This window comes from Lentzea sp. NPDC058450 (assembly GCF_042721395.1).
Taxonomy (GTDB): Bacteria; Actinomycetota; Actinomycetes; order Mycobacteriales; family Pseudonocardiaceae; genus Lentzea.
Genome location: NZ_JBHXLO010000023.1, coordinates 113,197 through 158,857, shown reverse-complemented (window position 1 = coordinate 158,857; position 45,661 = coordinate 113,197). Strand labels below are relative to the sequence as shown.

Below are 45,661 nucleotides of genomic sequence, written 5' to 3'. Positions count from 1 at the left end.
GCCTTTTCCGGCCGACCAGCGCCTCGCAAGGGCCCCGAAGTCAAGCCCCAATCTCTATCGACGCGCCAGCGGCGATGACTCGACCACGCTCGTCACTGCCCACCCAACCCACCCGCGAAGGTGACCCGACCACAAAACTCGGGCACCCCGCTGGAACAGGAACCCACCCCACACAACCCGAACAGACCACCCCAACACCCCACAACCAGCCCCACAACCCCGCCCACCCGAACCCATCGGCCCGGTATGTGACTTTCGTCCTGAAAGTTTCCGGAACAAAGTCGTGAGAGCGTTCCCATTGACGTGGACGTAACACGCCGTTGAGGATCGGCGGCATGCATTGGAGAAGCACTCTCGCCGCAGTGCTGGGGCTGACGCTCGCCGCCGGCACGACCTCGGCGGCCGTCGCGCAGGACGCGCAGCACTGGCCGCCGAAGCCGCCGAAGCAGACGGTCATCGGGCAGCCCAAGACGGAGCACGGCTGTGCCCGCATCGAGAGGTCCCTGCCTGAGCTCAAGGACTGGCCGAAGGTCGAGAGCCAGCTCGACGGCGACCGCAAGGACGAGGCGCGCATCAAGGCGATCCTCAAGGACATGACGCTGGCCGAGAAGGTCGGGCAGATGACCCAGCCGGAGATCGCCGCGATCACGGCCGAGGACGTCAAGACCTACGGGTTCGGCTCTGTCCTCAACGGTGGCGGCAGCTGGCCCGGCGCGAAGAAGAACGCCACGCCGCAGGAGTGGCTGGCGCTCGCGGACGCGTACTTCGAGGCCTCGAAGCAGTCGCGCACCAAGATCCCCGTCATCTGGGGCATCGACGCGGTGCACGGCAACAACAACGTGTTCGGCGCGACGGTCTTCCCGCACAACATCGGCCTCGGTGCCACGCAGGACCCGTGCCTGATCCGCGACATCAACGCGGCCACGGCCGAGCAGATCCGCGCGACCGGCCAGGACTGGGCGTTCTCGCCGACGCTCGCCGTCGTGCAGGACGACCGGTGGGGCCGCACGTACGAGGGCTTCTCCGAGGACCCGCGCATCACGCGCGCCTACGGCTACGAGGCTGTTCGCGGTCTGCAGGACAACGCCAAGAAGCGCATCAGCGAGGACGGCGTCATCGCCACCGCGAAGCACTTCATCGGTGACGGCGGCACGACCGGCGGCAAGGACCAGGGCGTCAACGCCTTCTCCGAGAAGGACATGATCAACCTGCACGGCCAGGGCTACTACGGTGCCCTCGCCGCGGGTGCGCAGTCGGTGATGATCTCGTTCAACAGCTGGACGAACGACGTCATCAACGAGGGCAAGGTGCACGGCTCGCAGTACGTGCAGTCCGGCATCCTCAAGGGCAAGATGGGCTTCGACGGCCTGCTCGTCGGCGACTGGAACGGCCACGGCCAGGTCACCGGCTGCACCAACGGCTCCTGCCCGCAGGCGGTGAACGCGGGTCTCGACATCTTCATGGTGCCGAACGACTGGAAGGCGTTCATCACCAACACGATCGCGTCCGTCGAAAAGGGCGAGATCCCGATGGCGCGCATCGACGACGCCGTCACCCGCATCCTGCGCGTCAAGCTGCGCGCCGGCATCTTCGAGGCCAAGAAGCCGTCGCTGCGCGAGCACGCCGGTGACGCGAAGGCGTTGCAGCACAAGGAACTGGCGCGCGAGGCCGTGCGCGAGTCCGCCGTGCTGCTGAAGAACGACAAGCGCGTGCTGCCGTTGTCCAAGCGCAGCAAGGTCCTCGTGGTCGGCAAGAGCGCCGACAACATCGGCAACCAGACCGGTGGCTGGACGCTGTCGTGGCAGGGCACCGGCAACACCAACGCCGACTTCCCGAACGCCACCAGCATCCTCAAGGGCATCCAGGACACCCTGGGCACCTCGAACGTCACGTTCTCGCAGACCGCCGACGGCGTGGACGCGAGCCAGTTCGACGCCGTCATCGCCGTCATCGGTGAGACCCCGTACGCGGAGGGCGTCGGCGACCTCGGCAAGCGCTCGTTCGAGTCCGCTCGCCTGCAGCCGCAGGACCTCGCCGTGCTGGACAAGGTCTCCGGCAAGGGCAAGCCGGTCATCACCGTCTACGTCGGTGGCCGCGCGCTCTACATGAACAAGGAGATCAACCGCTCCGACGCGTTCGTCGCGGCGTGGCTTCCCGGCACCGAGGGCGGCGGCATCGCCGACCTGCTGATCAAGGGCCGCCACAACGGGTTCAGCGGCAAGCTGTCCTACTCGTGGCCCGGCGAGGCCTGCCCGGCGCTGCCCGGTGAGGCCGCCAAGAAGCCGCTGTTCAAGCTCGGCTACGGCCTGCGCGACTGGGAGACCGGCCGCGTCGGCAAGCTCGACGAGACCAGCCCCGGCGCCCTGTGCTCCGGCGGTGGCGGCGGCACGGCCACCGAGGACCTGGAGGTCTTCAACCGCACCGACATCGCTCCCTACCAGAGCATGATCGGCTCGGCGGAGAACTGGGGCGGCACGGTCATCGGCCCCGACGGCCAGGCCTCGCACGCCGAGATCAACGTCGTGCAGTCCGACGTCAACGTCCAGCAGGACGCGCTCAAGACGACGTGGACCGGCACCGGCCCCGGCCAGGTGTACCTGCAGAGCCCGGCGCCCGCCGACCTGCGCGGGTACGGCAACGCCAACGCGGCCATCGTGTTCGACGTGATCGTGCACCAGGCCCCGGCCAACCGCACGGTCATCAGCTCGCACTGCCAGTACCCGTGCATGGCCGAGATCGATGCCACGCAGGCGTTCCGGGACCTCCCCGTCGGGCAGAAGTCGACCGTCAAGATCCCGGTCTCCTGCTTCTCCGACAAGGGGCTGGACCTGGAGCTCGTGAACACGCCGTTCCTCGTCTACACCGACGGCGCGTTCCAGGCCTCGTTCGCGAACATCCGCTGGGTGCCCAAGGCAGGCGCTGATCCAGACGCCTTGCCCTGCACGTAACCGATCGGCACGTAACGCAAGAGATGACGAGCCCCGCCGGGAATCCGGCGGGGCTCGTTCCACTCAGGACTGTTCCAAGAGGAATCGCGCGGCCTTCCGCGCCTGCCGCGCCGGCTCCGACGACACCGTGATCGCCGTGTTCGTCATCGCCCCCTCGAACAGCAGGAAGATCGAGTCCGCCACCCACTCCGGCTTGCCGAGGCCCGCGACCATCGCCGCGATCGCGCCCCGCACCCCGGACTTCTGGTGGCGCACCACCGCCGTCACGCGGTCCGACGACGCCCCCAGCTCCGCGTAGGAGTTGATGAACGCGCAGCCGCGGAAGTCCGTCGTCCCCGACGAGTCCGCCATCCAGTCGAAGATCGCGAGGAGCTGCTCCTCGGGCGTCGCCGCGCGCGCCACGTACTGCATGGTCGCCGCCGTGATGGCCTCCTCGCGGCGCCGCAGCACCTCCTCGACCAGCGCGTCCTTGCCGTCGAAGAGCTGGTAGAGCTTCTTCAGCGAGACGCCCGCCTCGGCGCGCAGCTCGTCCATGCCGACAGCATGGGCGCTCTTCGCATAAAAGAGCCGGTCAGCGGCTTCCAGGACCCGCTCACGGGCACCAGCATCACCTTGTGTGGTCGCGGTCACTTCGATTACCCCTTGCCGTGGAGAACGCTCGTTCTCTACTGTAGCAAACACACCGGAGAACGAGCGTTCTCCACAGCTGAAGGAGACGGGACATGTCGAAGATCGTGCTGGTTCACGGACTGTGGCTCACCGCGGCGAGCTGGAAGAACGTCGCCGAACGCTTCGAGGCCGCCGGCCACGAGGTGCTCACGCCGACCTGGCCCGGCTACGGCGAGGTCGCCGAGATGCGGGCCCACCCGGAGGTCGCGAACGGCCTGGGCGTCGTCGAGATCACCGACCACGTGGAGAAGTTCATCCGCGAGCACAACGCCGAGGACGCGATCATCATGGGCCACTCGTTCGGCGGCCTGATCACGCAGAAACTCCTGGACAGGGGCCTCGGCAAGGCAGGCGTCGCGATCCACTCGGCGCCCGCCAAGGGCACGCTGGGCCTGCCGTTCTCCTCGCTCAAGGCCGCGTTCCCGGTGCTGAAGAACCCGGCCAACGCCAAGCGCAACGTCGCCCTGTCAGCCGCGGAATGGCACTACGCCTTCACCAACACCCTGCCGGCCGCCGAAGCCGAGGCCCTGCGCGAGAAGTGGGCCATCACCGCCCCCGGCCGCCCGCTCTGGCAGGCCGCGACCGCCAACTTCACCACCCACAACGCGACCAAGGTCGACTACAGGAACCCGAACCGCGCGCCGCTGCTGTTCATCGCGAGCGAGGGCGACAACGTCGTGCCGGCGTCGATGAACCGCGAGAACGCCCGCCGCTACAAGACGGCCAGCCCCACGGAGATCAAGGAGTTCCCGAACCGCCCGCACTTCGTCATGGGCACCGAGGGCTGGGAAGAGGTCGCCGACTACGCCCTGAACTGGGCTGACAAGTTCTAACTGTCGAGGTCCACGGGCTCGCCCCTGATCGCGGTCACGGAACCGCCGGTCTGAGCGGCGAGCCAGACCTCGAAGTCGTCCGGGTCCTTCGTCAGAACGGTGAAGGTGACGTCATGACCGTATTCGGTGTCCGCGACGTGGTACCCGGCCGCGCGCAACGCGTTCGCCAGCTTCCCCGCCTGATCGTGGTCCACGGCCAGAAGCAGGCTCTCGTGCCGCTCCCGGCTCAAGGTCCCCAACGCGTCGATGGCCTCGGAAACAGCGCGTCCGTAAGCGCGAACCAGCCCACCGGCCCCGAGCTTGATCCCGCCGTAGTAGCGGGTCACGACGACCGCGGTGTCGACGAGATCCCGCCGCGTCAGCACCTCCAGCATCGGAACCCCAGCGGTACCAGCGGGTTCGCCGTCGTCAGACGAACGCTGGGTGTCGGAAGTCCGGAACGCCGTGCAGTTGTGCGAGGCCTGCCAATGCTCCTTGCGCACCCGTGCGAAGAACTCGGAAGCCTCCGCGTCGGTGGTGACGCGGGAGACGTGGCACAGGAACCGCGACCGCTGGATCTCGATCTCGTGCATGCCGTCCCGCTTGATCACCTTCACGGCTCGATTGTGCGCCTGCGCTCCGCCTCACCGAACAGCGCGTCCAGCTCAGCAGGCGGCACCTCTTCCAACTGCTCGTACGTGCACTCCAAAGGTGTCTTGTCCGCACGGAACCGCACCAGCCGAGCGGTGTGCCGAAAGCGCCCGCCCTGCACGTGCTCGTATCGCACCTCGGCCACCCGCGCCGGATCGAGCAGCACGACCTGGAGCTGCTTCTCGGGGTTCCACCGGCTGTTCATGCCAGGACCCTCGTACATCGCCCACGCCGCCCACGGATGGTCAGAGGGATTCAGCAACGGCGCCAGCTCCTCGACCAGCTCCCGCCGCCGCGCCGCCGTGAAGCTGCTCGCCACGCCGACGTTGTGCAGCTCGCCGTCCTGGTAGAGCCCGAGCACCAGGGACCCGACCGTCTCGCCGTCCTTGTGCCACCGGTAGCCCGCGACCACGCAGTCGGCCGTCCGTTCGTGCTTCACCTTGAACATCACGCGCTTGTCCGGCTCGTACACCCCGTCCAGCGCCTTGACCATCACGCCGTCGAACCCCGCGCCCTCGAACCGGGTGAACCAGTCCTGCGCCACGTCCGGGTCCGTCGTGGACGGTGTCAGGTAGACGCCGGGCACCTCCGTGACCGCCGACTCCAGCAGCTTCCGCCGTTCGGCCAAGGACAACCCGGTGACGTCCTCGGAGTCGAGCGCCAGCAGGTCGAACGCCACGAAGCTCGCCGGCGTCTCCACCGACAGCTTCCGCACCCGCGAGGCGGCGGGGTGCAGGCGCAGCTGCAGCGTGTCGAAGCTCAGCCCGTCCGGAGTCACCAGCACGATCTCGCCGTCCACCACGCACCGCGGCGGCAGGGCCGCCTTCAACAGCTCGACGACCTCGGGGAAGTACCTGGTCAGCGGCTTGTCGTTGCGTGAGCCGAGCTCCACCTCGTCGCCGTCGCGGAACACGACGCACCGGAAGCCGTCCCACTTGGGCTCGTACGCGAGCCCGTCCCCGCGTGGCAACGAGGGGACGGACTTCGCGAGCATCGGCTTCACCGGCGGCATCACGGGCAGGTCCACGAGTGGACCATAAGCTCAGCGCAACGACACCGCGAGCTTTTCGAGCTCCCGCACGTCCGCGTCCATGCCGTCGTCCTCGGGGATCGCCAGCGCGATCGGCCGCCGCAACGTCACCGCGCCCGAGCGGCGCGTCTCGAGCCCCGCCCGCAGCCGTTCCGACAGCGGCAGCTCCTCCGGCGTCTCCGCGACGTACGGGCTGATCCGCACCAGCCCGTCCCGGCACTCGATCACCCGCCGGTAGTAGCGCCGGTGCACGCCCCGCAACGACACCGCGTCCCGCCGCGACGGCACCCGGTGCAGGGCGTCCTCGGGGAACGACTGGTGCAGCAACGTCCACAGTGGAGCGAGCCGGTGGTAGGTCCGCAGGTGCCGCAACCACAACCGGGTCGCCGCGAACCGCATCGCGAAGATCGGGTAGATCACGCCGACCACGCAGAACAGCACGCCCGGCAACAGGAACCACACCGCGGTCGTCAGCAGCCAGCGGGGGAGCGGCTCGCCGAAGTAGCGGGACACGTTGGACGCCACGAAGATCGCGTCGGCCGGCACCAGCAGCGCCAGCCCCGTCGAGGTGATCAGCAGGCCGCGCCGCAGCCGGGGCTCGGCGCCGCGGGCGTACCGGCGCGCCCACACGAACATCGTCGCGAACCCGTAGAGCAGATAACCGTTGCCCAGCGCGTAGAAGACCGTGATCGCGAGGATCCCGGTCGGGCCGCCGCCGAGCGAGTTCGGCACGCGTGCGGCCGCCACCCGCAGGTCGTCCGGGATCGCGAGCACCGCCCACGTCATGACGGAGATGCACAGCAGCAACGGCCCGAGCTGGGCCAGCGCCTGCCGCTTGGCGCGCGCGTCGTCGAGCGCCGAGAAGATGAAGAAGCAGATCAGGCCGTACACGCCGACCTGGAGCATCGCGTGCTGGATCAGCTGGCACACCATCGGGTCGAGCCCGAGGAACCACCGCCCGTTGGCCGCCGCCCGGCCGAACGGGTAGCCGATCGCCCACCCCGCCACCAGCCCCGTGATCGACCGCAGGCGCGGGTCGAACGGGCGCCGCACCAGCAGGTACAGCACGACCGCGAGGGCCGAGAAGGCGACGATGCCCTGGGTCTCCTTGAGGTACTCCACTACAACCACCCCAGGCGGTCCGCGAGCGACTTCGACATGCGCCGCGCCGGGCCCTCGGACGCGCGCGGCGCGACCTTGTCCAGCACCGACGCCCACTCCAGGATGATCGTCGCGACCGTCTCGGCCTCGCGTTCGTGCGCGGTGTCGTAGGACGTGCGCCGCAACGCCCGCCGCACCGCGTCCGGTTCGATGTCGGGGTAGAGGCCCGCGAGCAGGTCGTCGTCCTGCTCGTCGCTCGTGTGCCCGGCCAGCAGGTGGCCGAGCTCGTGCAGGATGATGTGGTTCTGGTGCGCCTTCGACGTCTCCTGCTGGTACAGGATGTAGTCGGCCTTGGCGGTCGCGATCCACACGCCGTACGGGCCGGGCACCGGGATCGGGTGCGCGATCAGCCGGATCGGCCTGCCGCGCTGGTCACCGACCCGCCGGCACAGCTCGTGCACGTCGAGCGGCGGCTGGATGTCCAGCTCGTTCAGCAGGCGGCGGCACCGCTTGCGCAAATCTCGTTCGGCCACGAGTCATCCTTCGCCGCGCTCGGCCTGTTCCTGTCGGTAGACCACGTCGAGCAGCTCCATGACCAGGCGGCGGCGGTCCGGCGACAGTTCCCCCGCACGCATCGCCATGAGCTGCGCGTCATTGCCCGAGGCGAGTTCGTTCAGGCGCGACTGCTCGTCCTGCAACGACTTCAGCTGCTCGTCGACGCGATCGGTGACCTCGTCGTCGAAGAAGTAGCTCACGGGCACACCGAAGAAGCCTGCCAGTGCCTGCAAGTGCTTGAACGTCGGGTTGTCCTTCTTGCCCTTGCGCAGCTGCCAGATGTAGCTCTGCGAGATCGTCAGGCCGGTGTCGGCGATCGCGGCCGCGACCTGCTCGTTGCTGTACTCCTGGCCTGACCTGGCGGTATGTCTGGCGAAGAGGTGGTTGAGCTTGTCCGCCAGGGACCGTTCCTCTGCCATTGCCGCCTCCCCCGTAGCGCGCGGTGAACGTCTCCACCCATGAAAAGGGCTATCTGGGTGACGGGATTTTCACCAGTTGAAAGCCCTCCAATGGCCAACATAGACTCCCCCCGTGCCTGTCTCAACTGCGGAGGGTGTCCGCGCGGTCCGGGACGGTCACGTCAGTCCATCCGATCGCCACTTCGCGGAGGTTCCGGGACATGGCGCTTGCTGAGCGACAAGGGTCGTTCCACCAGTCGGTGATCGACGTCGTCTACAAGACCATGAACCAGCTCGCGCAGACGGACTCGCCCGACGAGGTCTTCGAACTGCGTGAGCAGCTGAGGGCTGCCCTGCCCTGGTGGCGGGGCCTGCTGCGGATGCACGAGCCGAACGAGCGGCACCGGTGCAAGTCGTGCCACGCCTGGTACGGGCGGCACCGCGCGTGGCCCTGCCCGGTGTGGCGGGACGCGGTGCAGGCGTTGCACCAGCTCAACGACATGTACGGGTTCCTCGGGGCCCCGCACCCGACCGACCCGTTGCCGGGGGAGCGGGTCGTGGTGAGCGGTTCCGGCCGCCTGGGCGACCAGAACCGCTCCCGTTCCACCTAGAACGACACCTTGTCCGTGCTGTCGGCGCGCAACACCGACTGCTGGCCGAACTGCGTCTTGTAGTCGCGCCGGATCTCCTCGATCTCGCGGTTCGCGGCGCGGTCGGAGAGCGGGTACAGCAGGATCAGGACGTAGGAGTCCTCCTTGCCGCCCTTCCACTGGCCGTGCGCCTGGATCCAGGTGAGGCCGTCGGGGAAGGCCGGGGTCACCTCCGCGTCGAGGAACGACTCGAACTGCGCCGGGGTGATGGGCGTGCCGTTCTGCAGGTTGCCGCCGAAGTACAGCTCGGTGCGCTTGTACTGCTCGCCGGGGGAGGGGGCGGCCGTGCCGGCGGCGCTCGCCGAGGTGAGGCCCAGCATGAGGGCTCCGACCATCCAGGCCACCGTTGCGCGTCGTGTCGTCATGAGCACATCCAACCGGCCGGAGCCCGGCCGGCTGAACGTGTTTCGCTCCTTGGGATCTAGCCGATCTTGAAGCTCTGCGCCGCGGACCCGTTGCAGGTCATCTGCACCAGCTGCACGCCGTCAGCGCTGCCGCCGTTCGCCGCCAGGCACTTGTTCGAGTGCCGCGCCGTCAGCGTCGAGTAGCCGTCGGACCCGGTCGTGACCCGCCACTGCTGGTTGGTCGAGCCGAAGTTGTCCCACAGGTGGATGCCGGTGTTGTCCGCGGTGGACGGGCCACTCACGTCCAGCACCTTGTTCGGGTCGTTGCGGTACTCGATCCGCGAGAACCCGTCGGTCGTCGCCACGACGCGGAAGTTCTGCGCCGTGGTGCCGTTGCACGCGTACTGCTGGATGACGGTGCCGTTGGTGAGGCCCGCCGCCGCCGCGTCGACGCACTTGCCGTTGCCGCGGTTGGTGATCGTCTTCCACTCGCCCTGCGGCGGCGGGGTGCCGCCACCGCCCAGCCAGAGCAGGCTGTCGATGAGGAAGTTGTTCTGCGTCTGGCTCGCGAACGTGGACGACAGCGGCCGGTTCGCCGCGTAGTCCATGGCGTTGTGGCCGAAGTTCGCGTAGATCATCTTGTAGTTCTTGTTCGTCCACATGATCGGGTAGTAGCCCGAGCGCCACTGCTGGTTCGGGTCGGTGCCGAGCGGGAAGCTCGACGGGTCGACGCTCGCCAGGATCTGGATGTTCGGGTTCTGCCGCAGGTCGCGGTCCCAGCTGTACCACTCGCTGACCGCCGAGGTGAACTTCTCCGGCAACCGCAGGGTCGACGGGTGGGTGCGGGTCTCGGTCTTCAGCACCGCGGTGGTCGGGCCCCACGTGTTGCTGACGAAGTTGCCCTTGGCCAGGAACGTGTTGTGGTACCACGGCCACTCGTTCGCGTTCTGGGTGAACGCGCTGACGTGGAAGCCGAAGAAGCCGCCACCCGCCTCGATGTAGCGCTGGAAGCCGCTGCGAGCGGCGGCCCCGGTGGGCGCGTCGTCGAGGAAGATCACGACCTGCGCCTGGGCCGGCGTGAGGTTGTTCAGCCGGTTCCAGTCACGGGTCGACTCGTAGGTGAAGCCGTTCTCCTGACCCGCGCGGGTCAGCCAGGGGTTCGCCTCGTTGACGAACGCGATGTGCGCCGCGTCCCAGGTGCCGTTGTAGAACGCCAGCACCTTGAAGGGTGCCGCCTGGGCCGTGCTGGATGCCGAGAGAGAAACCGGGACGAGTGTGGCGGCGAGCATTGCCAGCAACGCCAACAGTTTTCGGGCCATTCGGGTACACACCTTCGTGTAGCAGGGGTTGCGCGCCCGAAGATCATCGTAGAGAAGGTCTAGACCTTCTGGGGACCGGTACGTTCACAGAATTCTTCTGCGCCACAACATGAACCCGCCGAGCACGGCGAGCCCGCCCAGTGCGGCGACCACGGCGGCCATGCCGAACCTGGTCGCGTCGGACGGCGGTTGTTCGGCGCTCGACGCAACGGGAACGGGGCGCGGCGTGCTCTGCCTCGTGGTGGTCGGCGGCGCCGTCGAGGGCTTGGCAGACGACGCGGGTGCGGGCTTGGCCGCCGGTGGCTGGACGGGCGGCGCGGCGGCGGCCTGCGGCTGGGTCTGCACGGGTTTGGTCGCGGCGGCGATCTCGACGTCCGTGCACGAGTAGTAGGTGTCGGGTGTGTCCGTGTTCTGCCAGACCGTGTAGACGAGGTGCCTTCCCGTGCGGTTCTTCGGCAGTTCCACCTTGAACTCGTACGCGCCGTTCGCGAGCGGGGGCGAGGGCACGTTCAGGAACAGGTCGAGGTCGGCCCACCGCAGCGGCGCGTCCGGCGTGTAGCCCTCTCGGGTGACGTAGAACCGGAACGAACCCTGGTGCGGGATGGTGGCCTTGTAGGTGAAGCCGGTGTCCTTGAGCTTGGTCACAGGCCACTGCGCACTCGGGGCGTCGAGGCCGGTGTACTTGGCCAGGCCCGCGCTGCACAGGCGGCCGTCGGGGACTTTCTGCTGGTCCTGGCCGCGCACGTTCGGCAGCCGGATGTTGTCCCACTCCTTGGACGGCAGCCCCGCCGCGATGGCGTCGCGGCACGGCGGGGATGATGCTGTGGGCTGACCTGGCGAACACAGGAAAGCCCTGCTCGGCGGGTCAGTGGGCGCACCATGGGCGTGCGCGGGAACCACAGAGAGCATCATGAGCAGCGATAGCACGCCCAAAAGGCGAAACACCGGGCACCTCCCCTGTCTTTCCAGGAGTACGCGTGCCAGACCCGAGTCGTTCACGGAAGATGTACTGTCATGTCCTTCGCTGATGAGGTGTCCGCGGCCGCTGCCCGGCTCGGTGGAGTCGCGCGCACCACGCCGCTAGAGGTCAACCAGCGGTTGTCCGAGAAGACCGGCGCCCGCGTGTGGTTCAAGCGCGAGGACCTCCAGGTCGGCCGCTCCTACAAGCTGCGCGGAGCGTTCAACCTGCTCTGCCAGACCGAGTTCGCCTTCGGCGGCGCCGTCTGCGCGTCCGCCGGCAACCACGGCCAGGGCATGGCCTACGCCTGCCGCCGCCTGGGCATCGAGGGCCGCGTGCACGTCCCGCGGACCACACCCCGCCAGAAACGCGACCGCATCCACGCCCTCGGCCAGGGCATGGTGCAGCTGATCGTCGACGGCGACACCTACGACGACGCGGCCGCGCTCGCCAAGGAGTACGCCATCGCCACCGGCGCGACCCTGGTCCCGGCCTTCGACGACCGCCGCACCGTGGCGGGCCAGGGCACCGTCGGCCTGGAGATCGTCCAGCAGCTCGGCGGCGCCCCGGACGTCGTGATCGTCCCGATCGGCGGCGGAGGCCTGCTCTCCGGCGTCGGCACGTGGTTCCGCGAGCGCTTCCCGAAGACCCGGATCATCGGCGTGGAGCCGGCCGGCGCCGCCTCGATGATCGCCGCGATCCAGGCGGGCGAACCGGTGACGCTGCCCAACGTGGACTCGTTCGTGGACGGCGCCGCGGTCCGCCGCGCGGGCGACGTGACGTTCCCGATGGTCCGCGACTCCGGCGCCGAGCTGCTCACCGTCTCCGAGGGAGCGGTCTGCACCGAGATGCTGGAGCTCTACCAGATCGACGGCATCATCGCGGAACCCGCGGGCGCGCTGGCCTCCGCGGCGTTGATCGAGGAGATCTCGGTGGCGCCGGACTCCACCGTCGTCTGCCTGCTGTCCGGCGGCAACAACGACGTGTCGCGGTACGCCGAGATCGTCGAGCGGTCGATGATCCACCGGGGTCTCAAGCACTGGTTCCTGGTGGAGTTCCCGCAGGAGCCCGGCGCGCTGCGGCGGTTCCTCGACGACGTGCTCGGCAAGGACGACGACATCGTGCAGTTCGAGTACATGAAGCGGGACAACCGGGAGACCGGGGCCGCGCTGGTGTGCATCGAGCTGGGGCGGCGCGAGGACTACGACTCGCTGTGGGGGCGGATGAAGGAGTCCCCGCTCAAGATCCAGCACGTGGAGCCGGGGTCGACGGCGTTCCGGTTCCTGATCTAGGTCAGGGTCCTGATCTGACGCGCTGGCGGGCGAGGTCGGCGAGCAGGCTCGGCAGCAGTGCGTGGAACTGCCGTCGGGTCCTCGGGGAGTCGCGGAGCGGCAGGGACCAGGGTTCTGCGGTCTCGGGCTCGGAGACCAGGTGCGGCCGGCCTTGCGGCCCGGCACGCAAGGGCGTGCCGGGCACCCCGTTCGCGGAATGCCCGGCACCTAGCGAGTACTACGGCCTGGGCGGACAGACCTTCCACGCGAAGTGGTAGGTCGTCTCGATGGACCCGTCGGTCGAGTCCATCGCGATGAAGCTGGTGACCTTCTTCGGGTCCGACGTGCCCGCCATGACCCGCAGCTCCGTGTTGATGTTGAAGTTCCGCTTCTCGCCACACGGGTGGTAGACGATGGCGGCCACGTCGGTCGTGTCGGTGGCCTGCCAGTCGTCGCTGAACGGGCCCTTGTAGTTGTGCTGCTTGTACTCGGTCTGCGACATGCCCTGGAAGTAGTAGTTGGCCTTCTCCAGGGCGGTGGCGCCGCGCTCCAGGTGCGCGAAGCCGCGGTAGTCGGTGGACGCGATGCCGTAGGTGAAGCCGGACGGCACGTTGACGCGCAGGTTCAGCTGGCAGTTCTTGCGGAAGTCGGTCGGCAGGGCCTGGGGGCCGACCTGGGCCATGAACTCGCTGTAGGTGACGGTGAAGGCCTTGTTGTCCGGGCTGACGGCCACGGCGGCCGTTCCCGCCCGGCAGCCGGAGCCGTTGATCGTCACGACGTCGATGGTGATGTGGTCCGGCGGGGGAGTGTCACCGGGGGCGCCGCCGGGCGGGACGATGATCGTCGACATCGCGAGCGCGGCCGCGGCCAGTGTGTTGAGCATCGGGCACCTTTCCTGTCGGAACGTTCGGCGGCGGCGGTCGATGCCGGGAGATCAGCAGCGCTTCCAGGAGAACTGGTACTTCGTGCTGACGCTGCTGTCGGTGGAATCCATCGTCATGAAGCTGTTCGCCTTCGAAGCCGTTCCCGCGTTCACGCGCAGTTCGGTGTTGATGTTCAGGTGCCGGATCTCACCGCAGGGCGCGTAGATGATTTCCGCGACCTGCGCACGGTCGGTCGCCTGCCAGTTGTCGCTCTTCGGGCCGGTGAACGTGTGCGAGCGGCTCGCGGTCTGCGACATTCCCTGGAAGTAGTAGTTGCCCTTTTCCGTGCCCGTCGCGCCCTGCTGCAGGTGGGCGAATCCGCGGTAGTCGGCCTGGGCGATGCCGAACGTGAACCCCTGCGGATAGGACACTCTGATGTTGAGCTGGCAGTTCTTGCGGAAGTCGGTGGGGCCGGAACCCTGTCCGGCCTGCGCTAGATATTGGCTGTACGTGACCGTGAACGCCGTGCGGTCGTCCGCTGCCGCGACGGCCGCGGTGCCCGCCGGGCAGCCGGAACCGTTCACGGTGACGACGTCGATCGTCACGAAATCGGGGACGTCGGGCGCTGCGTGGGCGGCCGGCGCGGTAAGGACCGCGGACAGCGCGAGGGCAGCAGCCGCCACCTTTTTCAGCATGGCCAGCCTTTCTGGGTGACTTTTTGCGGGGTGGGGCGGCGGAATTACGACGATATCGGAAACCCTGCGTGGTGGTGGGCCGCCGATTGGGTGACTGAATTAGTCGGTGGCGGCTGAAGGAATGCACGACCAATTGCGCGACCGAAATTTTCGGCCGCGCGCGAACTATGCTCACCCACCGTGCAGAGAATTGACCTGACGATTGGCTGACGATCGCCGTTCGCTGGTCCGAACGAGTGGCGACGGATTGTGCAAACGTTCCCGGTGACACGCGGGGCTCGCCGTTGCCGTGACCTGTGCCGCCCTGGGAAGAAGCACTCCTCACCGGATGTTGATACTGATGACACAGTCCAACCCCGATGAGGAGTGCGCCTGATGGCTCCCGACCAGCTGACCGTCTACTCGACCTCGTGGTGCGGCTACTGCCGGATCCTGAAGAGCTCGCTCGACCGCGAAGGCATCGAGTACGTCGAGATCAACATCGAGGAGACGCCGGGCGCGGCCGACTTCGTGATGGAGGTGAACGGCGGCAACCGCACGGTGCCGACCGTGCACTTCCCGAACGGCGCGGCGCTGACCAACCCGTCGCTGGCGCAGGTCAAGGAACAGCTCGCGGCCTAGGCGCTGGAGCAGGCTCAGTTCTCGTACAGGGACGCGGTCGTCGACTGACCGTCGAGCGTCTCCCGGATGATGTCCGCGTGGCCCGCGTGCTGCGCGGTCTCCCGGATGAGGTGCAGCACGATCCGGCGGATCGACATCGGCTGCGGGTCCTGGTCCCAGGGCGCGGAAGGCAGCGGGACGAGCTTGTCGAGCGAGGCGGTGCGCAGGGCCTCGTCGGTCCGGCGCGCCGCCTCGTCGTACCAGCCGAGCAGTTCCCCGAGGTCCGTTCCGGTCCAGGTGTACTGGTCGAAGTCCAGCATTCCCGGTGGCGGGAGGGGCTGCTCGGTCAGGATGTGGGTCCAGCCGCGCTCACACCAGGTGAGGTGCTTGAGCAACCCACCCAGCGTGAGCTCGCTGACGGTCGTGCGCTTCTTGGCGTCCGCCTCCGACAAGTCCTTCATCGTGACGCGGAACGTCCTGCGCTGATCGTTCAGCTCGTGCAGCAGATCGGTGAGCTCCATGGTCATGCAGTGAAGCTATGACCGAACTAGGACCGCTCGAGTCCCAGTCCGGGCGACCACTAGCAGTACAGGTTGCCGCCAGGGGTCACGCCGAGGATGCCGGTGAACTGCTGGTACTTCGACACGCGGCTCTGGACCTGCGCCGGGTTGCGGCCGTCGCACTCCAGGGAACCGTTGATGCTGCGGATCGTCTGGCCGAATCCGGCGCTGTTGACCATCGCGTCGTGCGGGGTCATCGAGCCGGGGCCGCGCTGCGTCATCCAGTACCAGATCGCCGTCCGCCACGCGGTGGTGGAGTTCTGCGCCACCTGGTACGGGTTCTGCAGCAGGTTCAGGCCGAGGTAGTCGCCCGCGGCCTTGTAGTTGAAGTTCCACGACAGCTGGATCGGACCGCGGCCGTAGTAGGCGTAGGTGCCGGCCGGGCAGCCGTAGGGCTGGCTCTCGTCGCAGAGGTCGTTGTTCTTGTTGATCTCTTCGATGTAGACGAGGCCACCGGTCTCGTGCGACGCGTTCGCGAGGAACGCGGCGAACTCCTGCTTCTTCACCGTGTCACTGCCGACGGTGCCGAAGGCGGGGATCGTCTTCGTCGCGTCGATGAAGCCCTGGTAGGTGTAGAAGCTGTTGCGGCCCGGGAACATCTGGTTGAACTGGGCCTCGGTGACGAGGTTGCCGCCACCACCGCCGCCGCCACCGCCGCAGTTGTGCGGCTCCCAGAACCAGGTCGAGATGGTCGGGTCGTAGCCGGGGTTGTCATGCTCGGCGATGTAGTAGGAACCGTTGTACCGCACGATGTTGCCGGTGTAGTACTGCCGTCCCGCGACCCAGTCGGTGGCGCTGCTGCAGGTGCCGCCGCCGCCACCTCCACCACCGCCGTCACAGCTCGTCGGCTCCCAGTACCAGGTGGAGACCGTCGGGCTGTAGCCCGGGTTGTCGTGCTCTGCGACGTAGTAGTTGCCTTCGAATCTCACGATCGAACCGGTCGTGTACCACGCGCCCTGCACCCAGTCGGTGAACGTGCAGGCCTGCGCGGACACTTCCGCCTGTGAGGATGCGGTCGGTGCGATGACGGCCACGGTCGCCGCCATCACACCTGCCGCGATAGACGCCAAGATGCGTTTTTTCAGCAAGGTCACCCACTCCTGGAGTCTGCGCGCCCTAGGAATCAAGGATGTGAACAGTGCTGAGATTGGCACCGGTGGTCCAGACCAGTCAAGGGTCTAGACCTTTTTCGCCACCGGTAGTAGAGCGGACACCTCCGTGCGGTCGCCGGACGACCGAGGGAGCGCTCTCACTTCCTAGCAGTAGAGGTTGGACCCCTGCGCGACGCCGATGATGCCGGTGAACTGGCGGTACTTCGACACCCGCGACTCGACCGTGCCGGGGTTGCGGCCGTCGCACTCCAGGGAACCGTTGATGCTGCGGATCGTCTGGCCGAACCCGCGCGAGTTGAGCATCGCCGAGTGCGGGGTCATGGTGCCGGGGCCGCGCTGCGTCATCCAGTACCAGATCGCGCTCTTCCACGCCGTCGTGGCGTTGGTGGCCACCTGGTCGGGGTTCTGCAGGAGGTTCAGGCCGAGGTAGTCGCCCGCGGCCTTGTAGTTGAAGTTCCACGACAGCTGGATCGGACCGCGGCCGTAGTACTGCCTCGTGCCGGCGGGGCAGCCGTACGACTGGCTCTCGTCGCAGTAGTCGCCGCTCTGGTTGATCTCGCGGACGTACTTGAGGCCGCCGGTCTCGTGCGAGACGTTGGCGAGGAACGCCGCGAGCTCCTGCTTCTTGATCGTCTCGCTGCCCTCGTTCGCGAACTTGCCCGACCAGTTGATCGCGTTCCGCAGGCCCGAGAGCGTGTAGAAGCTGTTGCGGATGTTCGAGGGGAACATCTGGTTGAACTGCGCGTCGTTGATGATGTAGGGCGCCGCCGTCGCCGGCTGAACGAGCGTGAAGACGCCGATCAGCGCGACGAGCAGGGCGGCGGCGCGAGTCCTGAGCATGGGACCAACTCCTCGGAGTGTCAGGGCGGCCACTGCGTGTTACCGCTCTCACGGTGGCAGCCGGGACACTCCGAGCACAAGAGGTGGTCTATACCTTTTAGATACGTGAACCGGTTCGTCAGCTGCCGGAGCCGTACGGGCGGGTGATGATCTCCAGCGCGTGGCCGTCCGGGTCGTTCCAGTAGACGCCGCGGCCGCCGTCGTTGGTGTTGATCTGGCCGGGCGCGCTGTGGAACGGGTCGGCCCAGTAGTCGAGGCCGCGTTCCCGGATGCGGCCGAAGATCTCGTCGAACTCGTCCTCGGTCACGAGGAACGCGTAGTGCTGCCCGGTGATCGGGCCTTGCGCGGTCATGTAGTCGAGCGAGACGCCGTTCGCGACCTCCACGACGAGGAACGGGCCGTAGCGCACGGGGTCCGGCAGTCCGAGCAGTTCGGTCAGGAAGCGGGCCGAGTGGTTCTGGTCGCTGACGTGGACGATGGTGTGGTTGAGCTGTACGGGCATGACACCTGCTTACTCCAGGCGCCATGCCCGCGCAGCATCTTTAACCCCGGATGGAGAACACCGGCCAGGTTCCGGTGTGGTTGGTCTTGCGGGTCTCGTAGTCGATCGTGTTGGCCACCAGGTCGCTCGGCCGGTTCTCCACGAAGTTCGCGTAGAACGTCGTGTCGGCGCCGGCCGCGTACGGGATGGTCAGATCGTGTTTCGCCACAACGGATCCACCAGGCGTCCACGACTTCACCAGCAAGCGCTTGCGGTCCGCGCTGGCGTAGGAGAAGTCGACGCCGTTGCCCGTCGCGACGAGGTCCTTGAACAACGACGTCGAGGAGTCCACCGTCGTGGAAGTCCAGGTGCCACCGGCGAAACGCGCGAGCACGATCTTCGCGCTGGTGCGGGTGTGCGCGCCGTAGCCCAGCACGAGTGAGCCGTCGTTCAACGGCACCGTCACGGGGTTCTCCTCCGGCAACGCCTTGTCGGCGGGCAGATCCGTCGGACTCGTGGTCACCACTCGGGTCTTGTCGGTGTCACCCGAGTCGATCACCGTGCCGAGCGACGCGCCACCGACCGTGAAGAGGTTGCCGGACGCTGTGTCGAAGTACGCGACGTAGATGTTCTTGCCGCCGCCGTTGTGGCCCTTGGGCCCGCCGTGCAGGGACCAGGTCAGGTAGACGCGCCCACTGCGTTGCGTCACGCCGAACGCGTACACCTCGGCGTACCTGTCCGCCGTGCGGCCGGAGTCGATGATCGTGCGCGGCGCGGACCACGTCTGACCGTTGTCCGTCGACTTGATCACCTTGTACGTGCGGTACGGGTACGAGAGATCCGTGTTGTGGCTGTAGAACAGGTGGATCGTGCTGCCGGTGACGACCGGCTCCGGGTAGGTGTTCTTGTCGGTGCTGATCGTCCGCGCGGACCAGGTCCCCGTGATCGACCGGGGCGTGGGCGCGGTGTAGAGCTGCATCGACGCCGTGTGCGTGGCGCGGAAGACGGCGAGCCGGCCGTCGCCGAGTTGCGTGAGCACCGGGTAGTCGTGGTAGGCGTTGTCGTGCGTCAGGTTCAGCGTGGCGACCTTGACCGCCGCCGACCACGTGTTCGCCGCGTGGTCGAACGCCTTGACGTAGATGTCGTGCCGGGTCCCCGAGTACGTCACGAACGTCTTGTTGACCGTCGCGTCGTACACACCCGCGCCGTTGGTGCGCAGGCACCCGTAGACGCTCGTGGTGGTGACCGTGTCGAGAGCGGGCGCGGCCTGCGCCGGCTGACAAAATGCGACAAGAATCAGCAACACCGCTAAGAAAACGCGCATCGCCGACCTCCGATGGGTGTCGGGGCGGCGACGATCAGACAATACTGCCTTCCATGCGGACACTGGTTGTAGTCGGACTGTTACTGGGCTTAACAGTTCCTGCCCAGGCAGCACAGGCGCAGGAAGATCCCTCCTCGTTGGTCAACCCCTTCGTGGGGACGCAGAACTTCGGCAACACGTTCCCCGGCGCGTCGGTGCCGTTCGGGATGGTGCAGGTCAGCCCCGACACGGGAGGGCAGGGCGGGTACGACTACAAGGCGAACTCGATCTACGGGTTCTCGCAGACGCACCTGTCGGGCGTCGGCTGCGGTGTCATGGGCGAGCTGCCGGTGATGCCGACGGTCGGGTCCGTCGACAACGTTGACATCAACGCCTACAAGTCCGAGTTCAGTCATTCGGACGAAGCCGCGCAGCCCGGGTACTACCGCGTCGGGCTGTCGAGATACGGGGTGAACGCCGAGCTGACGGCGACTCAGCGGACCGGCTGGCAGCGCTACACGTTCCCGTCCAGCGGCGCGGCGAACGTCCTTTTCAACACCGGCCGGTCGAACCAGACGGTGCTGGACTCGGAGATCCACGTCGTCGGAGACCGCACGATCGAGGGCCGCGTCCGCAACGGCCGGTTCTGCGCGGGCAAGGACGAGCACACCGTCTACTTCACCGCGACCTTCGACAGGCCGTTCGCCTCCTTCGGCGCCTGGCGGGGGAGCGTTCCCACGGCCGGCGTCCGGGATGCGGCCGGAACGGGCGGGAACGGCGCCTGGGTCACGTTCGACGCGACCGCCGACCGGGACGTCGTGCTGAAGCTCGGCCTGTCGTACACCGGCATCGAGGGCGCGCGGAAGAACCTCGCGGCGGAGGCTCCTTCCTTCGACTTCGACGGAGTCGTGGCGGGCGCGAAGGACGTCTGGCGCAAGCAACTCGACGCCGTCAGGATCACCGGCGGGACGCGGGACCGCCAGGTCGCGTTCTACACCGCGCTCTACCACTCGGTGCTGCACCCGAACCTCGCCGGCGACGTCGACGGCAAGTACCTGGGCTTCGACAACAAGGTGCGCACGGCCTCGGGGTACACGCCGTACCAGAACTTCTCGTTGTGGGACACGTACCGGCCGCAGAACCAGCTGTTGCAGATCCTCGAACCCAAGGTGGCCCGGGACGTCGCGCTGTCCGTCGTGGCCAGTGGCCGGGACGGGGGATGGTTGCCGCGCTGGGCGTTGGCGTCGTCCGAGACCAACATCATGACCGGTGACCCGGTCACGCCGTTCCTCGTGGAGGCCTGGTCGAAGGGGTTGCTGAAGGGGTACGAGGAGGAGACGTACCAGCTTCTGCGCACCAACGCGACGTCGTTGCCACCGGCCGAATCGCCGTACAACGGCCGGTCCGGCGTGACCTACTACCAGGACCGCGGCTACATCCCGTCCGGCCTCGAACTCGGCAAGGACTGCGCGCACAAGGGCGGCGACAACGACTGCGTGCACCCGGCGTCCGCGACGCTGGAGTACTCGGCGGCCGACGCGTCGCTCGCGTTGATGGCCAAGGGACTCGGCAAGCGTTCGGACGCAAGGATGTTCGCCGACCGCGGCCAGTGGTACCGCAACCTGTGGGACGCCTCGATCGGCCAGTTCCGCCCGCGCACCGAGGCCGGCACCTGGCTCGCGCCGTACAACCCGGTCGACGCCGCGCACCAGTTCCACGAGGGCGGCGCCTACCAGTACCAGTGGCTCGTGCCGCAGGACCCGGACGGCCTGGTGTCGTTGATGGGCGGCCGCAAGGAGACCGAGAAGCGGCTCGACTCGTTCTTCGTCTACGACAAGCTGCTGCTGGACCCGGCCGGTACCGCGAAGCGTGACTGGATCACCGAGCCGTACGACTACTACGGCAAGCCGACCTACAACCCGAACAACGAACCTGACCTGCTCGCGCCGTACATGTACCTGTGGGCGGGCACGCCGTCGAAGACCGCGACGGTCGTGCGGGCCGCGATGACGTTGTTCACCACCGGCCCGGACGGCATGACGGGCAACGACGACCTCGGCACGATGTCGGCCTGGTACGTCTTCTCGTCGCTGGGGCTGTACCCGACGTTCAACGGCGCGGACTTCCTCGCGTTGTCCTCACCGCAGTTCGAGACCGCGACCGTCCGAATCGGACAGTACGGCTCGCAGGGCGGAACGCTGAACGTCTCAGCGCGCGGGGTGTCGGACACCAACCGGTACATCAAGAACGTGTCGTTCGGCGGCCGGGACGTCCGCAAGACCTGGCTGTCCTGGACCTCGTTGCAGCGCGGCGGAGACCTCAAGCACGAGGTGTCGTCGAAGCCGTCGTCGTGGGGCACCGGCCGGTCGGACGCGCCGCCGTCGCTCAACGACGGCAACCCGGACTCGCGCCGGGCGCTCTCGGCTTCGTTGCGCAGCACCGAGATCGTGCTGCCGACCTCGGAGACCGCGCAGTCGCTGACCGTGCAGCTCGACGTGCTGGCGCAGTCGCCCGCCGCCACCACCGTGCGGCCTGAGGTCACGGCACCTGCGGGGTGGAAGGTGAGCGGCGCCAAGCCGTTCGTGATCGTGTCGCGGCACCAGCCGACGCAGAAGACGGTGCCGCTGACGTTCACCGTGCCCGCCGGGGTGGCACCCGGCAGTTATGACGTCGCGGTGAAGGTCGGTGACGTGGCGTTGAAGGCCGTCGTCGAGGTCAAACCGGCGGCCCTGTGCGCGTTCTCGACGTGTTCGGTGGACGTGACGCCGGAGCTCAACCACGACGGCACGGCCACGGTCGCGGACTCGGCGGCGGGCAACTTCGACGGCGGCGGCTGGAGCTACGACGCCGCCCTGATGCCCGCGGCGGGACCCGTGACCTGGGGCGGCATCACCTACCAGGCGCCGGACCCGACCGGCACGGCGCCGAACTTCGTGGAGGCACGCGGCCAGGGCATGTTGCTGCCCACCGGCCAGTTCTCGTGGCTGCACGTCGTGGGCTCGTCGCACAACGGACCGGTGTCCGCCGCGTTCACCGTCTGGTACACCGACGGCACCTCCGCCGAGGTGGCCGCCACCGTGCCCGACTGGGCGGGCGGCGGTCCCACGGTGCTGGAGATGCCGCACCGGATCAAGGCAGGGCAGGGCGTTGACGGGCCGCCGGTCCGGCTGTTCGGTCAGTCGCTGCGGCTGGACCCCGCGAAGACGGTCCGCTCGGTGACGCTGCCGGACGACCCGAGGGTCGAGCTGTACGCGCTGACGCTCGCCTGATCCGCGCTGGTCGGGGTGCCCGCAGGAACCGTTCCGCGGGCACCTCGACCACCCGGTACAGCAGCCAGGCCGCGACCATCGAGACCGCGAACATGCCGAGCGCCGCGGCCAGCGGGAACGCGTGCACGTCCAGGAACTTCTCGGCGACCCGGATGACGATCTGGTGGACCATGTAGAACGCGAACGACACGGTCCCGAGCCACACCATCGCCCTGGACCGCCACGGCGAGCGCTTGCCGGTCAGGTCGGCGACGGCCGCCGCCGGGATCAGCAGGGCCAGCGGGATCACCGTGCCCGCGACGTACGGGAACGACGCCGGCAGGTACCACGACCCGACGTACGCGACCACGAACAGCGCGCTCGCGGGCCACAGCCCCAGCCCGACCCACTTGCCCTGCTGCACGACCCGCGCCATCGCGATGCCGAGCACGAACTCCAGCATGCGCACGGGCGGGAACACGAACACGAACCAGTATTCGAGCGGGCCTGGCATTGACAGTGCGATCAACGGAACTGTCAAAATCGCGATCACAACGGCGGTTGCAACAATCCACGGTTTGCGCATCTGCCACTTGATCAGCAGCGGGAAAGCGAGATAGAACGCCATCTCGCACGACAACGACCACGCCGGTGTGTTCAGGCTGAAGTAGACGGACTCTTCCGGAAACCACGCCTGGATCAGTGAGAAGTTCACGATCGCGGTTCCCGGAGTGACGGCGTCTACTAATAGAACTAGTAGCCAGGTCGCGATGTGGTTCGGATAGATCTTCGCAGCTCGGCGCCGCCAGGACGTGCGTGCGGTGGTGTCCGGTTTCGCGGACCAGGTGAGCACGAAACCGGACAGGATGAAGAAGAAGCTCACCCCGGTGGCGCCTTGACGGAACGGCACGTCGAGATACGGCCACAGGCCCGCCGAGTTGATGTGGAATCCGAACACGATGAACGCCGCGATGAATCGCATGCCGGTCAGCGAAGGCAATCGCCCCAGTTTCGCTTCCGCCCCATGATTCTGCACGCCGGTGGATTCGTGCTGTTCAAGTCCATTGTTACAAAATTCGTTGTGTACATGGAATAAGCTGCATTCCATGCAACGGCTCAAGAGCGGCGAGCGGTCCCGGGTCTGGGTGGACGGGGACCGGATCATCAAGCAGGTGGTCGGCGACCCGGCGGCGTTCGACCGGGAGATCACGGCGTTGCGGCTCGCCGAGCACACCGGGGTGGTGCCGAAGATCCTCGGGGTCGACCACGAACAGCGGACCGTGGTGCTCGAACGGCTGCGCTCCGACCCGTTCGGCGAGGACTGGGTGATCGCCTACGCCCGCGGTCTCGCCCGCCTGCACCAGGCCACCGGTCCCGAGCACGCCGGGCTGCTGCCGCGCCAGCAGGTGCCGGATCCGACGCCGTTCCTGCGGTTCGTGCGGGCCATGGACGTCGAGATCGGCGGCGCGGAGCACGAGCTGGTGTTCGAGGACACCGGCAAGTTCGACCTCGTGCACGGCGATCCCTGCCCCGGCAACGACATGTACTCGCCGGACGGCGCGAAGTTCGTCGACTTCGAGGGCGCGGCGCTCGGCGACGGCCTCGCCGAGGTCGTCTACCTCCGCATCGGCTTCCCGACCTGCGCGACGGTCTCCGAGACGCCCTGGGAACTCCGCGAGGCTGCGGAGGCGGCGTACTTCGAGGAACGCGGGTTCACCGCACCGCTCGAAGACGCCTGCGTGCGGTGGTTCGTGAACGGCGACGCGCTGGTGCAGCGGGCGGAGCGCGACGGCACCGACCACCTCGCCAGGGCCGTGGACGAGGACTGGTTCTGGTACAGCACCACGGCGCGCGGCCGGCTGATGTTCCGCGCGGCGATCGTGGCGACGTTCACCGAGACCCACCCGGAGACGAGCGCGCTGGCCCGGCGGTTGCTGGAGCGGATGAACCAGGTCTGGGAGCCGCAGGCGATCGACACCCGTCGCACCCACATCTCATGACCAGGCGGAGAGCTTCAGTCCCGAGGTGAACGACCGCTCCACGCCCGACACGGGGTCCGGGAAGGACAACGTGCGGGCGAGGAGCTGGAGCGGCGACGAGAAGTCGTCGAGCGGACGTTCGTGCAGCACCGGGTAGAAGTCGTCGTTGACGATCGGCAGCCCGAGCCCGGACATGTGCAGCCGCAGCTGGTGCGTGCGTCCGGTCACCGGCCTCAACCGGTAGCGCCCCAACGATCCCCGATGCTCCATGAGGGACACGTGGGTCTCGGCGTTGGGTTCGCCGTCGACCTCGAACGCGGTGATGATCCCGCGCTCCTTGATGATCCGCGACCGCACGACCCGCGGCAGTTCCAGCGCCGGGTCGTACGGCGCGATCGCCTCGTACTCCTTGGACACCAGGCGGTCCCGGAACATCGTCTGGTACTTGCCGCGCAGCTCGCGGCGCACCACGAACAGCACCAGGCCGGCCGTGACGCGGTCCAGCCGGTGCGCGGGAGAGAGGTCCGGCAACCCCAGCGATTCGCGGAGCTTCACCAGCGCCGTCTGCATGATGTGCTGGCCGCGCGGGATCGTCGCGAGGAAGTGCGGCTTGTCGGCCACCACGATGTCGTCGTCCTGGTACACCACGCCGACCTCGAACGGCACCGGCACCTCGACCGGCAGGTCGCGGTGGAACCAGATGTAGGAGTCCGGCACGAACGGCGTGTCGAGGCCCAACGGCCCGGCGACGCCCCAGATCCGTTCCTCCACGAGCATCTCGTCGATGCGTGCGGCGGCCACGCGCGGAAGGCGTTCCACGAGGTGGTCGCGCAACGACAGCCACGGGCCCTCGGAGGGCAGCTTCAGCCGTGCCGCGTCCAGACCCGCGCGCTGGGGGAGAGGGGAGGAGGGTTTGCGTCTCATCGCACCCGCCAGTCTAAAGGTTCAGAAAATCCGAACGATATCGCTCGGAAACGTTCGCTGTACTGAACGGAGCGCGGACCTGAGACTGGGCGCATGTCGGTCTTCCTCGTCCTCGGCTCGGTCATCTCACTGCAGTTCGGCGCGGCGTTCGCGAACCAGCTCTTCGGCCAGATCGGCGCGCCCGGCGCCACGGCGCTGAGGCTCGGCATCGCGGCGCTGATGCTCGCCGTGGTCGTGCGACCGAAGTTCCGCCAGGAGACCCTGGTGCTCGGGATGACCATGGCCGGCATGAACGGCACGTTCTACCTCGCGCTCGACCGCATCCCGCTCGGTGTCGCGGTGACGATCGAGTTCCTCGGGCCGCTCGGGCTCGCGGCGGTGCTCAGCAGGCGGCCCCGCGACTTCGTGTGGGTCGGGCTGGCGCTCGCGGGCGTCGTCGTCCTGGGCGTGCGCGAGTACACGGGCGCGAAGCTCGACCTCATCGGCGTGGTGCTGGCGTTGATCGCGGCCGCGTTCTGGGCCTGCTACGTGCTGGCGGGGCGCAAGCTCGCGACGGCCGGGCTCGGCACCGGCGGGCTGGCCGGGGCGAGCCTGATCGCGGCGGCGCTGACGTTGCCGTACGGGCTGTCGACGGCGGGCGCCGCGTTGTTCGAGCCGAAGATGCTGCTGCTCGGCACGCTGGTGGCGTTGCTGGCGTCGGCGATCCCGTACACGCTGGAGATCCGGGCGCTGAAGACGTTGCAGGCCAGCACGTTCGGCGTGGTGCTGGCGCTGGAACCGGCCGCGGCGGCGCTCGCCGGGGCGTTGCTGCTCGGCCAGCACCTGAGCGTGATCTCGTTGTGCGGCATCGCGCTGGTGATCACGGCGGGGGTCGGAGCGGCGCTACGGAAAGCGCCAGCGTCTCCCGGAAAGCCCGCACGGCAGGATGCTGACCTAGTCCTGCCCGTGCCGCAGTGAACAGCAGGCGGGACTGCGGGACCGGCAGTTCGTGCAGGTCGACGGTGATCTCGCGGTCGTACCAGACCAGGTCGGGGAGCAACGCGACCGCGAGACCCCGTTCCACGAACCGCAGCTTCACCAGCACGTCGGTCGAAGAGAACCGCACGTCCGGCTCGAACCCGTTGTGGCGGCACCAGTTCACGTTGAAGATCCGCTGCGGGAAGCCGTCGGTCTCCATGATCCACGGGTAGGACCCGATCTCGTCGACCGGCAGTCCACGCGGGACGGCCAGCCGGATCGGGTCCCGGGTCAGTTCCCGGTACTCGAGGCCGGGGAACCGCGCCTCCGGCTGGTCCGGCCACTCCTCCACGAAGACGAGGTCGAAGTCCCTGGCGTTCAAGGCGGAGAGCGCTTCCGCGGGGTCGAGCACCTGGAACTCGATGCGCAGCGAGGGATGCTCGTCTCTCATGCGCGCCAGCGTCGCCGGGATCAGCGCGAGCGCCGCCGTCTGGAACGTCGCCACCCGCAACGTGCCGGTGATCTCGTGCAGCGACGCGGCCACCTCCGACTCCGCCTGGTCGAGCCGGGCGAGCACCTCCTCGGTGTGCCGCACCAGAATTTCGGCCTGAGGCGTGAGCTTCACCCGCCTGCCGACCGGCTCCAGCAACGGGACGCCGACCTCCGTCTCCAGCAGCGAGAGCTGCTGCGAGACCGACGACGGGCTGTAGTTCAGCGCCTGCGCGACCGCCGCGAGCGTCCCCCTTTGGGAAAGTTCGCGCAGAAGTCGCAGACGGTGGAGGTCGAACATTCGATCAGTATCCGCTAGTCTCCCGTCACCGCCCCCTGAGAAAACGTGCTGTCCTCAGCACGTCTTGAGGAGGTATCGGTATGTCCAAACGACTCCGCACCGTCGCGGGGATCGCTCTGGCGGCCGGTCTTTTCGCGTCGGTCTCCCCGGCGCACGCTCAGGTCGAGACGGGTCCCTGGACCAGCTACTCGCCGTCGTTCACCGTTCAGGAACGCGGCTGCGGCAACGTCAACAACCTGACGTTCCAGCTCACCTGCTCCACCGCGAGCGGTGACCAGCGTGCCGAGCGGCGTTACGCCACTTACACCGGCGGCACGCGCCAGTTCGAAGGGAGCTTCCGGATCACGAGTCTCGGCGGCACCCGCATCAGTCTCAAGCAGACGTTCCGGGAAGCTCCCAGCGCGGGACCGTTCTGGATGCTCGCCGTGGAACGCGGCGGCCGGCTCTACGCCGTGCACGGGGGCGACACCATCGCCACCGGCGCGACCGTGGGGGCGACCGTGCGCGTGAACACCGTGCACAACACGGCCACGGAACACCGCACGTACATCAACGGATCGCGTGCGCACACCTACGCAAGCAGCGGTACGAGCTTCTACGACAAGTTCGGCGCGTACCGGACGTCCAGCGGCCAGGGACCTGCCACGGTCGTCTGGAGCAACGTGCGGTTCTGGCGCAAGTGATCAAGCGGCTCATGGTGGTGCCCCTGCTGTTCCTGGCTGCCTGTGGCCAGGAACAGCAGGACCCCGTGCTGACGTCCGAGCTGACCTCGCCGGTGGACGTGACGCTGCACTGGCGTCCGGAGGCGGGGGCGGCCGGGCAGGTCGTCGAGTACGCGAACGTGCGGGACGGCGAGTACACGATCCTGGAGTTCGCCGGACCGGCGAAGAACACCTACCAGCACCCCGACCTGATCCCGGAGACCGCGTTCTACTACCGGATCCGGCCGTTCACCGGGCCGGCGTCGTCCACTGTGGACGTCGCGCTGCCGCCGGGGGACGAGGTGCCGGAGATCGAGGGGCCGGACTGGACCGCGCCGGTGAAGGCAGGGGGCGGGAAGGCGCCGGTGTCCTCACCCGAGGCGGCGGCGGTGGACCTGAAGGCGGAGGTGAAACACGCCAACGGGATCCTGTTCACCTGGCAGGACCGGGCGGGGGACGAGGACGGGTACCTGATCGAGGTCAAACCGGCGGGCGCGGCCGACTACCGCGTCGCGGTGCAGCTCGACCCGGACACGACCTCGTACGGGGTGATCACACTTCCAGACGAGAAAACCGCGACCTATCGGGTGCGGGCGTTCCGCTTCGGGGCTTCGTCGAACCTGACGGAGCAGAGGACGGGGAAGGTCTGAGCGCCTGTCTGGCGCTCCACGCGCTTGCGGCGAGCAGTACCGCCGCAAGCGCGTAGGGCCAGGCCGTGGTCTCGGTGAGCGCCAGCGCGACGTTGATCGCGGCCAGCAGCCCGAACACGCTGGTGAGCAGCCACCAGGTCAGTTGATCAACGCGTGCGTCAGCGGTCATGCGGGTGGGCTACCCGTTCTCGACCGCCTTCACACCTTCTTCTTCCTCTTTTTCTTCTTTTTTCTCGCCGCGGCGGCGCATGAACCCGAATCCGGGGATGCCGAGGATCGCCTGGCGCATGTCGCTGGTGACCTCGAGCAGCTGGTGGACCTCGGGGCCGACCTTGTCGAGGGTGGCGAGGATCGGGAGGATGTCGCTGGTCAGGTGCTCGGTGAGGACCGGCAGCTCGTCCACGAGCTTGATCGCGGCCTCGACCTCGTGCGGGGAGAGCTCGTCGACGAACCGCTGCGCGAGCGGCTGGGCCTTCTTGGCGAGCGGCTCGTAGATGCCGATCAGCTCGTCGGCCGTGTGCGCGGTCTGGCCGGCCGTCACGACGACCTGCGCGGCCCGTTCGGAGACGTCGGCGGCGCTCGCGGTGATCGCGCGGACCTCGTCCACGGCCTTCTCGGCGTCGGCGACCACGTTGGCCGTGCGCTCGACCAGCGCGTCGGCCTTCACGACGATGCCGTCGACGGCGTCGATCGTGCTGCTGACCTTGCGCACGAGCTGTTCGACCTCGCCGATCAGGTCCAGCACGCGGCTCGGGACGGCCGCGACGGCCGCGGTCGTGTCGAGTGCTGTGCTGAGCGCCTGCTTGGCAAGTCCCATGCCGGGGATTTCCATGCGTCCACTCTGCCTTAAGCGTTGGTCGGTTTGGGGGAACGCCATTCGGTTTTCAAAAGTGTCAGACCCCGTCATTACCGTTCTTGATGTCGGCCAACCAGCTGACCGGGCGAACCGGGAACCAACGTCCGTCCGAAGTTGTCTGAGTCGAGGGTTAGCATGCCCGGCGGCGAGGGAGGGCGCTTTATGTCGTGGTGGCACCGGATCAGACGCATCATCTCCGGTGGAGGGCGGGAGTCGGCGAGTTTCGTCGCGGCGCTGCTGGGGGTGCTGGTGCTCGCGGGCGCCGCGCTCGGTCAGGGCATCTCCCGGACGTCGGTCGCGGTGTCGGACGGGCTCACCTGGCTGGGCGACGATCAGCGCGGCGAGGTCGTGCAGATCAACCCCGTGTCGGGGCGCCCGCAGACCCGGTTGCAGGTCAGCGGTCCCGACTCGCAGCTGGAGATCGCCCAGGAGGACGGCCGGCTGATCGTGCTGAACCGGCGCACCGGCGAGATCACCGTCATCGACCTGGCCACGCTGCTCGCCTCCGGCCGCCGTCAGGCGCCGCCCGGTGCGTCGAGCAAGGTGCTGGTGGCCAACGGCATGGTGTTCGTCGTCGACCGCGCCGCCGGCACCGTGCACACCGCCGACCCGCTGACGCTGGCCGACGTCGGGCAGCTGTGGCAGGCCGGGCAGCCGCTCGCGGACGCCGTCGTGGACGAGCGCGGCGTGCTGTGGCTCGTCGACCACGGCGGCACGCTGCGGTCGCTCGACTGGTCGGACGGGGACGAGAAGTTCCAGGAGCGGTCGCAACGGCAGGTCACCGGTGCCGGGCCGCGCACCGTGCTGGTGCCGCACGACCAGGGCGTCACGCTGATCGGGCTCGACGGCGGTGTCGTGGTGCGCGACGGCACGGGCGAGGACGTCGACTCGATGACGGACCGCTCCGACGCCGAGGTGATCGCCGCCCAGACCTCGCCGCTCGACCTGGTGCCCGCCTCGGTGCCCTCTTCTTCGGTCGTCGTTCTCGTCGTCGGGCGTGAGGTCTTACGCGTCGACGTCGGTGCGATGGGATGCCCGAACCCCGGTCGTCCCGCGGTGTTCCGCGACAAGGTCTACGTGCCCTGCAAGGGATCCGGCAAGGTCATCGTGCTCGACCGGGGCGGCAGCCGCGGTGGTGACGACGTGCGGACGTCCGGCGGGGCCGACCCCGAGCTCGTGTTCGACGACGGCCGGTTGTTCGTGAACGTGCCCGGTTCCTCGACGGGTGTGCTGGTGGACCCGGACGGCGCGACGCGGTCGATGATGATCCGCAATCCCGAGGTGCCGGTGAAGGACCCGGACCGCTCGCCGCCGCCGTCCGTGCCGCCGCCCCCGCCGCCGAACCCGAACGAACCGCAGAAGCCGCCGCGCAACCCCGGTTCGAACAACGGACCGCCGGACACGGGGACGTCCTCGACGCCTCCTTCGGTGCCGTCGACCCCGCCTTCGGTCGGCAGCGCGGCGCCCGGCGCGCCCGCCGGGGTGACCGTGCGGGAGAAGTCCCGCAACGCCTCGGCCCTGGTCGTGACGGTGAGCTGGAGCGCGCCGCAGTCGGCCGAGCCGATCGTCGGCTACACCGTGGCCGGGTCCGGGTCGTTCAGCGGCGGGTCGGTGTCGGCGCAGACGGCCGCGACGTCCGCTGATCTCTCGGTGCCCTGCACGGGCACGACGTTCTGCTCCGGTGGGCGCCTGGACGTGACGGTGCGCGCCTCGACGGCGTCGACGGCGGGTGCCGCGGGCATGGGCGCGTTCACCGTGGCGCCGCCGAACAACCCGCCTCCCAACAACCCTCCGCCGGTGACGACCACGACGACGCCCCCGCCGCCCCCTCCGCCTCCGCCGGTGACGACCACCACGACGCCTCCGCCACCCCCGCCGCCGCCTTCGCTGCCGTCGGCCGGTGCCGGGGTGATCACGGGGATCACCGGTGGACCGCGGATCCCGACGCGCACGGTCAACATGGCGCCGCCCGCGGACTGGGCGAACCACAACGGCCGGTGCGAGGTCGTGAACACCACGTGGGAGTACGCGGTGGGCATCCCGTGCAACGCGACGACCGCGCGGATCACGTTGGAGGAAGGGCCGAACCGCATCGTCGTGCGCGCCTACGCGGCCACCGGTGGCGGTCAGGTCGAGTCGGCGGCCAAGAACGCGAACTACATCCTGGACGAGTGCCAGGGCAAGCCGGGCTGCATCCCGAGGATGGCTCCGGCCGGGGCCGGGACCGCGCCGATGGGCGTGGGCGGCCTGGGGCTGCTGGCATGTGCGTTCCTGCTGCGCGTCGGCACTCGCCGGGGAGATGAGGACAAGTGATCGACACCGGTGAGGTCTCCGCCTTCCGCGACCTGCACACGCGGCTGGGTGACGCGGTCGAGGGCGCGGTGCGCGGCAAGCGCGACGTGGTCGACCTGGTGCTGGTGGCCATGTTCGCGGGCGGCCACGTGCTGCTCGAGGACGTGCCGGGCACGGGCAAGACGACGCTGGCGCGGGCCGTCGCGGGAGCGTTGGGCGGGGTGTCGCGGCGCGTGCAGTTCACGCCGGACCTGCTGCCGTCGGACGTGACGGGCACGTCGGTCTACGACCCGCAGACGGGCCAGATCCGGTTCCGGCCGGGTCCGGTGTTCGCGAACATCGTGCTGGCGGACGAGATCAACCGCGCGGCGGCGAAGACGCAGTCGGCGTTGCTGGAGGTCATGGAGGAGCGCACGGTCACGATCGACGGCATCGGGCACGCGGTGCCCGACCCGTTCCTCGTGGTGGCGACCCAGAACCCGATCGACCTCGACGGCACCTACCGCCTGCCCGAGGCGCAGCTGGACAGGTTCATGCTGCGCACCTCGATCGGCTACCCGTCGGTCGAGGACGAGCTGGACGTGCTGCGGCCGGGCAGCGGCGCGGGCCGGATCGCCGACGTGCGCACGGTGTCGTCGCCGCGCGAGGTCAGCTCGTTCAGCGCGCGGCTGTCGCTGCTGCACGTGGCCGACCCGATCCTGCACTACATCTCCGCCCTGGGCACGGGCACGCGTGCCGACGAGCGGCTGCGGCTGGGCACCTCGACCCGGGGCCTGCGGACGCTGGTGCGGTGCGCGCAGGTGTACGCGGCGTCGAAGGGCAGGCACTTCGTGGTGCCGCAGGACGTCCAGGACATCGCCGACTCCGTGCTGGCGCACCGCCTGGTGCTCACGCGCGAGAGCGTGCTGTCGGGCGTGACGACGTCGGAGGTGCTGGCGGACGTGCTCTCGCGCGTGCCGGTGCCCAAGCCCGCCGCCCAATGAGACTCACCCTGCGCGGCACCGGAACGGCGGTGCTGGGCCTGCTCATGCTCGGCATCGGCCTGTGGTGGCGCTACGCGGGCATGGCGGCGTTCGGCCTGGCGCTGACCGCACTGGTCATCGCGTCGATCGTCTCCGTGCTCGTGGCCTCACCGCTGACGGTGACGCGCACGGTCCGCCCGCGCACCGTGTCGCGCCTGGCCCGCTGCACCGGCCGCCTCGAACTCGCGTCCTCGGGCCGCTGGCCGGTGGCCCTGGACGCGGTCGACCAGGTGGCGGGTACCGCCACCGACGTCGACGTGCCGCTGCTGAAGCCGGGAGTGGTCGAAGCGGTCGACTACACGATCCCGACCGCACGCCGGGGCGTGTTCGACGTGGGCCCGCTGACGTTGCGCCGCAAGGGGCTGGCCGGTCTGGCCCAGGCCCGGACGGTGCTGGGCGAGGTGGTCCAGGTGCGGGTGGTGCCGCGCGTGCTGCCCGTGCGCGGGTTGCCGTCCGGTGCCCGCCGAGGCCAGGTGGGCGCCGACGAACGCGTGGAGCGCGGCGGCACGGACCTGGTGGGCCTGCGCGAGTACGTGCCGGGCGACGACCTGCGCCGCCTGCACTGGGCGACGTCCGCGCGCACCGGCACGCTGATGATCCGCGAGGACGCCGACCCGGCCCGCCCGCACCTGGCGGTGCTGCTGGACGACAGCGAGGCGTCCTATGAGGACCCGCAGCGCTTCGAGGAGGCCGTGGAGGTGGCGGCGTCGCTCGTGACCTCTGCTCTGGAGCAGGGACATCCGGTGCGGCTGCTGACGTCGTCGGGCAGCGCGGACCTGGAGGAGCAGCAGGACTCGGCGCCGATCCTGTCGGCGCTGGCGGACCTCGAACTGCAGGACGTCGACGGCAGGCCGACGGTGCCGGTGCGAGACCTGGACGTGGTGGCGGTGATCAGCGGGAAGACCGTGCCGGCCCTCGTGCTGGAGGCGGGACGGGCGGCGTTCGGGACCGTGCTGGTGGTGGACGAGAAGAAGCCGGTGAGCGCGGCCGGGTCCGTGCTGGTGATCAGCGGGGCCAGGGCCGAGGACCTGGTGGACTCCTGGAACGCGGTGGTGTCGCGATGACCGGGGTGCTGAAGTTCGTCTGGGTCGCCGCACTTCTCCTCGTCGGCTCCCTCCAGCTGGCCCAGGCCTGGGACGGCGCGTTCGTCTACTTCGGACTCGCCGCCTTCTCCGGTTTCCTGGCCCTGCTGCTGAAGAAGTTCGTTCCGGCGGGCCTCGCGGCACTGGCCGTCATGGTCGTGGCGATGGCAGGCGGGTTCCTGATGGCCAAGGACGCGTCCCCCGACCGCGACCCCACGTGGGTGCTGCTCGACACCGTGCCGCGCCTGCTCACGGCGGCCCGGCCCGCTCCCGCCACACCGGAGCTTCTCGTCCCAGGTCTGCTGCTGATCATCGGCATCTCGACCGGCGCGGTGTTGTCGGTGACCAAGCGCGGCACGGCGTTGTTCGTGCCCGCGCTGGGAGCGGCGACGTTGTACGTGGCGGCCGCGTTGCTGACCACCGGGCGTGCGGACAGCTACGGGCTGGTGGCGTTGACGTTGGTCGTCGTGCTGGCGCTGGGCTGGCTGATCATCGACCGGCGCGGGCCCGTGGTGCCGCCCGCCGTGCTGGCGACGGTGCTGGCGGCGTTGACCTTGCTCGCGTTCGTGTTGCCCACCAACGGGTTCGAGCCGCGCAAGCTGGTGACGCCGCCGGTGACCGACCTCGCCATCTCGAACCCCTTGCCGCAGCTGGCCTCCTGGGCGGCACAGGGGGACACCGAGTTGTTCCGGATGCGCGGGCCCGAGGTGCCGGTGAGGCTGGTGACGCTGAGCCGGTACTCCGGGGCCTCGTGGGAGGCCGCGTCGACGTACGGGCCGCTCGGCGTGGTGGACGCGCCGGATCTGCCCACCGGCGGGAAGTTCCAGGACGCGAGTGTGGACCTGCAGATCACCGGGTTGCAGGGGGAGTGGCTGCCGGGCATCGGGAAGCCGCAGGCGGTGTCGCTGAGCAACGCGATGGTGGATCCGGACACCGGGTCGCTCGTGGTCGCGGACGGGCTGAGGACCGGGTTGAGCTACACGGTCCGGGGTGTGCTGGAGACGCCGGGGGACAACGATCTCGCCGAGGCGCAGGTGCCGGTGGACGCCACGAAGTACACGGCGTTGCCGCGGTTGCCGTTCACGCTGGCGGACTACGCGCGGCAGGCCACGCAGAACGCGCGCACGCCGTACGAGAAGGCAGTGGCGCTGGAGCAGGTCGTGCGGCTCAACCGCAGGCCGGACGCCGAGGCTCCGGTCGGGTCGTCCTACGCGCGGCTGGAGACGTTCCTGTTCGGCGAGGCCGGTGAGTCCGGTGCCAACGCCGGGACGGCCGAGCAGTTCGCGTCGGCGTACGCGGTGCTCGCGCGGGCCGTCGGGCTGCCGACGCGGGTGGTGGTCGGGTTCCAGCCGGTGCCCGAGCAGAACGGCGAGAGGATCGTGCGCGCCGCGGACGCCACCGCGTGGCCGGAGGTGTACTTCAGCGGGTGGGGCTGGGTGGCGTTCGATCCCGTGTCCGGCAACGGAAGCGGGCCGAGCGCCGCGTCGAAGCGCGAGGTGCTGAACCGGCTCGCGTCCACCACCGCGAAGCCCACGCCCACCTCGCTCGCCTCGGTGCCGCCGCTGGTGCAGCCGACCGCCGTGCAGGGTGACGCCGTGGCGGCGCCGGAAACGCCGAAGTCGTTCCCGTTCTGGGTGTTCACGCCGGTCGTCCTGCTCGTCGCCCTGTACGCGGCGCGCACGTCACGCCGGCTGCGGCTGCGCGCGGCCGGGCCGGTGGGGGCGTGGAACGAGGTGCTCGACGCGTTGCAGCTCGCCGGGTTGCGGCCGAAACCCAGCCGCACCGTCCCGGACGTCGGGCGCGAGTGGGGCGAGGCGGGCGCACGGCTCGCAACAGTGGTCGACCAGGCCGCGTTCGCACCACAGCCCGCGAACGACGAGACCAGCTGGCGGCTCGCCCGGACCGTGAAGAAAGCGGTGCGGCGCAAGGCTTCCTGGTGGCGCAGGCTCGTGTGGTCAGTGGACCCGAGACCGTTGTTCCGGCGCTAGAAGGCCGACCCGGCTAGCGCACGACCTGCGCCGGAATGCAGTTCCTGCCGGTGACCTTGAGCAACGCCTCGCACAACGCCGGCGCGGTGTCCGAGGGGAACGGGCCGATCCAGATGAACTGGGTGAAGCGCGTGTCCTCGGGCACGATCACCGGGCACACGTCGTCACGTCTGCTCAGCTGCGCGGTCTGCCCGCGCAGCTCGGGGTTCGCGTTCTCCCGGTACCGCACCCACAACGTCTCGTAGTCGAGCAGCACGCGGACGTCCGACTCCCGCATCGCGCCCTCCAGCGAGTGCAGGACCAGAACGGACGAACCGGGATCGCACGGCATGTCCGTGTATTCGAGCTGATCGGGCACAACGGGTGACGACGGTGTGGCACCGGTGTTCTCGGAGGACTCCGGCCGGAGGTTGCCACCGATCAGCACACCGATCCCGATGCCGACGACGAGCGGAACCGCCACCAGCAGAACGAGTGTGCGGCGCTTTCGTCCACGAGCGAACATCGGTGGGCCGGCATAACGAGCGCTTTGCACCGGGGGACCGTACGCCAGTTCGTGCGCCCGCAACAACATCGGGGCCACAACGTTCAGTTCTTGTTGGCACAGACCTTTGCGGAGCTGCCGCGCTCACCGCTGTAGCCGAACGCCGCGATCTGGAAACACCGCCGGTCACCGCCGCCGTCCTCGATGACGTACTTCGTGCCGCCACCGGTCACTCGCGCGAGAGCGTTCCCCTGCGTGCTGGTCACGTCGATCACCACGAAGTCGGCCTGGCCGTCGCTGGGATCGCTCCACTCCAGCTCGATCGCCTTGCCCTGGTACTCGGCGCGCTTGAGCACCGGCACGAACCGGGGATCGGTGTTCGGCGACGGTCCCGCGTCGGCGGAGTCCGACGTCGGCACCGGGACAGTCGTGGTCACGGGGACTTGCGCCTGCCGGTCGTCACCGCGGTTGAGGAAGATGCCCGCGGCGAGCCCGCCCGTCACGGCGATCACGGCCAGCAACGCCAGCACTGCACCGCGTTTGCTCTTGCGGACCGGACCTGTCATCGGTTCGACAGGCAGGTCCACGGGAGGCGGCGGCATTTCGGGCAGCAGCACGTTCGGCAGTTGCGGTACCTGGCGCGGCTGCGGCGGAGGCGGCGGCGCGAGGTCGTGCTGCCGGTAGGTCAGGTCCTCCAGCTGTCCGCGCCACGAGTCGTCGCGCTCCACGACGGGTTCCGGCTCGCGTTCCGGTTCGGGCCGGAAGCCGCGCGGACCGAACCCGGGCGCCTCCGTCGGGCCTTCGGGGTAGAAGTCCGGGCGCTCGCCCAGCATCGCCGTCGCTTCGGGGTCCACAGAGGACAGCGCGGTGCCGGCGCTGGCCGCCATCAGCGCGTCCCGCAGCTCCAGCGCCGACCCGTAGCGTTCGGCGCGGTCCTTGCGCAGACAGCGGGTGATCACGGCGCCCAGCCACGCCGGCACGTCGAACCGGGTCAGCGGACGGGGTTCGCCGCTGCTCACCCGGCCCACGTACGACAGCAGCGTGTCCTCGTCCGGGTTGTCCGAGGCGAACGGCGGCTTGCCCTCCAGCAACGTGAACAGCGTCGAGCCGAGCGACCACAGGTCGTCCGCGAACGACGGGGTGGCGCCCTCGATCATCTGCGGCGCCGCGTGCCGGTAGCTGACCATCTGCAGTGACGCGGAATGCCCCGCGTCCGCCCCGCGCGCGATGCCGAAATCGGCCAGCACGTAGGAAGTCGGGAGGACCAGGACGTTCTGTGGCTTCACGTCCCGGTGCAGGATGCCCTGACCGTGCGCGAACGCCAGCGCGTCCGCCACCGCGATGCCCGCCGCCACCACGTCGGCGACCGGCAACGGCCCCATGGCGCGCAGCCGGTCGTGCAGCGACCCGCGCTCGTAGAACTCCATGACGATGCACGGGCGCCCGTCCGGCAGCGTGCCGGTGTCGAGCACCGTGACGATGTGCGGGTGCTGGCGGCCCAGCTCGACGGTGATGGCGAGCTCGCGGCGGAACCGCGCCACCGTGGCCGGGTCCGTCACCTGGAGGACCTTGACCGCGACGTCACGGCCGAGGCCGTCCTGCCGCGCCCGGTAGATCGTGCCCTCGCCGCCCTGCGCGATCACGCGGAAGGCGCTGAAGCCGGGCAACGCGATCTCGGGCGCCGCCGCGGCACCCGGTGCGGGGGCCCAGGCCATCAGATCGTCTTCCACCAGCGGATCCTAACCCGGAGTGATGGGGTCTCCGCCCGACGTTCGGCAGGATCGCCGCGAAGGTTCAGTCCGTGCGCACCTTCACCTGGAACCCCAGCGCCTGCAACATTCCGGTGAGCATCACGCGCGTGTTGTCCGCGGCCCGCTTGCGCAGCTCGGACTTGTCCGCCGCCTCGGCGAGCTTCTGCTCGGCGGCGACGTAGAACCGTTGCAGGTCAGGAGGTCCGGCCAGCGCCTGGAAGTCGTCGATGAGGCCGCGTTCCTGGCTGTAGACGTACGAACGGTCGTTGTGCAGGTTCGGTTTGTCCAGCTGCGGCTCCGGCAGCCGCAGTTCCACGGTCTTGCCGTCGGGCGAGACGACCAGCCCGTCGTCGGCGAGCGTCCCGAAGTCGACGTACGCGTTGACCGACCCGGCCGCGACGAACAACGTGCGTTGGCCCGCGAGCGCCGCCGGCACCCACTTCACGTCGTCCTCGATGTCCAGCACGACCTGGAACTCGCCCGCCGCCGCGTGGTACTGGCTCAGGTCCCGGACGGACTTGAGCATCGCCGGCTGGCTGCGATCGATGGATTCGTTGCCGAAAGGAGTCATTGGACCGAAGGCGAAGACCGCCGCGCCGAGGAGAATCACCACGGCTGCGACCAGAACTCCACGCGTCACCCAGCGCCTGTACACCTCGGTGGTGTACCCGTGAGGTGATGCGCACACACGGTCCGTATGGGCTAATCGACCCGAGCGGAATCAGTTCCGCCTCCACGTGGTTGGCTTGGACGAGACGAAAGCGATTGATCCAGGAGGCGTGCGGTGGACCCGGAGAACCTGTACGAGGTGGACTCGGAGGTGCCGGACCTGACGGGTGCGGTGCTGCTGCACCACTTCGAGGGCTTCATGGACGCCGGCGCCGCGGGCCGCCTGCTGACCGAGCACCTGCTGGAGACGCTGGAGAGCCGGGTCGTTGCCCGGTTCGACGTGGACGGCCTGATCGACTACCGCTCGCGCCGCCCGTTGATGACATACGCGACCGACCACTGGGAGGACTACGCCGCCCCCGAACTGGTCGTGCACCTGCTCTGGGACAGCGCCGGGCACCCGTTCCTGCTGCTCACCGGCCCCGAGCCGGACCGCAGCTGGGAGGCTTTCGTCGAGGCCGTGAAGTCGCTGATCGACCGCTGGGGCGTGCGTCTGACCGTGGGCTACCACGGCATCCCGATGGGCGTGCCGCACACACGGCCGTTGAACGTCATCGGTCACGCCACGCGCCCTGAGCTCGTGTCGGAGTACCAGCCGTTCTTCAACCGCGTCCAGGTCCCCGGCAACGTCTCCGGCCTGCTGGAGTTCCGCCTCGGCCAGGCGGGCCACGACGCGATGGGCTTCGCCGCGCAGGTGCCGCACTACCTCGCGCAGTCGCAGTACCCGACCGCCGCCGTGACGCTGCTCGACGCCGTGGCGCGGGCCAGCGGCCTGGCCCTGCCGATCGGCTCGCTGATCGACGCGGCGCAGGCCGCCGACGCCGAGATCCACCGGCAGGTGGCGGAGTCGGAGGAGGTCGCGCAGGTCGTGGAAGCGCTCGAGCGGCAGTACGACGCCTTCATCCAGACTGTGGGGAACACCGACCTCCCCAGCGCGGACGAACTGGGGGCCGAGTTCGAACGGTTCCTCGCCGAGCAGCAGCGTCCGCCGGACCACCTGTAGGAGCTTCCGCCATGGCCACCTGGGACGACGTGCGCAGGATCGCCACCTCCATGCCCGACGTGACGGAGCGTTTGCGGGAGGGCGTCGTCGACTGGCGGGTCAAGGAGAAGCTCTTCGTCTGGGAACGGCCGCTGCGCAAGACCGACCTGACCGCTTTGGGTACTTCGGCGCCGTCCGGGCCGATCCTGGCCGCGCGCGTGCCAGACCTGGGCGCCAAGGAGGCGCTGCTGGCCTCGGACCACTCGGTCTACTTCACGACGCCGCACTTCAACGGGTACCCGGCGATCCTGGTGCGGCTGGAGCACATCGAGGTGGGGGAGTTGGAAGAGCTGATCGTGGAGGCCTGGCACGCGCGGGCGCGGCGGCGGTAGTGGAGTTCTTCTGCCACCACCGGGACCGGCCGGGCTCGATGCCGTTGCGGCAGCGGCTGCTCGAAGCGCACTGGACGTACATGGACGGGTTCGAGCTCGTAGCGCGCGGCCCGACGTTCGCCGACGGCGTGCTCACCGGCAGCGTGCACGTCGTCGAGGTGTCGGACGCGGCCGCCGCGCGGGCGTTCGCGTTCGAGGAGCCGGTCTACCAGGCCGGTGGGTATCGGGACGTGCTGGTGCGGCGGTGGCGCAACGTCCTCGGGCGCACGATGTGGGACTCGCCCGGTGGCGGCGGGCACCTGGTGATCGGGTTCGGTGCCGGCGAGGCCGTCGACCTCGTGCCCCCACGGCCGGAGGGGCTCGTCGCGTACGGGGCGTTGCTGTCGGACGACGGCAGCGCGTGGCTGGGGACGGCGGCGCTGGTGCGGTCGGCCGACCCGGCGTCGGTGCTGAGCGTGGACCGGTACGACGCCGTCGAGGTGCATGAGTGGGAGCCCGGCGGGCGCCGCTAGAGCTCCGCGGTGGTGATCACCCTGCCGTAGCGCGGGTAGAGGGTGCCGACGAGGAACTCGTGGGTGGCCGGGTCCGGGTCCGCGCAGGCGTCGGACAGGACGGTGATCGCGTAGTCGCGGTCCATCGCCTCCCGTGCCGTGCTGAGGACGACGCCGCTCGTGCTGATGCCCGCGAGCACCAGCGAGGTGACGCCACGGTTCGTGAGGTGCTCGTCGAGGTCGGTGGTGGTGAACGAGCCGATGCGCGTCTTGCGCACCACGATGTCGTCCGGTTGCGGGGTGAGCTTCTCGTGGAACTGGGTGGAGTCGGCGTCGGCGTGCATCGAGGCGCGCACCACGGATCCGGCCATGCGGGCCATCACGCTGGTGGAGGGGATGGCGTCGAACTCGTCGTCGGTGAACCCGACGCGCACCCAGCCGACGTGGCCGCCGTCCGCGCGGACCTTCTCGATGGCGCTGGAGACGGTGCCCAGCAACGCTTCCGCGCCCGGGATGCGGCCGACGAGGCCGTTCTGGAAGTCCATGACGAGCAGTGCGGTGGTCATCGAACACCTTTCAGGGACCGGTCGAGAACGTTGACGAGCAGGAACAGGACGCTGGCGACGACCAGGAGTGCCGCCAGCTCGTGCAGGCCGCCGGTGTCGGCGCTCTCGCCGAACACGAGGCCCTGCACGGTGGCCGAGACGATGGCGCCGACGTAGCCGAACGTGCGCAGCAAGCCCGCTGCCGCGCCCACGTTCGCGGGATCTGCCTGGCGGTACACGGAGTTCTGCAGCGCGAGGCCGTTGAGGCCCTGCGGGACGCCGGTGATCACCACGACCAGCAGCAGCATCCACAGTGGACTCGACGGGCCGAGGGCGAACAGCAGGACGCACGCGGCGATCTGGGCGAACGACGACACGAGCAGTTTGCCGCGCACGGCGACACTCCGGCCGGTGAGCGCCGAGACGAGGATGCCCACGCCGAACATCGGCAGCATCACGAGCCCCGCCTGGCCCGCCGTGAGACCGCGACTCGCCTCCAGCCACTGGGTGAGGCCGTAGACGAAGCTGTACGACACGAGGTACGCGAGCAGCGCGCGGCCGTAGGTGATGAGCAACGGCCGGTTCAGGCCACTGGTGTCCAGCAACGGTTTCCGCTCGGCGACCGCGGGACGGGTGCGCGGGAAGTAGCGCCAGCCGAGCAGGAAAGCCGCCAGTGCCAGCGGGACGTTGATCGCGAGGGTGCTGCGCCAGCCGCCGAAGTCGACCAGCAGGCCGCCCAGCGGCGGACCGATCACGGCCACCGTCTGGGTGGCGATGGCGAGGATCGTCAGGACGCCGCCGGGGCTGTCCTCGCCGGTGCGGTCGGCCTCGTCGCGCAGCAGGCGCATCGCGGCGGGATAACCGGCGCACGTGCCGAGGCCCAGGAGCACGCGCGCGACGATCAGCACGGTCAGGTTGGGGGCGATGGTGCCGAGGACGCCCGCGAGGCCGACCAGGGCGGTGGCGGGCAGGAACAGCCGGCGCGGGCCGTAGGTGTCGATCAGGCGGCCCGCCACGGGCTGGCCGATGGCGGTGGCCACGTACAACGAGGTGATCAGCCAGGCGGTCGCCGAGGGTGGTTCGCCGAGCGACGCGCCGATCGGCACCAGCGCGACCGACAGGATCGTGGTGTTGATCGGGTTCAGCACGGCGCCCGCGACCAGCGGCGTGATCAGCCGCCGGTCGAAGCCCGTCACCGCGGTCATTCCTCCACCACGCGTTCCAGCAGCGTCAGCGCTTCGGCGATCACCTGCCGCTCGGGCTCGCTCAGCCGCTGCGACAACGCGTCGGTGAGCCACTCGATCCGGGTGGCGCGGGCGCCCTGGGCGGCGGCGCGGCCGTCGTCGGTGAGGGTGATGAGCTGGCGGCGGCCGTCGGACGGGTCCGCTGCGCGCCGGATGAGGCCCTGCTCGTGCAGCGCGGTCAGCGTCTTGGCCATGGACTGCGGCTTCACGCGTTCGGCGCCCGCGAGCTGGCTGGCGGTCGACGGCTCGTCCAGCAGCAACAGCCTGGCCAGCGCCGACGCCTGCGGCGCGCTCAGGTCCTGCACCGACGACTCGTCCTGGAGCCTTCTGCGCAACCGTCCGACGAGCACGCGCAGCCGTTGGTTGAGGGCGGCGGGTTCGGTCACGATAGACAGCCTAGACTGAACAGTCTGGGCTGTCGATTCAGTAGCTCACGAACCGGTAGTGCAGCCCGCTGCTCGATTCCAGCCACTCACCGACGCTCACCGGCTCGCGGTCCACGGCGGGCGCGTAGGTGTCGCCCTCGACCGTCTCGCGGATCTCGGTCACCTCGATACGGTCGGCGAACGGCAGCGCCGCCGCGTACACCGCCGACCCGCCGATCACCCACAGGTCGCCGGTGACGTCCGCGAGGGCCTTCTCCAGCGAGGTGAACGTCTCCGCGCCCTCCTGGGGAGTCCGCGACAACACGAGGTTGCGGCGGCCGGGCAACGGGCGGAACCGCGGCGGCAGCGACTCCCAGGTCAGCCGTCCCATGAGGACGGCCGCTCCGGCCGTGGTCTCCCGGAAGTGCTTCATGTCCTCGGGGATGTGCCACGGGATGGTGTTGTCGCGGCCGATCACCCCGTTCGCGGCCTGCGCCCAGATCAGCCCGATCACACCGCCACCGGCGCCTTGATGCCGGGATGCGGGTCGTAGCCCTCGATCGTGAAGTCCTCGTAGGAGTAGTCGAAGAGCGAAGCCGCGGGAGCCATCTGGAGCGCCGGGAACTCGCGCGCCTCGCGGCTGAGCTGGAGCTCGACCTGTTCCAGGTGGTTGTCGTAGATGTGGCAGTCGCCGCCGGTCCAGACGAAGTCACCGACGCCGAGGCCGGTCTGCGCGGCGATCATGTGCGTCAGCAGCGCGTAGGAGGCGATGTTGAACGGCACGCCGAGGAACAGGTCCGCGCTGCGCTGGTAGAGCTGGCAGGAGAGCTTGCCGTCGGCGACGTAGAACTGGAAGAACGCGTGGCACGGCGGCAACGCCATGTTCGCGATCTCGCCGACGTTCCAGGCGGAGACGATGATCCGGCGCGAGTCCGGGTTCGTCTTGAGCGTCTTCAGGACTTCGGCGATCTGGTCGACGTGCCCGCCGTCCGGGGTCGGCCAGGAGCGCCACTGCACGCCGTAGACCGGGCCGAGCTCGCCCTCCGGAGACGCCCACTCGTCCCAGATGGACACGCCGTGCTCCTGGAGCCACTTCACGTTGCTGTCGCCGCGCAGGAACCACAGCAGTTCGTACGCGATCGACTTGAAGTGCACGCGCTTGGTCGTGATCAGCGGGAAGCCGGCGGCGAGGGGGTAGCGCAGCTGGTGGCCGAAGATCGACCGCGTGCCGGTGCCGGTGCGGTCCTCCTTGCGCACGCCCTCCTTCAGGACGTGGCGGAGCAGGTCTTCGTACTGCGTGTCGGGCATGCCCGCACCCTAGCTCCAGCGGTTGAACGACGTCAGCTTCGACACCTCGCGTCGTTTCGCCACCGAGAACTGCTCGGCGGGGTGGCCGAGCGGCACCATCGCGGCGATCTCCCACTGCTCCGGCACGCCCAGCAGCTCCAGCGTCTCGGCCTGGTGGACCCTGATCACCGTGGTCAGCGTGGTGCCGAGGCCCAGTGCGCGGGCCGCCAGGCAGAAGTTCTGGACGGCCGGGTAGACCGACGCGTGCACCGGGCCGATGTCGATGCCCTCCACCAGCGACGGCAGGCGCGGCATGAGGAAGAACACGATGACCGGCACGGACGCGAGGGTGTCGGCGAGGTGGTTCGCGGACCGGCCGATCCGCAGCCCGACGGCGTCGGTGCGTTCCGGTGCGATCTCGGTGTACTTCGTGAAGGCGCTGCGGTAGAGCTTGCCGACCTCCGTGCGCACGTCCGGGTCGGTGACGACGAGGTAGCGGGTGGGCTGGACGTTGCCGCCCGACGGGGCCTGCTGGGCGGCGCGCAGGCAGGTCCACACGTCGTCGTCCGAGACGGGCTCGTCGGTGAACCGGCGGATCGCCCGCGTGGTCATGATCGCTTCGAGGGCGTCCATCAGAACCTCGTCATGTCGGGGCTGAGGCCGAGCTTGAGCATCGAGTAGGTCTCCAGCATTCGCCGTGACACCACCGTGTGTTGTGCGGCCACGTTCACGTCGCGCAGGCACCGTTGCAGCACTGACGACTCGAACACCGAACTGCCGCCGCCCGCCGCGAACGCCTTCTGCGTCACCTCGGTGGCCTCGCCCGTGACGAACGAGCACGCGAGCCGCAGCTTCGCCTTCACCGGATCGGGGGCGGGGGAGCCCTGGACGGCCGAGTCCCAGGCGGCGCTCAGCGTCTTGTGCAGGAACGCCGTCGCGGCCGAGAGCCGGGCCTCCATCACGGCGAGCTCGATCTGCACGCCGGTCTGCTCGGCGAGGCGGGAGGTCGCGTACTGCGGGACCTTCGCGACGGCCAGCGCCTCGATCTCGTCGATCGCGCGGCGGGCCACGCCCAGGCACACGGACGCGACGCCCGCGGCGAGGAAGCTGAAGTACGGGAACACCGCGATCGGGCCCTCGATGCCGGGCGTGATGCCGATCGGCCAGATGGCACGGTTCGGTGGCAGGAGAGCGTTCTCGACGGAGAACTCGTGGGAGCTGGTGGCGCGCAGCCCGGCGGCGTGCCAGGTGTCGTGGATCGTGACGTCTTCACGCGGGTACACGGCCAGACGCGGGCCAACGGGCGTGATCGTGCCACCGATGACCCACGACGAATATGCGACGGCGCTGCCCCAGCCCCAACGGCCGGTCACGCGATAACCGCCGTCGGCTTCGACCGCCTTGCCGAGTGGTGCGGCGGTACCCGCGATCAACGCGCGTGGGTCGCCGAACACCTCGTCGGCTGCTTCTTGCGGCAGGTACCAGGCGAGCGACGACGAGATGGTGGTCGTCATCGCGGTCCAGCCCGTGGAGGCGTCCGAGCGCGACAGCTCCTGAACGGTCTGGCTCCACTCGGGCAGGCCGAGTTCGGCGCCGGCGTAGCGCTTCGGGGCGATCAGGCGGTGCACGCCGTGGTCGACGAGCGCGGTCAGCACCGGGTCGGTGAGCGCACGCTGCTGTTCGGCCGCGGCCGCCTCGGCGCGGATCAGGGCGTGGAGATCCATGCGCGCGATCTTGCTCGAACCGCTAGAGCTTGGCGAGCGCCTCAACGAGTGGCTTCAGTTCGGGCACGTCCCCGGCCT

At 69.1% G+C, this 45,661-nt stretch carries 47 protein-coding genes and 1 pseudogene (1 of these 48 cut by a window edge); 17 read left to right on the top strand and 31 right to left on the bottom strand.

All coding sequences use genetic code 11. The annotated features are described in order from the left end of the window. Window positions 1-335 precede the first annotated feature (335 nt). On the top strand, window positions 336-2,948 hold the full coding sequence (locus ACFWNN_RS30525; protein WP_382443380.1) for an exo 1,3/1,4-beta-D-glucan glucohydrolase: 2,613 nt from the start codon (window positions 336-338) through the stop codon (window positions 2,946-2,948). Window positions 2,949-3,011: 63 nt separating this feature from the next. Here ACFWNN_RS30525 and ACFWNN_RS30520 read toward each other — a convergent pair whose 3' ends face one another. Next, a complete protein-coding gene (locus ACFWNN_RS30520) occupies window positions 3,012-3,578 on the bottom strand; it encodes a TetR/AcrR family transcriptional regulator (protein ID WP_382443379.1) in 567 nt (188 codons plus the stop codon). A 92-nt stretch (window positions 3,579-3,670) separates the two neighbouring features. Between ACFWNN_RS30520 and ACFWNN_RS30515 the strand changes: the two genes are divergently transcribed. Beyond that, on the top strand, window positions 3,671-4,450 hold the full coding sequence (locus ACFWNN_RS30515; protein ID WP_382443378.1) for an alpha/beta hydrolase: 780 nt from the start codon (window positions 3,671-3,673) through the stop codon (window positions 4,448-4,450). Here ACFWNN_RS30515 and ACFWNN_RS30510 read toward each other — a convergent pair. The 5 genes from ACFWNN_RS30510 to ACFWNN_RS30490 are packed head-to-tail and all read right to left on the bottom strand — an operon-like array spanning window position 4,447 to window position 8,185. Further along, on the bottom strand, window positions 4,447-5,046 hold the full coding sequence (locus ACFWNN_RS30510; protein ID WP_382443377.1) for a YigZ family protein: 600 nt from the start codon (window positions 5,044-5,046) through the stop codon (window positions 4,447-4,449). The two genes, ACFWNN_RS30515 and ACFWNN_RS30510, sit on opposite strands and share 4 nt — an antisense overlap. Next, window positions 5,043-6,107 carry an ATP-dependent DNA ligase gene (locus ACFWNN_RS30505; protein WP_382443376.1) on the bottom strand — a complete coding sequence of 355 codons (1,065 nt, stop codon included), beginning with the start codon at window positions 6,105-6,107 and terminating at the stop codon, window positions 5,043-5,045. The genes ACFWNN_RS30510 and ACFWNN_RS30505 overlap by 4 nt, the downstream gene beginning before the upstream one ends. Window positions 6,108-6,122: 15 nt before the next feature. Further along, window positions 6,123-7,232, bottom strand: coding sequence for an MAB_1171c family putative transporter (locus ACFWNN_RS30500; RefSeq protein WP_382443375.1), 1,110 nt, complete (start codon window positions 7,230-7,232; stop codon window positions 6,123-6,125). Then, entirely contained in the window at window positions 7,232-7,744 is a 513-nt protein-coding gene (locus ACFWNN_RS30495; RefSeq protein ID WP_382443374.1) for a hypothetical protein, read from the bottom strand. The genes ACFWNN_RS30500 and ACFWNN_RS30495 overlap by 1 nt, the downstream gene beginning before the upstream one ends. Window positions 7,745-7,747: 3 nt before the next feature. Further along, on the bottom strand, window positions 7,748-8,185 hold the full coding sequence (locus tag ACFWNN_RS30490; protein WP_382443373.1) for a helix-turn-helix domain-containing protein: 438 nt from the start codon (window positions 8,183-8,185) through the stop codon (window positions 7,748-7,750). Window positions 8,186-8,385: 200 nt separating this feature from the next. Here ACFWNN_RS30490 and ACFWNN_RS30485 point away from each other — a divergent pair, with 200 nt between their 5' ends. Continuing rightward, window positions 8,386-8,775, top strand: coding sequence for a hypothetical protein (locus ACFWNN_RS30485; RefSeq protein WP_382443372.1), 390 nt, complete (start codon window positions 8,386-8,388; stop codon window positions 8,773-8,775). Here the strand turns inward: ACFWNN_RS30485 and ACFWNN_RS30480 are convergent. The 3 genes from ACFWNN_RS30480 to ACFWNN_RS30470 all read right to left on the bottom strand — a co-directional run bounded on the left by ACFWNN_RS30480 (window position 8,772) and on the right by ACFWNN_RS30470 (window position 11,389). Then, a complete protein-coding gene (locus ACFWNN_RS30480; protein WP_382443371.1) occupies window positions 8,772-9,179 on the bottom strand; it encodes a DUF3574 domain-containing protein in 408 nt (135 codons plus the stop codon). The genes ACFWNN_RS30485 and ACFWNN_RS30480 overlap by 4 nt on opposite strands. Before the next feature lie 56 nt (window positions 9,180-9,235). After that, window positions 9,236-10,477, bottom strand: a complete 1,242-nt coding sequence (locus ACFWNN_RS30475; protein ID WP_382443370.1) for an RICIN domain-containing protein — start codon at window positions 10,475-10,477, stop codon at window positions 9,236-9,238. Between the two features lie 84 nt (window positions 10,478-10,561). After that, window positions 10,562-11,389, bottom strand: a complete 828-nt coding sequence (locus ACFWNN_RS30470) for a lytic polysaccharide monooxygenase (protein ID WP_382443369.1) — start codon at window positions 11,387-11,389, stop codon at window positions 10,562-10,564. A gap of 102 nt (window positions 11,390-11,491) precedes the next feature. On the opposite strand from ACFWNN_RS30470, the gene ilvA reads away from it, so the two are divergent. Further along, window positions 11,492-12,727 carry a threonine ammonia-lyase IlvA gene (gene ilvA, locus ACFWNN_RS30465; RefSeq protein ID WP_382443368.1) on the top strand — a complete coding sequence of 412 codons (1,236 nt, stop codon included), beginning with the start codon at window positions 11,492-11,494 and terminating at the stop codon, window positions 12,725-12,727. 217 nt (window positions 12,728-12,944) lie between these two features. Here ilvA and ACFWNN_RS30460 read toward each other — a convergent pair whose 3' ends face one another. Both ACFWNN_RS30460 and ACFWNN_RS30455 read right to left on the bottom strand, forming a co-directional pair. After that, window positions 12,945-13,589 (bottom strand): DUF4360 domain-containing protein, encoded by a 645-nt coding sequence (locus ACFWNN_RS30460; protein ID WP_382443367.1) that lies wholly within the window; start codon window positions 13,587-13,589, stop codon window positions 12,945-12,947. A 51-nt stretch (window positions 13,590-13,640) separates the two neighbouring features. Continuing rightward, entirely contained in the window at window positions 13,641-14,264 is a 624-nt protein-coding gene (locus ACFWNN_RS30455) for a DUF4360 domain-containing protein (protein ID WP_382443366.1), read from the bottom strand. A gap of 375 nt (window positions 14,265-14,639) precedes the next feature. On the opposite strand from ACFWNN_RS30455, the gene ACFWNN_RS30450 reads away from it, so the two are divergent. Next, entirely contained in the window at window positions 14,640-14,885 is a 246-nt protein-coding gene (locus tag ACFWNN_RS30450) for a mycoredoxin (RefSeq protein ID WP_090069138.1), read from the top strand. A 14-nt stretch (window positions 14,886-14,899) separates the two neighbouring features. Here the strand turns inward: ACFWNN_RS30450 and ACFWNN_RS30445 are convergent, their stop codons facing one another. The 5 genes from ACFWNN_RS30445 to ACFWNN_RS30425 form a co-directional block, all read right to left on the bottom strand. Continuing rightward, window positions 14,900-15,391 (bottom strand): DinB family protein, encoded by a 492-nt coding sequence (locus tag ACFWNN_RS30445; RefSeq protein WP_382443365.1) that lies wholly within the window; start codon window positions 15,389-15,391, stop codon window positions 14,900-14,902. A gap of 53 nt (window positions 15,392-15,444) precedes the next feature. Further along, window positions 15,445-16,470, bottom strand: a complete 1,026-nt coding sequence (locus ACFWNN_RS30440) for a glycoside hydrolase family 19 protein (protein ID WP_382443364.1) — start codon at window positions 16,468-16,470, stop codon at window positions 15,445-15,447. A 210-nt stretch (window positions 16,471-16,680) separates the two neighbouring features. Further along, entirely contained in the window at window positions 16,681-17,376 is a 696-nt protein-coding gene (locus tag ACFWNN_RS30435; RefSeq protein ID WP_382443363.1) for a chitinase, read from the bottom strand. Window positions 17,377-17,494: 118 nt separating this feature from the next. Then, window positions 17,495-17,878: a VOC family protein gene (locus ACFWNN_RS30430; RefSeq protein WP_382443362.1), complete on the bottom strand. Its 384-nt coding sequence runs from the start codon at window positions 17,876-17,878 to the stop codon at window positions 17,495-17,497. 40 nt (window positions 17,879-17,918) lie between these two features. Beyond that, entirely contained in the window at window positions 17,919-19,181 is a 1,263-nt protein-coding gene (locus ACFWNN_RS30425; RefSeq protein WP_382443361.1) for a BNR-4 repeat-containing protein, read from the bottom strand. Between ACFWNN_RS30425 and ACFWNN_RS30420 the strand changes: the two genes are divergently transcribed. Beyond that, window positions 19,142-22,429 (top strand): GH92 family glycosyl hydrolase, encoded by a 3,288-nt coding sequence (locus tag ACFWNN_RS30420; protein ID WP_382443360.1) that lies wholly within the window; start codon window positions 19,142-19,144, stop codon window positions 22,427-22,429. The genes ACFWNN_RS30425 and ACFWNN_RS30420 overlap by 40 nt on opposite strands. A gap of 64 nt (window positions 22,430-22,493) precedes the next feature. On the opposite strand, the pseudogene ACFWNN_RS30415 reads toward ACFWNN_RS30420, so the two are convergent. Beyond that, window positions 22,494-23,390: pseudogene (locus ACFWNN_RS30415) on the bottom strand (acyltransferase family protein); the annotation flags it as partial. A 124-nt stretch (window positions 23,391-23,514) separates the two neighbouring features. Between ACFWNN_RS30415 and ACFWNN_RS30410 the strand changes: the two are divergent. Next, window positions 23,515-24,408 carry a hypothetical protein gene (locus tag ACFWNN_RS30410; RefSeq protein WP_382443359.1) on the top strand — a complete coding sequence of 298 codons (894 nt, stop codon included), beginning with the start codon at window positions 23,515-23,517 and terminating at the stop codon, window positions 24,406-24,408. On the opposite strand, the gene ACFWNN_RS30405 is transcribed toward ACFWNN_RS30410, so the two are convergent. Next, window positions 24,403-25,311: an RluA family pseudouridine synthase gene (locus ACFWNN_RS30405; RefSeq protein ID WP_382443358.1), complete on the bottom strand. Its 909-nt coding sequence runs from the start codon at window positions 25,309-25,311 to the stop codon at window positions 24,403-24,405. The two genes, ACFWNN_RS30410 and ACFWNN_RS30405, sit on opposite strands and share 6 nt — an antisense overlap. 93 nt (window positions 25,312-25,404) lie before the next feature. Here ACFWNN_RS30405 and ACFWNN_RS30400 point away from each other — a divergent pair, with 93 nt between their 5' ends. Next, window positions 25,405-26,268, top strand: a complete 864-nt coding sequence (locus ACFWNN_RS30400; RefSeq protein WP_382443357.1) for a DMT family transporter — start codon at window positions 25,405-25,407, stop codon at window positions 26,266-26,268. Here ACFWNN_RS30400 and ACFWNN_RS30395 read toward each other — a convergent pair. Continuing rightward, a complete protein-coding gene (locus tag ACFWNN_RS30395; RefSeq protein WP_382443356.1) occupies window positions 26,171-27,058 on the bottom strand; it encodes a LysR family transcriptional regulator in 888 nt (295 codons plus the stop codon). The two genes, ACFWNN_RS30400 and ACFWNN_RS30395, sit on opposite strands and share 98 nt — an antisense overlap. Window positions 27,059-27,138: 80 nt before the next feature. Here ACFWNN_RS30395 and ACFWNN_RS30390 point away from each other — a divergent pair, with 80 nt between their 5' ends. Together ACFWNN_RS30390 and ACFWNN_RS30385 are read left to right on the top strand one after the other, a co-directional pair. Then, complete coding sequence (locus ACFWNN_RS30390) at window positions 27,139-27,741, top strand: hypothetical protein (protein ID WP_382443355.1); 603 nt, start codon at window positions 27,139-27,141, stop codon at window positions 27,739-27,741. Then, window positions 27,738-28,409, top strand: a complete 672-nt coding sequence (locus tag ACFWNN_RS30385) for a fibronectin type III domain-containing protein (protein ID WP_382443354.1) — start codon at window positions 27,738-27,740, stop codon at window positions 28,407-28,409. The genes ACFWNN_RS30390 and ACFWNN_RS30385 overlap by 4 nt, the downstream gene beginning before the upstream one ends. A 178-nt stretch (window positions 28,410-28,587) precedes the next feature. Here the strand turns inward: ACFWNN_RS30385 and ACFWNN_RS30380 are convergent, their stop codons facing one another. After that, window positions 28,588-29,241 carry a hypothetical protein gene (locus ACFWNN_RS30380; RefSeq protein ID WP_382443353.1) on the bottom strand — a complete coding sequence of 218 codons (654 nt, stop codon included), beginning with the start codon at window positions 29,239-29,241 and terminating at the stop codon, window positions 28,588-28,590. Window positions 29,242-29,427: 186 nt separating this feature from the next. Between ACFWNN_RS30380 and ACFWNN_RS30375 the strand changes: the two genes are divergently transcribed. Genes ACFWNN_RS30375 through ACFWNN_RS30360 form a run of 4 tightly spaced genes read left to right on the top strand, consistent with a single transcriptional unit; the run spans window position 29,428 to window position 35,649 of the window. After that, a complete protein-coding gene (locus ACFWNN_RS30375; RefSeq protein WP_382443352.1) occupies window positions 29,428-31,578 on the top strand; it encodes a hypothetical protein in 2,151 nt (716 codons plus the stop codon). Next, window positions 31,575-32,540 carry an AAA family ATPase gene (locus ACFWNN_RS30370; protein WP_382443351.1) on the top strand — a complete coding sequence of 322 codons (966 nt, stop codon included), beginning with the start codon at window positions 31,575-31,577 and terminating at the stop codon, window positions 32,538-32,540. Before ACFWNN_RS30375 ends, ACFWNN_RS30370 begins: the two co-directional genes overlap by 4 nt. Next, window positions 32,537-33,643 carry a DUF58 domain-containing protein gene (locus tag ACFWNN_RS30365; protein WP_382443350.1) on the top strand — a complete coding sequence of 369 codons (1,107 nt, stop codon included), beginning with the start codon at window positions 32,537-32,539 and terminating at the stop codon, window positions 33,641-33,643. Before ACFWNN_RS30370 ends, ACFWNN_RS30365 begins: the two co-directional genes overlap by 4 nt. Then, complete coding sequence (locus ACFWNN_RS30360) at window positions 33,640-35,649, top strand: DUF3488 and transglutaminase-like domain-containing protein (RefSeq protein WP_382443349.1); 2,010 nt, start codon at window positions 33,640-33,642, stop codon at window positions 35,647-35,649. The genes ACFWNN_RS30365 and ACFWNN_RS30360 overlap by 4 nt, the downstream gene beginning before the upstream one ends. A 13-nt stretch (window positions 35,650-35,662) precedes the next feature. On the opposite strand, the gene ACFWNN_RS30355 is transcribed toward ACFWNN_RS30360, so the two are convergent. From ACFWNN_RS30355 to ACFWNN_RS30345, 3 genes are all read right to left on the bottom strand, one after another. Then, window positions 35,663-36,112: a hypothetical protein gene (locus tag ACFWNN_RS30355; RefSeq protein WP_382443348.1), complete on the bottom strand. Its 450-nt coding sequence runs from the start codon at window positions 36,110-36,112 to the stop codon at window positions 35,663-35,665. 125 nt (window positions 36,113-36,237) lie between these two features. Further along, window positions 36,238-37,863, bottom strand: a complete 1,626-nt coding sequence (locus tag ACFWNN_RS30350; protein WP_382443347.1) for a serine/threonine-protein kinase — start codon at window positions 37,861-37,863, stop codon at window positions 36,238-36,240. A gap of 64 nt (window positions 37,864-37,927) precedes the next feature. After that, on the bottom strand, window positions 37,928-38,410 hold the full coding sequence (locus ACFWNN_RS30345; protein ID WP_382443346.1) for a DUF4230 domain-containing protein: 483 nt from the start codon (window positions 38,408-38,410) through the stop codon (window positions 37,928-37,930). A gap of 258 nt (window positions 38,411-38,668) precedes the next feature. Here ACFWNN_RS30345 and ACFWNN_RS30340 point away from each other — a divergent pair, with 258 nt between their 5' ends. Genes ACFWNN_RS30340 through ACFWNN_RS30330 form a run of 3 tightly spaced genes read left to right on the top strand, consistent with a single transcriptional unit; the run spans window position 38,669 to window position 40,439 of the window. After that, the gene (locus ACFWNN_RS30340; protein WP_382443345.1) at window positions 38,669-39,556 is read left to right on the top strand and encodes a proteasome assembly chaperone family protein; all 888 of its coding nucleotides are present in this window, start codon (window positions 38,669-38,671) and stop codon (window positions 39,554-39,556) included. Window positions 39,557-39,567: 11 nt separating this feature from the next. Continuing rightward, complete coding sequence (locus ACFWNN_RS30335) at window positions 39,568-39,927, top strand: MmcQ/YjbR family DNA-binding protein (RefSeq protein ID WP_382443344.1); 360 nt, start codon at window positions 39,568-39,570, stop codon at window positions 39,925-39,927. Then, entirely contained in the window at window positions 39,927-40,439 is a 513-nt protein-coding gene (locus ACFWNN_RS30330) for a YciI family protein (RefSeq protein ID WP_382443343.1), read from the top strand. Before ACFWNN_RS30335 ends, ACFWNN_RS30330 begins: the two co-directional genes overlap by 1 nt. Here the strand turns inward: ACFWNN_RS30330 and ACFWNN_RS30325 are convergent. The 8 genes in view from ACFWNN_RS30325 to ACFWNN_RS30290 are tightly spaced (at most 37 nt apart) and all read right to left on the bottom strand, a layout consistent with a single transcriptional unit that may run on beyond the window. Further along, complete coding sequence (locus ACFWNN_RS30325) at window positions 40,436-40,984, bottom strand: cysteine hydrolase family protein (protein WP_382443342.1); 549 nt, start codon at window positions 40,982-40,984, stop codon at window positions 40,436-40,438. The genes ACFWNN_RS30330 and ACFWNN_RS30325 overlap by 4 nt on opposite strands. Next, on the bottom strand, window positions 40,981-42,168 hold the full coding sequence (locus tag ACFWNN_RS30320; RefSeq protein WP_382443341.1) for an MFS transporter: 1,188 nt from the start codon (window positions 42,166-42,168) through the stop codon (window positions 40,981-40,983). The genes ACFWNN_RS30325 and ACFWNN_RS30320 overlap by 4 nt, the downstream gene beginning before the upstream one ends. After that, window positions 42,165-42,593, bottom strand: coding sequence for a MarR family winged helix-turn-helix transcriptional regulator (locus ACFWNN_RS30315; RefSeq protein WP_382443340.1), 429 nt, complete (start codon window positions 42,591-42,593; stop codon window positions 42,165-42,167). The genes ACFWNN_RS30320 and ACFWNN_RS30315 overlap by 4 nt, the downstream gene beginning before the upstream one ends. A 37-nt stretch (window positions 42,594-42,630) precedes the next feature. Next, a complete protein-coding gene (locus tag ACFWNN_RS30310) occupies window positions 42,631-43,086 on the bottom strand; it encodes a dihydrofolate reductase (RefSeq protein WP_382443339.1) in 456 nt (151 codons plus the stop codon). Next, on the bottom strand, window positions 43,083-43,880 hold the full coding sequence (locus ACFWNN_RS30305; protein ID WP_382443338.1) for a thymidylate synthase: 798 nt from the start codon (window positions 43,878-43,880) through the stop codon (window positions 43,083-43,085). Before ACFWNN_RS30305 ends, ACFWNN_RS30310 begins: the two co-directional genes overlap by 4 nt. A gap of 9 nt (window positions 43,881-43,889) precedes the next feature. Then, window positions 43,890-44,492 (bottom strand): nitroreductase family protein, encoded by a 603-nt coding sequence (locus ACFWNN_RS30300; RefSeq protein WP_382443337.1) that lies wholly within the window; start codon window positions 44,490-44,492, stop codon window positions 43,890-43,892. Beyond that, window positions 44,492-45,583: an acyl-CoA dehydrogenase family protein gene (locus ACFWNN_RS30295; protein WP_382443336.1), complete on the bottom strand. Its 1,092-nt coding sequence runs from the start codon at window positions 45,581-45,583 to the stop codon at window positions 44,492-44,494. The genes ACFWNN_RS30300 and ACFWNN_RS30295 overlap by 1 nt, the downstream gene beginning before the upstream one ends. A 22-nt stretch (window positions 45,584-45,605) precedes the next feature. Next, window positions 45,606-45,661 carry the final stretch of a MarR family winged helix-turn-helix transcriptional regulator gene (locus ACFWNN_RS30290; protein WP_382443335.1) on the bottom strand. Its footprint extends 382 nt past the window's final position, so 56 of the gene's 438 nt are visible here — the last part of the coding sequence; its start codon lies beyond the right edge, outside the window — the gene reads right to left on this strand; the stop codon is at window positions 45,606-45,608.

Bases quoted from the DNA above. Each gene is read 5' to 3' on its own strand.
- ACFWNN_RS30525 (WP_382443380.1), top strand. From the start codon at position 336: ATGCATTGGAGAAGCACTCTCGCCGCAGTGCTGGGGCTGACGCTCGCC.
- ACFWNN_RS30515 (WP_382443378.1), top strand. From the start codon at position 3,671: ATGTCGAAGATCGTGCTGGTTCACGGACTGTGGCTCACCGCGGCGAGC.
- ACFWNN_RS30490 (WP_382443373.1), bottom strand. From the start codon at position 8,185: ATGGCAGAGGAACGGTCCCTGGCGGACAAGCTCAACCACCTCTTCGCC.
- ACFWNN_RS30485 (WP_382443372.1), top strand. From the start codon at position 8,386: ATGGCGCTTGCTGAGCGACAAGGGTCGTTCCACCAGTCGGTGATCGAC.
- ACFWNN_RS30480 (WP_382443371.1), bottom strand. From the start codon at position 9,179: ATGACGACACGACGCGCAACGGTGGCCTGGATGGTCGGAGCCCTCATG.
- ACFWNN_RS30475 (WP_382443370.1), bottom strand. From the start codon at position 10,477: ATGGCCCGAAAACTGTTGGCGTTGCTGGCAATGCTCGCCGCCACACTC.
- ACFWNN_RS30470 (WP_382443369.1), bottom strand. From the start codon at position 11,389: ATGATGCTCTCTGTGGTTCCCGCGCACGCCCATGGTGCGCCCACTGAC.
- ilvA (WP_382443368.1), top strand. From the start codon at position 11,492: ATGTCCTTCGCTGATGAGGTGTCCGCGGCCGCTGCCCGGCTCGGTGGA.
- ACFWNN_RS30460 (WP_382443367.1), bottom strand. From the start codon at position 13,589: ATGCTCAACACACTGGCCGCGGCCGCGCTCGCGATGTCGACGATCATC.
- ACFWNN_RS30455 (WP_382443366.1), bottom strand. From the start codon at position 14,264: ATGCTGAAAAAGGTGGCGGCTGCTGCCCTCGCGCTGTCCGCGGTCCTT.
- ACFWNN_RS30450 (WP_090069138.1), top strand. From the start codon at position 14,640: ATGGCTCCCGACCAGCTGACCGTCTACTCGACCTCGTGGTGCGGCTAC.
- ACFWNN_RS30445 (WP_382443365.1), bottom strand. From the start codon at position 15,391: ATGACCATGGAGCTCACCGATCTGCTGCACGAGCTGAACGATCAGCGC.
- ACFWNN_RS30440 (WP_382443364.1), bottom strand. From the start codon at position 16,470: ATGGCGGCGACCGTGGCCGTCATCGCACCGACCGCATCCTCACAGGCG.
- ACFWNN_RS30435 (WP_382443363.1), bottom strand. From the start codon at position 17,376: ATGCTCAGGACTCGCGCCGCCGCCCTGCTCGTCGCGCTGATCGGCGTC.
- ACFWNN_RS30430 (WP_382443362.1), bottom strand. From the start codon at position 17,878: ATGCCCGTACAGCTCAACCACACCATCGTCCACGTCAGCGACCAGAAC.
- ACFWNN_RS30420 (WP_382443360.1), top strand. From the start codon at position 19,142: ATGCGACAAGAATCAGCAACACCGCTAAGAAAACGCGCATCGCCGACC.
- ACFWNN_RS30425 (WP_382443361.1), bottom strand. From the start codon at position 19,181: ATGCGCGTTTTCTTAGCGGTGTTGCTGATTCTTGTCGCATTTTGTCAG.
- ACFWNN_RS30410 (WP_382443359.1), top strand. From the start codon at position 23,515: ATGCAACGGCTCAAGAGCGGCGAGCGGTCCCGGGTCTGGGTGGACGGG.
- ACFWNN_RS30405 (WP_382443358.1), bottom strand. From the start codon at position 25,311: ATGAGACGCAAACCCTCCTCCCCTCTCCCCCAGCGCGCGGGTCTGGAC.
- ACFWNN_RS30400 (WP_382443357.1), top strand. From the start codon at position 25,405: ATGTCGGTCTTCCTCGTCCTCGGCTCGGTCATCTCACTGCAGTTCGGC.
- ACFWNN_RS30395 (WP_382443356.1), bottom strand. From the start codon at position 27,058: ATGTTCGACCTCCACCGTCTGCGACTTCTGCGCGAACTTTCCCAAAGG.
- ACFWNN_RS30390 (WP_382443355.1), top strand. From the start codon at position 27,139: ATGTCCAAACGACTCCGCACCGTCGCGGGGATCGCTCTGGCGGCCGGT.
- ACFWNN_RS30380 (WP_382443353.1), bottom strand. From the start codon at position 29,241: ATGGAAATCCCCGGCATGGGACTTGCCAAGCAGGCGCTCAGCACAGCA.
- ACFWNN_RS30375 (WP_382443352.1), top strand. From the start codon at position 29,428: ATGTCGTGGTGGCACCGGATCAGACGCATCATCTCCGGTGGAGGGCGG.
- ACFWNN_RS30365 (WP_382443350.1), top strand. From the start codon at position 32,537: ATGAGACTCACCCTGCGCGGCACCGGAACGGCGGTGCTGGGCCTGCTC.
- ACFWNN_RS30360 (WP_382443349.1), top strand. From the start codon at position 33,640: ATGACCGGGGTGCTGAAGTTCGTCTGGGTCGCCGCACTTCTCCTCGTC.
- ACFWNN_RS30345 (WP_382443346.1), bottom strand. From the start codon at position 38,410: ATGCTCAAGTCCGTCCGGGACCTGAGCCAGTACCACGCGGCGGCGGGC.
- ACFWNN_RS30335 (WP_382443344.1), top strand. From the start codon at position 39,568: ATGGCCACCTGGGACGACGTGCGCAGGATCGCCACCTCCATGCCCGAC.
- ACFWNN_RS30325 (WP_382443342.1), bottom strand. From the start codon at position 40,984: ATGACCACCGCACTGCTCGTCATGGACTTCCAGAACGGCCTCGTCGGC.
- ACFWNN_RS30320 (WP_382443341.1), bottom strand. From the start codon at position 42,168: ATGACCGCGGTGACGGGCTTCGACCGGCGGCTGATCACGCCGCTGGTC.
- ACFWNN_RS30305 (WP_382443338.1), bottom strand. From the start codon at position 43,880: ATGCCCGACACGCAGTACGAAGACCTGCTCCGCCACGTCCTGAAGGAG.
- ACFWNN_RS30300 (WP_382443337.1), bottom strand. From the start codon at position 44,492: ATGGACGCCCTCGAAGCGATCATGACCACGCGGGCGATCCGCCGGTTC.
- ACFWNN_RS30295 (WP_382443336.1), bottom strand. From the start codon at position 45,583: ATGGATCTCCACGCCCTGATCCGCGCCGAGGCGGCCGCGGCCGAACAG.